This window comes from Streptomyces sp. NPDC030799 (genome assembly GCF_055572255.1).
In genome coordinates this window covers 227,810-285,480 of sequence record NZ_JBVIDS010000001.1, presented here as the reverse complement: position 1 = coordinate 285,480, position 57,671 = coordinate 227,810, and the positions used below count along the sequence as shown (strand labels likewise).

General features: G+C 69.8%; 47 protein-coding genes, 2 tRNA genes and 1 pseudogene (2 of these 50 running past the window's edge). 17 read left to right on the top strand and 33 right to left on the bottom strand.

The features are described from left to right. From ACZ41I_RS01220 to ACZ41I_RS01190, 7 genes are all read right to left on the bottom strand, one after another. Positions 1-644 carry the 5' portion of a TIGR03936 family radical SAM-associated protein gene (locus tag ACZ41I_RS01220; RefSeq protein WP_363214819.1) on the bottom strand. Its footprint begins 133 nt before the window's first position, so the window shows 644 of its 777 coding nt (coding positions 1-644); its start codon is at positions 642-644; its stop codon lies off the left edge, out of view. A 46-nt stretch (positions 645-690) separates the two neighbouring features. After that, positions 691-1,803: a hypothetical protein gene (locus ACZ41I_RS01215; RefSeq protein WP_468512885.1), complete on the bottom strand. Its 1,113-nt coding sequence runs from the start codon at positions 1,801-1,803 to the stop codon at positions 691-693. Between the two features lie 37 nt (positions 1,804-1,840). Beyond that, positions 1,841-2,440: a DUF3159 domain-containing protein gene (locus ACZ41I_RS01210; RefSeq protein ID WP_468512884.1), complete on the bottom strand. Its 600-nt coding sequence runs from the start codon at positions 2,438-2,440 to the stop codon at positions 1,841-1,843. A gap of 32 nt (positions 2,441-2,472) precedes the next feature. Continuing rightward, positions 2,473-5,091, bottom strand: a complete 2,619-nt coding sequence (locus ACZ41I_RS01205; RefSeq protein ID WP_468512883.1) for an amino acid permease — start codon at positions 5,089-5,091, stop codon at positions 2,473-2,475. A gap of 124 nt (positions 5,092-5,215) precedes the next feature. Further along, positions 5,216-5,680, bottom strand: a complete 465-nt coding sequence (locus tag ACZ41I_RS01200; RefSeq protein ID WP_363214822.1) for a hypothetical protein — start codon at positions 5,678-5,680, stop codon at positions 5,216-5,218. Positions 5,681-5,939: 259 nt separating this feature from the next. Continuing rightward, positions 5,940-6,167: a hypothetical protein gene (locus ACZ41I_RS01195; RefSeq protein ID WP_363214823.1), complete on the bottom strand. Its 228-nt coding sequence runs from the start codon at positions 6,165-6,167 to the stop codon at positions 5,940-5,942. 186 nt (positions 6,168-6,353) lie between these two features. Beyond that, positions 6,354-8,798, bottom strand: coding sequence for a GH92 family glycosyl hydrolase (locus ACZ41I_RS01190; RefSeq protein WP_468512882.1), 2,445 nt, complete (start codon positions 8,796-8,798; stop codon positions 6,354-6,356). A gap of 250 nt (positions 8,799-9,048) precedes the next feature. Between ACZ41I_RS01190 and ACZ41I_RS01185 the strand changes: the two genes are divergently transcribed. Further along, positions 9,049-10,053, top strand: a complete 1,005-nt coding sequence (locus tag ACZ41I_RS01185) for a DUF1259 domain-containing protein (protein WP_468512881.1) — start codon at positions 9,049-9,051, stop codon at positions 10,051-10,053. Then, positions 10,053-11,258, top strand: coding sequence for a cytochrome P450 (locus ACZ41I_RS01180; protein ID WP_468512880.1), 1,206 nt, complete (start codon positions 10,053-10,055; stop codon positions 11,256-11,258). Before ACZ41I_RS01185 ends, ACZ41I_RS01180 begins: the two co-directional genes overlap by 1 nt. A gap of 153 nt (positions 11,259-11,411) precedes the next feature. On the opposite strand, the gene ACZ41I_RS01175 is transcribed toward ACZ41I_RS01180, so the two are convergent. After that, complete coding sequence (locus tag ACZ41I_RS01175; protein WP_468512879.1) at positions 11,412-11,843, bottom strand: hypothetical protein; 432 nt, start codon at positions 11,841-11,843, stop codon at positions 11,412-11,414. Between the two features lie 580 nt (positions 11,844-12,423). Between ACZ41I_RS01175 and ACZ41I_RS01170 the strand changes: the two genes are divergently transcribed. Next, complete coding sequence (locus ACZ41I_RS01170; protein ID WP_397994593.1) at positions 12,424-12,897, top strand: VOC family protein; 474 nt, start codon at positions 12,424-12,426, stop codon at positions 12,895-12,897. A 32-nt stretch (positions 12,898-12,929) separates the two neighbouring features. Here the strand turns inward: ACZ41I_RS01170 and ACZ41I_RS01165 are convergent, their stop codons facing one another. Beyond that, on the bottom strand, positions 12,930-13,865 hold the full coding sequence (locus tag ACZ41I_RS01165; protein ID WP_468513071.1) for a DUF5996 family protein: 936 nt from the start codon (positions 13,863-13,865) through the stop codon (positions 12,930-12,932). A gap of 351 nt (positions 13,866-14,216) precedes the next feature. Here ACZ41I_RS01165 and ACZ41I_RS01160 point away from each other — a divergent pair. Then, positions 14,217-14,942, top strand: a pseudogene (locus ACZ41I_RS01160) (recombinase family protein); the annotation flags it as partial. A gap of 393 nt (positions 14,943-15,335) precedes the next feature. Beyond that, on the top strand, positions 15,336-15,509 hold the full coding sequence (locus ACZ41I_RS01155; protein WP_399769056.1) for a hypothetical protein: 174 nt from the start codon (positions 15,336-15,338) through the stop codon (positions 15,507-15,509). A gap of 930 nt (positions 15,510-16,439) precedes the next feature. Here ACZ41I_RS01155 and ACZ41I_RS01150 read toward each other — a convergent pair. The 11 genes from ACZ41I_RS01150 to ACZ41I_RS01100 all read right to left on the bottom strand — a co-directional run bounded on the left by ACZ41I_RS01150 (position 16,440) and on the right by ACZ41I_RS01100 (position 32,075). After that, positions 16,440-18,410 (bottom strand): TIGR03960 family B12-binding radical SAM protein, encoded by a 1,971-nt coding sequence (locus ACZ41I_RS01150; RefSeq protein ID WP_468512878.1) that lies wholly within the window; start codon positions 18,408-18,410, stop codon positions 16,440-16,442. A 97-nt stretch (positions 18,411-18,507) separates the two neighbouring features. Next, positions 18,508-20,022 carry a CYTH and CHAD domain-containing protein gene (locus tag ACZ41I_RS01145; protein ID WP_399769050.1) on the bottom strand — a complete coding sequence of 505 codons (1,515 nt, stop codon included), beginning with the start codon at positions 20,020-20,022 and terminating at the stop codon, positions 18,508-18,510. Positions 20,023-20,145: 123 nt separating this feature from the next. Next, positions 20,146-21,345, bottom strand: coding sequence for a rod shape-determining protein RodA (gene rodA, locus ACZ41I_RS01140; RefSeq protein WP_399769049.1), 1,200 nt, complete (start codon positions 21,343-21,345; stop codon positions 20,146-20,148). After that, positions 21,342-23,600, bottom strand: a complete 2,259-nt coding sequence (gene mrdA / locus ACZ41I_RS01135; RefSeq protein ID WP_468512877.1) for a penicillin-binding protein 2 — start codon at positions 23,598-23,600, stop codon at positions 21,342-21,344. The genes rodA and mrdA overlap by 4 nt, the downstream gene beginning before the upstream one ends. Positions 23,601-23,716: 116 nt before the next feature. Continuing rightward, positions 23,717-24,394, bottom strand: a complete 678-nt coding sequence (mreD, locus tag ACZ41I_RS01130) for a rod shape-determining protein MreD (RefSeq protein WP_363214833.1) — start codon at positions 24,392-24,394, stop codon at positions 23,717-23,719. A gap of 13 nt (positions 24,395-24,407) precedes the next feature. Then, positions 24,408-25,346: a rod shape-determining protein MreC gene (mreC, locus tag ACZ41I_RS01125; RefSeq protein WP_363214834.1), complete on the bottom strand. Its 939-nt coding sequence runs from the start codon at positions 25,344-25,346 to the stop codon at positions 24,408-24,410. Between the two features lie 163 nt (positions 25,347-25,509). Then, a complete protein-coding gene (locus ACZ41I_RS01120) occupies positions 25,510-26,529 on the bottom strand; it encodes a rod shape-determining protein (RefSeq protein ID WP_031158632.1) in 1,020 nt (339 codons plus the stop codon). A gap of 314 nt (positions 26,530-26,843) precedes the next feature. Continuing rightward, positions 26,844-27,257: a nucleoside-diphosphate kinase gene (gene ndk / locus ACZ41I_RS01115; protein WP_351245956.1), complete on the bottom strand. Its 414-nt coding sequence runs from the start codon at positions 27,255-27,257 to the stop codon at positions 26,844-26,846. 64 nt (positions 27,258-27,321) lie between these two features. Continuing rightward, positions 27,322-27,684 carry a DUF4233 domain-containing protein gene (locus tag ACZ41I_RS01110; protein ID WP_363214835.1) on the bottom strand — a complete coding sequence of 121 codons (363 nt, stop codon included), beginning with the start codon at positions 27,682-27,684 and terminating at the stop codon, positions 27,322-27,324. 9 nt (positions 27,685-27,693) lie between these two features. Further along, a complete protein-coding gene (folC, locus tag ACZ41I_RS01105) occupies positions 27,694-29,208 on the bottom strand; it encodes a bifunctional tetrahydrofolate synthase/dihydrofolate synthase (RefSeq protein ID WP_468512876.1) in 1,515 nt (504 codons plus the stop codon). 242 nt (positions 29,209-29,450) lie between these two features. Continuing rightward, on the bottom strand, positions 29,451-32,075 hold the full coding sequence (locus ACZ41I_RS01100; protein ID WP_468319596.1) for a valine--tRNA ligase: 2,625 nt from the start codon (positions 32,073-32,075) through the stop codon (positions 29,451-29,453). 137 nt (positions 32,076-32,212) lie between these two features. Here ACZ41I_RS01100 and ACZ41I_RS01095 point away from each other — a divergent pair, with 137 nt between their 5' ends. Further along, a complete protein-coding gene (locus ACZ41I_RS01095; protein WP_363214838.1) occupies positions 32,213-33,229 on the top strand; it encodes a hypothetical protein in 1,017 nt (338 codons plus the stop codon). A 108-nt stretch (positions 33,230-33,337) separates the two neighbouring features. Here the strand turns inward: ACZ41I_RS01095 and clpX are convergent, their stop codons facing one another. From clpX to ACZ41I_RS01070, 5 genes are all read right to left on the bottom strand, one after another. Continuing rightward, the gene (clpX, locus tag ACZ41I_RS01090; RefSeq protein WP_363214839.1) at positions 33,338-34,624 is read right to left on the bottom strand and encodes an ATP-dependent Clp protease ATP-binding subunit ClpX; all 1,287 of its coding nucleotides are present in this window, start codon (positions 34,622-34,624) and stop codon (positions 33,338-33,340) included. Between the two features lie 171 nt (positions 34,625-34,795). Continuing rightward, complete coding sequence (locus ACZ41I_RS01085; RefSeq protein WP_228625090.1) at positions 34,796-35,461, bottom strand: ATP-dependent Clp protease proteolytic subunit; 666 nt, start codon at positions 35,459-35,461, stop codon at positions 34,796-34,798. A gap of 67 nt (positions 35,462-35,528) precedes the next feature. Continuing rightward, positions 35,529-36,134 carry an ATP-dependent Clp protease proteolytic subunit gene (locus ACZ41I_RS01080; protein ID WP_363214881.1) on the bottom strand — a complete coding sequence of 202 codons (606 nt, stop codon included), beginning with the start codon at positions 36,132-36,134 and terminating at the stop codon, positions 35,529-35,531. A 328-nt stretch (positions 36,135-36,462) separates the two neighbouring features. Further along, the gene (tig, locus tag ACZ41I_RS01075) at positions 36,463-37,833 is read right to left on the bottom strand and encodes a trigger factor (RefSeq protein ID WP_399769035.1); all 1,371 of its coding nucleotides are present in this window, start codon (positions 37,831-37,833) and stop codon (positions 36,463-36,465) included. A gap of 179 nt (positions 37,834-38,012) precedes the next feature. After that, positions 38,013-38,089 (bottom strand) — tRNA-Pro (locus tag ACZ41I_RS01070). 160 nt (positions 38,090-38,249) lie between these two features. Here ACZ41I_RS01070 and ACZ41I_RS01065 point away from each other — a divergent pair. Next, a tRNA-Gly gene (locus ACZ41I_RS01065) sits at positions 38,250-38,320 on the top strand. A 138-nt stretch (positions 38,321-38,458) separates the two neighbouring features. Here ACZ41I_RS01065 and ACZ41I_RS01060 read toward each other — a convergent pair. From ACZ41I_RS01060 to ACZ41I_RS01050, 3 genes are all read right to left on the bottom strand, one after another. Next, positions 38,459-38,683 carry a hypothetical protein gene (locus ACZ41I_RS01060; RefSeq protein ID WP_363214843.1) on the bottom strand — a complete coding sequence of 75 codons (225 nt, stop codon included), beginning with the start codon at positions 38,681-38,683 and terminating at the stop codon, positions 38,459-38,461. A gap of 73 nt (positions 38,684-38,756) precedes the next feature. Continuing rightward, positions 38,757-40,898: a protein kinase domain-containing protein gene (locus ACZ41I_RS01055; RefSeq protein WP_468319599.1), complete on the bottom strand. Its 2,142-nt coding sequence runs from the start codon at positions 40,896-40,898 to the stop codon at positions 38,757-38,759. A 63-nt stretch (positions 40,899-40,961) separates the two neighbouring features. After that, entirely contained in the window at positions 40,962-41,156 is a 195-nt protein-coding gene (locus tag ACZ41I_RS01050; protein ID WP_363214845.1) for a hypothetical protein, read from the bottom strand. Positions 41,157-41,595: 439 nt separating this feature from the next. Here ACZ41I_RS01050 and ACZ41I_RS01045 point away from each other — a divergent pair, with 439 nt between their 5' ends. Then, positions 41,596-42,750 (top strand): acyltransferase family protein, encoded by a 1,155-nt coding sequence (locus ACZ41I_RS01045; protein ID WP_468512875.1) that lies wholly within the window; start codon positions 41,596-41,598, stop codon positions 42,748-42,750. A 19-nt stretch (positions 42,751-42,769) separates the two neighbouring features. On the opposite strand, the gene ACZ41I_RS01040 is transcribed toward ACZ41I_RS01045, so the two are convergent. Beyond that, positions 42,770-43,231 carry an HD domain-containing protein gene (locus tag ACZ41I_RS01040; RefSeq protein WP_399769028.1) on the bottom strand — a complete coding sequence of 154 codons (462 nt, stop codon included), beginning with the start codon at positions 43,229-43,231 and terminating at the stop codon, positions 42,770-42,772. A 115-nt stretch (positions 43,232-43,346) separates the two neighbouring features. Continuing rightward, positions 43,347-44,519 (bottom strand): PP2C family protein-serine/threonine phosphatase, encoded by a 1,173-nt coding sequence (locus ACZ41I_RS01035; RefSeq protein WP_363214847.1) that lies wholly within the window; start codon positions 44,517-44,519, stop codon positions 43,347-43,349. A gap of 186 nt (positions 44,520-44,705) precedes the next feature. Between ACZ41I_RS01035 and ACZ41I_RS01030 the strand changes: the two genes are divergently transcribed. Continuing rightward, positions 44,706-45,947, top strand: coding sequence for a GNAT family N-acetyltransferase (locus tag ACZ41I_RS01030; protein WP_399769024.1), 1,242 nt, complete (start codon positions 44,706-44,708; stop codon positions 45,945-45,947). Between the two features lie 61 nt (positions 45,948-46,008). Here the strand turns inward: ACZ41I_RS01030 and ACZ41I_RS01025 are convergent, their stop codons facing one another. Together ACZ41I_RS01025 and ACZ41I_RS01020 are read right to left on the bottom strand one after the other, a co-directional pair. Continuing rightward, positions 46,009-46,818, bottom strand: coding sequence for an Fpg/Nei family DNA glycosylase (locus ACZ41I_RS01025; protein WP_399769022.1), 810 nt, complete (start codon positions 46,816-46,818; stop codon positions 46,009-46,011). 103 nt (positions 46,819-46,921) lie between these two features. Continuing rightward, entirely contained in the window at positions 46,922-47,407 is a 486-nt protein-coding gene (locus ACZ41I_RS01020; protein ID WP_399769020.1) for a ribose-5-phosphate isomerase, read from the bottom strand. A gap of 214 nt (positions 47,408-47,621) precedes the next feature. Here ACZ41I_RS01020 and ACZ41I_RS01015 point away from each other — a divergent pair, with 214 nt between their 5' ends. Both ACZ41I_RS01015 and ACZ41I_RS01010 read left to right on the top strand, forming a co-directional pair. After that, positions 47,622-49,046 carry an amino acid permease gene (locus ACZ41I_RS01015; protein WP_399769018.1) on the top strand — a complete coding sequence of 475 codons (1,425 nt, stop codon included), beginning with the start codon at positions 47,622-47,624 and terminating at the stop codon, positions 49,044-49,046. A gap of 80 nt (positions 49,047-49,126) precedes the next feature. Further along, positions 49,127-50,509, top strand: coding sequence for an FAD-binding oxidoreductase (locus tag ACZ41I_RS01010; protein WP_468513070.1), 1,383 nt, complete (start codon positions 49,127-49,129; stop codon positions 50,507-50,509). Here the strand turns inward: ACZ41I_RS01010 and ACZ41I_RS01005 are convergent. After that, a complete protein-coding gene (locus ACZ41I_RS01005) occupies positions 50,448-51,029 on the bottom strand; it encodes a biotin transporter BioY (protein WP_363214852.1) in 582 nt (193 codons plus the stop codon). The two genes, ACZ41I_RS01010 and ACZ41I_RS01005, sit on opposite strands and share 62 nt — an antisense overlap. 440 nt (positions 51,030-51,469) lie before the next feature. Between ACZ41I_RS01005 and ACZ41I_RS01000 the strand changes: the two genes are divergently transcribed. The 6 genes from ACZ41I_RS01000 to ACZ41I_RS00975 form a co-directional block, all read left to right on the top strand. After that, positions 51,470-52,669 (top strand): ROK family protein, encoded by a 1,200-nt coding sequence (locus ACZ41I_RS01000; RefSeq protein WP_468319608.1) that lies wholly within the window; start codon positions 51,470-51,472, stop codon positions 52,667-52,669. Between the two features lie 169 nt (positions 52,670-52,838). Then, positions 52,839-53,903, top strand: a complete 1,065-nt coding sequence (locus ACZ41I_RS00995) for an ABC transporter substrate-binding protein (RefSeq protein WP_468512874.1) — start codon at positions 52,839-52,841, stop codon at positions 53,901-53,903. Beyond that, complete coding sequence (locus ACZ41I_RS00990; protein WP_399769008.1) at positions 53,900-54,748, top strand: ABC transporter permease; 849 nt, start codon at positions 53,900-53,902, stop codon at positions 54,746-54,748. The genes ACZ41I_RS00995 and ACZ41I_RS00990 overlap by 4 nt, the downstream gene beginning before the upstream one ends. Beyond that, positions 54,724-55,440 (top strand): ABC transporter ATP-binding protein, encoded by a 717-nt coding sequence (locus ACZ41I_RS00985; RefSeq protein ID WP_468512873.1) that lies wholly within the window; start codon positions 54,724-54,726, stop codon positions 55,438-55,440. The genes ACZ41I_RS00990 and ACZ41I_RS00985 overlap by 25 nt, the downstream gene beginning before the upstream one ends. Beyond that, on the top strand, positions 55,437-56,774 hold the full coding sequence (locus tag ACZ41I_RS00980; RefSeq protein WP_399769004.1) for an LLM class flavin-dependent oxidoreductase: 1,338 nt from the start codon (positions 55,437-55,439) through the stop codon (positions 56,772-56,774). The genes ACZ41I_RS00985 and ACZ41I_RS00980 overlap by 4 nt, the downstream gene beginning before the upstream one ends. A 13-nt stretch (positions 56,775-56,787) precedes the next feature. Next, on the top strand, positions 56,788-57,671 hold the 5' portion of the coding sequence (locus ACZ41I_RS00975) for a TauD/TfdA dioxygenase family protein (protein ID WP_363214858.1). It continues 16 nt past the right edge of the window; 884 of the gene's 900 nt are visible here — the first part of the coding sequence; its start codon is at positions 56,788-56,790; its stop codon lies off the right edge, out of view.

Sequence of the window (57,671 nt, the reverse complement as noted above, 5' to 3'; positions counted from 1 at the left end):
AGCCTGGTCACCGCTGCGGGGACCGGCGGCGCCAGGTCGGCCACGGCGCGGAGACCGGACAGGACGTCGTCGGGTCGTACGGCAGGCGTCACGTGCCGAACAACCAGCCGCAGTATCGCACAGGGCTGGTCGCTAGGCCTATCAGCCGGTGAACCGTGCGTTTCCAGGCTCACCACGGCCGGGCGGGCGTCGAAGGTGCGGACGCCGTTCTTGGTCATCCGCTGCACCTCGACGGTCTCGGCCCTGGTGAAGGCCTCGACCGCGCGCTCGGCGTCGGCCGGGTCGACGCCGTCCAGCCGCAGCTCCCACACGGAGGCCGTGAGCCGGTCGGCGAGGCCCGAGGTCCGCGCCTCGACCGCCTCGATCACGTCGAGCCCGGCGGGCAGCGACTCGTCGAGGAGGACGCGCAGCGTCTCCGGGTCGCGCGGTGCGGTGAGCGCGATCTCCAGATACTCCGCCTCACTGCCCGTGCCGGTGGGTGCGGCATTGGCGTACGACACCTTCGGGTGGGGCGTGAACCCGGCCGAGTACGCCATGGGCACCTCGGCACGGCGCAGCGCCCGCTCGAAGGCGCGCTGGAAGTCTCGGTGGCTGGTGAACCTCAGGCGGCCGCGCTTGGTGTAGCGCAGTCGGATGCGCTGCACCGCGGGTGCGGGCGGCGGGCCTTCGGGCTGTCGCTTGCCCAGTGTCCTAGTCCTTCGTGAGTGCGGTCGTACTGCTACCAAGACTACGTGTCGCGGGCCCGTGAGGTTCCCGCCGGTCCATGGCGGCCGGCTGCCGGGGCTCGCCGAACAGCATCCGCCGGAAGTCCGCGCGGGCCTGTCGTACGGTGTCTCGGGCACTGGCCAGCGCCTCGCGCACGGCCCGGCCCGCCACGCGGGCGCCCTCGGCGACGGGCCGCAGGACCGCGTCCCGGACGACGTGGCCGACCGGGGTGAGGACGGTCCGGTACACCCAGCGCACCGGCTCCACGAAGATCCACCGGAAGAGGGTCCCGAGCGCCCGGCCGACGGCCCGCGAGATGCGTCCGGCGATCCGCCAGGCGTGCCCGAGGGCGTCCCCGATCTCCCGCGCCACGACGGCGAGGAACCGGCCGACGGGCGCGAGGACCCAGCGCCACAGCGCGAGGGCGGGCAGGACGAGGAGCACGCGCAGGGTCCAGTACAGGGCGACGCCGATACCCGTGGCGATCAGGCCCAGCAGCCACCCCAGCCCGCGTACGCACCGGGCGACGGCACGTCCGACGGGCGCGAGGATCCACTCGTACACCCATCGCGCGGGCACGACGAGCAGATACCGCACCAGCCGGGCGACGGCCGTGCACACGCCGATGCCCAGGGCGGCGAGCGCGGCGCCGATGCCCTTGAGCAGCCGGGTGACCGCGCGCCCGACGGGCGTGAGCAGGCGCGCGTACACCCAGCCGAGCCCGGCGCCCGCCCCGCGCGCCAGCCACGCCAGGGCGAGCCCGACGGGCGTGAGCACGGACCGGTACAGCCACCCGGCCGGTACGACGACGAGGACGGTCCCGAGCCAGGCGAGCGCCTTGCCGACGGGGACCAGGACATAGCGCCACAGGCCCACGAACGGCCAGACGAACAGGGCCTTTCCGACCCACAGCAGCGCCCGGCCGAGCGGCCTGAACACGGTGTCCCGCAGAAACCTTCCGGTAACGACGAGCGCGTCCCACGCCATCCGCACCGGCACCACCAGCACCAGGACGAAAATCCGCAGGGGGACGCGGATCGCCACGGTGAGGCACCCTTCGGGCTGCCGGGGCCGGGGAGGCGGCTTGTGCAGTTCCATACCGGGGTAGACGCCGGGCCCGCCCGTTCGGATCCGGTCAGGTCGTGCGCGCCTTGTACGACTCCGGATAGCGCTCGGTGACCTTCACGGCCATGACCAGCAGCGCGATCGGGACGACCCAGTTGAACCAGTCGTCCTGGGCGGGGAAGCGGATGGCCAGCCAGGTCGAGAGCGTCATCAGGGCGAAGGCCGTGCCCCACACGACTGTCAGCACCTGGTTGATGTGCTTGAACACCGGTGAGTCCCACACGTCACGGGGCGTCGACTCGCGGGCGTACTGCGCGGTGAAGGGGTCGGCGAACAGCGATCCGAGCGCGACGACGGCCACCAGTCCGTTCGAGATGACCTGGGCGTACGTCTCCACCCAGAGGAGCTGCCCGCGGGCCAGGGCCAGCCCGAGGACCGTGAGCACGGCGAAGAACACGATGCCGGTCATGTCGAGGATGCGGAGTGTGCCGCGCAGCATGTCCCCTCCCGACAGGACGATCGAGGCGACCAGTGCGGCGAGGGCCGCGTACTCCCAGGTACTCGGGCTCGCGACCACGCCGAAGATGATCCAGGGGGCGAACGAGAGGAAGACGCCGCCCGTGCTGACGGGCTTCTTGGCCGGGGCCCTCGCCGCCGTCTGCTGCACCATGGGAGCTCCTTCCGTCGGGCGTCGGCGGTTCGTCACGGCAGGTCCTGTTCGGTCCAGATCGTCTTGCCCGTCGCGGTGTAGCGCGTGCCCCAGTGGTGGGTCATCTGGGCGATGATGAACAGGCCCCGGCCTCCCTCGTCATCGCTCGCGGCGTGCCGCAGATTGGGCGAGGTGTGGCCGGTGTCGGAGACCTCACAGGTCAGGGTCCGGTCGCGGATCAGGCGTACCTGGATCGGGCCGCCGGCATAGCGGATGGCGTTGGTGACCAGTTCGCTGACGATGAGTTCGGTGGTGAACGCCAGGTCGTCCAGCCCCCAGTCGCCGAGCTGCTTGCTGACGGCGGTGCGGATGGTCGCCACCCCCGCCGGGTCCGCGAGCAGCGCCCACTCGGCGAACTGGTTCCGGTCGAGCCGGCGGGTGCGGACCGTGAGCAGCGTCGCGTCCACGTCCACCGCCCCGGGCAGCAGGGTGGTCACCGCCCTGTCGCACAGCGCCGCCAGGGACGCGCCTGCGCCCTCGAAGCACTGGGACAGCTGCGCGAGCCCGGCGGCACGGTCGTCGGCCGCCTGCAGGAGGCCGTCCGTGAAGAGGGCGAGGAGGCTGCCCGGCGCCAGGTCCGCCTCCGTGCTCCGGTAGGGCGGGCCGGCGACGCCCAACGGCGGTCCGGGCGGCAGCTGAAGAGGGTCGACCACGCCCCCGTACGGCGCGACGACCGCCAGCACCGACTCCCCGGCCCGCGCCAGGCTGCACGTTCCCGAGACCGGGTCGTACACCGCGTACAGGCAGCTCACGCCCAGAGCCGCGTCGGGCTGCTGCTGCCGCCGGGTGCCCGGGCCGGGGCCGCCGTCCTGCCCGGTCTGGTCGACCAGGTCGTCCAGGCGGGACAGCAGCTCGTCGGGGGCGAGGTCCAGCCGGGCCAGCACGCGCACCCCCGTGCGCAGGCGTCCCATGGTGGCCGCGGCGCGCATGCCGTGTCCGAGCACGTCCCCGACCACCAGTCCGACCCGGCTGCCGGACAGGGGGATGACGTCGTACCAGTCGCCGCCCACTCCGGAGCCGCTGTCGGCGGGCAGATAGCGGCTCGCCGAGTCCACGGCGGCGTGCGGCGGCAGGCGGCGTGGAAGCAGGCTCCGCTGGAGTTTGAGGGCCACGCTGTGACCACGGGTGACCACCGGCATCAGCAGCAGACCGATCAGCAGGGCGCCCAGGCCCAGGACCGTGACCCCGCCCGTCCTGCCGATCAGCGGCAGGTCGACGGTGGTCATGCCGTACCTGGGGTTCGCGTAGACGACGAAGGTGGCGTAGAGGAACAGCGAGGCCATGATCAGCCCGCCCAGTCCGGGCAGCAAGCCCTTGAAGACCAGGTCCCGGGTGCTGCGGTTGAGGATCTTGCGGTGGTACCAGACGCAGGCGAATCCGGTCAGGCCGTACTGGAACGCGATCGCGAGACCGACCGAGTCGATCGAGTCGGCCAGGACGTTCTGGCTGAACGACGCCAGCAGGCCGAACAGGGCGATCGAGGCCGCTCCCATGCCGACGGTCCCCCAGGTCGGGGTGAGGAACCTGCGGTGGACCCGGGCGAACCGGGAGGGGACCGCCTTGTGGACCGCCATCGAGAAGACGGTCCTGGCCAGGGGCAGGATGGTGGTCTCGGCGGAGGCCAGCGCCGAGGTCAGCACCATCAGGATCAGCAGTCTCGACAGCAGCAGGCCCGTGCCCTGGCTCCCGAACACGGCCTCGCCCAGCCCCGAGAGCACATCGTCGGAGTTGTGCGTGTTGCCGAGCCCGATGCCCGAGGTGCCGACTCCCGCGAAGGCCTGCGCCGACGTGGCCACCAGCCCGTACATGACCAGCAGCAGCACCGTGGACAGGACGGCGGCGCGGCCGGGGACGCGGGTGCTGTCGACGGTTTCCTCGTTGACCGAGAAGGCGGTGTCCCAGCCCCAGTAGATGAAGACGCCCGCGAGGAGGCCCGAGGTCAGGGCCGTCGCCGAGGGCACCCTGAAGGGGTTGAACCAGGACGCGGAGACATGGATCGCCGTCGCCGGGGGGTCGGTGTAGACCCTGATCAGCGCGGCGACGGCGAAAAGGACCAGCATCACCACTTCCAGGCACAGCAGCCAGCGCTGGACGGCCGACGAGACCTCGATGCCGACGTAGCAGATCACGGTCAGCGCGGCGATCCAGACCATGCCCGCCAGGGTGGTCCACAGCCGGCTGCCCGCCAGGCCGTCGAGGCCCACCAGCCGGAAGCCGTAGGCGGCGGCGATCGCGGCGAGGTTCGCCATGACGATGATGTTGGCGACGATGAGGCCCCAGCCGCCCATCCAGCCGGTGCGCGGCCCGAAGGCGCGGGTGGCCCAGGTGAAGGTGGTCCCGCAGTCGGCGTTGCTCGCGTTGAGCTCCCGGAAGGCGTACGCGACCAGGAGCATCGGGATGAACGCCAGCATGGTGACGATCGGGGCCTGCAGTCCGACCCCGGCCACGATGAGGCCCAGCGTGGCGGCCAGGCTGTACGCCGGGCCGGTGGACGCCAGGCCCATGGCCACCGAGGAGAACATGCCCAGGGCGTCGTTCTTGAGTCCCTTACGGCCGGCCGCCGTCCCGGGAGCGGGGCGGTCGGCGGACTCGGCGCCGCCAAAGTGCCTCACACTTGATTGCAACGCGGGGGCGCTCGCCTCCGCAACAGCGCAGGGCGGCGGCACACGCCGGAAACCCCCTGAGCCCCTCCGCGATGGGACGGGGCTCAGGTGGTCGCTTTCTCAGCAGTTCCTGTCAGTACCTGCTGGGAATGACGCAGAAGTCGATGTGGCTGAGGTCCGCGAACTTGCCGCTGGGGTTGATCGGGGCGTGGAGCGATCCGTCCATCGTGATGCCGGTCGGGAAGCCCGTCGTGCTGTCGTACGTGTAGACGTTGGCGCCGCCGGTCCCGCCCTTGGCGGTCACCTTGACCGCGGCGCGCTGATCAGTGGCGGGGATGCTGAAGCTGAACACCTGCCCCGCCGTGGTGTCGGTGACGGTGAGCTGGAACGTTCCGTCGCCGGGGATCGAGACGGTTCCGGTGGTGGGATCCTCCACGCGGAACCCGGTCGCGCCCGCGGGGCAGGACACGGGCGGGTTGTCTTCGACTTCCACGGGCTGGACGCCCGCGTCGCTCGGGGGACCCGCCTGGGCCGACGCGGGGCCGGCGGCGACACCGAGCGCCGCGACCGCGGTCATACCGGCGCCGACGAGTCTCACCCCCCATCTCGCCCGTGCCGATCGCGTCTTTGCTGACGTTGCTCCTCGCATGACGAGCATTCCTCCTTTTCCTCGGATACCGGTGGTACCGGATCTCGGATGACTGAGCTCGCCAACATTCGCATGGTCAGACTGTCATTCCGCTTCACGACTCCTTTCCTTGGTCCGTTTGAGTGGACGAGCCGTCGGAATCCGTGCGCGGATACCGAAGGCCCCCCGGACCACGAGGTCCGGGGGGCCTTCACCGCCACGGCCGCGGTCAAGGAAGGCGGGCCGCGACCAACTGCACGAGAACCAGAATCGTGATCGCCACCACCAACCAGGCGGCCTCGTGCAGCACGCTGGTCAGCGTGTCACCGTTGATCACGCAGGCCAGTACACCTGCCAGGCCGATCGTGGCTTTGTGGCGGCTGCCACTCCTGCATACGACATTCTGAAGTGGGTGGACTTCGAGTACAGACAGTCCACCGAAACCCTGGATGGACATTGGCCTCCTTGGATACTTGGAGGGCGCACCCGAGGACTCTCATTTAAGGTCACCCGAGGGCATGACCTGCGGTGATACTCCGCTTTACCACACGGTACTAACAAATGGCGAAGCCACTCGATTGACACGCCCTTAAACTACGTGCCGTTTTTAGGAAATACCCTGTTCGCTAAGCGGCCAAGGGCACTAAAAGTGACGGTGGTGGCGCCGTGCACAGTGGTGTGGTGGCTGCGAGGTGACCGGTTGCGGGCGGGTGGGGGACGAGGTCTGTCCACCGCGGAAGGACGGCGGGGCGTCACGTGGGGCAGTGCCCCACGTCGTGTCGGGGGTGTCGCCGAGCGTGTAGTCGAGGGTGCCGCCCTCGCGTACGAAGGACTCCGGGAGCCAGGCCCTGGAGGAGGGGACGCCGTTGACTTTCAAGGCATGCACATAGGGCGTGTCCGCGTCCGCACCGGGCGCGTTGATCCTGATCGGCCGGCCGCCGTCACGGTGCACGGTGACAGCCGGGAACAGGGGACTGGCCAGCACCAGTTCGGCCCGGCCCGGCACCTGTGGATACATACCGAGTGCCGACCAGACGTACCAGGACGACAGGGTGCCCAGGTCGTCGTTGCCCACCTCGCCGTCGGGGCCGGGGCCCCACAGGGTGTTGACGGCGCGGCGGACCACGCTCTGGGTGCGGTAGGGGGCGCTCGCATAGACGTACACCCAGGGAGAGTTCAGGGACGGTTCGTTGCCCAGGAAGGCGTGCGGCTCGTCCGGCCCGGCGTTCAATGCGGTGAAGAAGTCGTCGAGCCGGGGAATGACCTTGCCGTTGCCGCCCATCGCCGCGAAGAGCCCGGCGAGGTCGTACGGCACCATCCACTCGTACTGGGCGGCGTTGCCCTCGACGTAGCCCTTGTTGTCGGCCGGCTTGAACCGCGACTCGAAGGAGCCGGTGCGGCTGCGTGGCTGAATCCAGGAGCCGGCGGGGTTGAACAGGTTCCGCCAGTTCTGCGCCCGCTTCATGAACGTCGCCTGGGTGCCGGTGTCGCCGAGCCGTCCGGCCAGTGCCGCGATTCCGAAGTCGGCGGTGGTGTATTCCAGGGTCGTCGACACGTCGTCGGGCAGGTATCCGAGTGACAGGTAGTCGGCGAGACCGGGCCGCTCGACGTAACGGGCGCCGGCGTTCTGGACGGTGGTCGCGCCCTTGACCATGGAGGCCAGGGCTGCCCCGGCGTCGAAGTCGGTGGCCCCGAAGGCGTACATGCTGGCGAGGATCGAGTGGTACGGGTCGCCGTTCATGACGCCCGCGAAGTCGTTGGCGACCGACCACCGGTCCCACACGTCACCGGCCTGGCGCGCCTGGTTGTACATGGACTGGGCGATGTCCGAGGCCACGTCCGGTGCGAGGAGGGCGATCAGCTGCGCCTCACAGCGGTATATGTCCCAGCCGGAGAAGTTGGCGTACTGGTGGTGGCCGCTGCGGACTTTGTGGATCTGCCCGTCGAAACCGATGTACTGGCCGTTCACGTCGTCGAAGACATTGGGCTGGAGGAGTGAGTGGTAGAGGGCCGTATAGAAGGTCGTTCGCTGGATGTCGGTGCCGCCGGCGATCTCCATCTGGTGCAGCCGGGCGTTCCACTGTGCCCGGGTCTTCTCAGCGACGGTGTCGAACGACGCCGAGCCCTGCTCCCGCGCCGCGTTCTCGGCGGCGCCGGCCGTGCTCACGTACGACAGGCCGACCTTGACGCCCACGGTCTGTGACCGGGTGGTGTCGAAGGTGACATAGGCCCCCGCGGGCTGCACGCCGCCCTGCGTCTGCTTCCTGTTCCCGGCCTGCTTCGCGGTGTCCTTGGCCGGGGCTGTGCCGACCCTCGTGCCACCGGGCGAGACGATGCCGTCGCGCCATGTGCCGACGGCGGCGAAGGGCTGGTCGAAGACGGCCGAGAAATACACGCGGTAGCGGTTGCTGCTGCCGCAGAAGCCGCCGCCGGTGACATAGCCGGTGATGGCGCGGCGGGTCTTGTCTATGGTCGCTCGGGCGTCGGACGCGCCACGCAGGGAACCGGAGAGATCGATGAGGAGGGATGCCGTACGGCCGGCCGGGTAGGTGAAGCGGCCGGCGCCGGAACGCTGGGTCGCGGTCAGCTCGACCTTCGTACCGGAGGCGAGCGTGACACCGTAGTAGCCGGGCCGCGCCGACTCGGCATCGTGCGAGAAGCCGTCCAGATAGGCGCCGGGCCCGCTGGCCGGCGACTCGGCCACCGAGCCCACGTGCGGCATGAAGGGCAGGTCCTGGGCACCGGTGCAGCCGGCGCCGGAAAGGTGGGTCAGGCTGAAGCCGCGGATCTCATGGTCGGTGTAGGCGTAGCCGCCGGGCTGGGGACTGGGGGTGTCCGGGCTCCACTGCACCATGCCGAAGGGAGCGTCGGCGCCGGGGAAGGTGTTTCCTCCGTCGTAGCTGGTGCTGCCGGTCTTCTTCGTGCCGACGAAGGGGTTGACGTACTGGGTGAGGTCCTGCGGGATGCTGCCGGTCCCGTCGTCGGTCGCTGCCCGGACGGGGGCCGTGGCAGCGGTCGGTATCCCGGCAGTGACGGCTATGGCCAGGAGTAAGCGGCCCCATCGCCACGACTTCGCCAGCAGGGGCATATGGAGCCTCCCTGACCACATCGACCCGGCAGCCACCCCGTCACCAGGAGTATCCATGAGTGGGCTGTGAGTGACCAGGCGGATGGGGCAAACGAGGCGGGGCGGTTCCTGCCCGGCGCGGGAGCGGTGACCTGCCCGAGAGCTCGCGCGGCGAGCCGTTGTCACGTGAACGTTAGGCCACCTGGGGGATGTCACTGCGTCGATCACCGGGCAAGGCGGATTCCGATGCTCCGATCATCCCAGGAGGCATATGACAATGACGCACGAGCGGCAGCAGGAAACCCGATCCCGACTCACCACGTCCCGGCGCCGTCTGCTGGCCGCGGCCACCCTTGCGCCGGTCCTCACCGGCGTGCCGGACCGGGCCCGCGCCCTGTCCGGGGGCCGGGAGGGTCACGACCTGGTCGAACCGGTGATGACCAGGCTGGCGGACTGGGCAGACGTGGGCGAGGTTCTCGGCCGGCCCGGTGACATGCGGCGATTCATGTACCACACGGCCTTCCCGCGCCGGGACCTCACGGTCTTCTCCCATGGCGTTCGGATCGATCCCGCGCTCGCCCTGGGCACACACGTGTCCTTCGTCCGGTACACAGACCACAGCACGCTTCTGATGGGCGACGTCGTGGTCACCGAACGCGAACTGCAGCGCTTCTGCGACGTCCTGCAGGAGCACGGGATCATGCTGACCGCCCTTCACAAGCACCTGCTCGCCCACGAGCCGGACTGCTGGTGGGTGCACGTGCACGCCCACGGTCACGATCCGGTCGCCGTCGCCCGCGGCCTGCACACCGCGTTCAAGTGCACCGGCACCCCGCCTGCCGAACCCGCCGCCTCTTCGCCGCCGGTCGACCTGGACTGCGCCGCCATCGACGCCGCCATGGGCGTCAAGGGCGCCGCTGACGGTGAGATCTACAAGTGCACCTACGTCCGTCGCGAGACGGTCGCCGACGGCCATGTGGTCCTGCCGCCGGGGCTGGGCGCCACCACCTCCGTCAACTTCCAGCCGCTCGGCGGCGGAAGAGCCGCCCTCAGCGGCGACCTGGCCCTGATCGCAAGCGAGGTCCAGCCCGCCCTCACGGCCCTGCGACGCGGCGGCATCGAACTGGTCGAGCTGCACCACCACAACCTGACTGACGAACCACGCCTGTTCTTCATCCACTACTGGGCCATCGGCGACGCCGTCAGGCTCGCCGAAGCCGTTCGCAAGGCCGTGAACACCACCAACGTCGTACCCATGCCCGGAGGAGTCGGTTAATGACCGCGGACAACGAGACACCCATCTGCCCGTTCGACTTCAGCGAAGCCCTGGATTTCGACCCTGCGCTCGCGAAGCTGATGCAACGCGGATCTCCCACGCGCATCCGGCTTCCCTACGGCGACGCGGATGCCTGGCTGATCACGGGCTTCGACGCCGTCAAACAGGTGACCACCGACCAGCGGTTCAGCAGGGCGGGCGTCATCGGCCGCGACTACCCCCGGATGACGCCGGAGCCCATCGTCTCGCCGGAGTCCATCAACGTGATGGATCCCCCGCACAGCAGCCGCATCCGCCACCTGGCCTCGCAGGCCTTCACTCAGCAGCAAGTCGACAGCACGCGGCACCGGATCGTCCAGCTTGCGGACTTCCTGCTGGACGACATGGAGAAACAGGGACCGCCGGCGGATGTGGTCCAGCACCTTTCCGACAGGCTCCCCCAGCACGCCATCCTGGACCTCCTCGGTATCGCACCGGAGGACTGGTCCTGGGTCGAGGAGTCCGTGCACCAACTGCTCATCGTCGGCGCGGACAACAAGGAGGCCGCCACGAGAGCCAAGGCCGATCTGACGGCCTACTTCGAGAAACTCGCCGCACAACGACGGATCTCACCCGGCCCCGACCTCATCAGCGCGATGGCGGCGGCACGGGAAGGCGAGGAACAGCTCGACGACAAGGAACTGGCGGTCATGACGCTGACGCTGGCGCTCAGCGGCCAGGACACGGCGACCTGCCAGATCAGCAACATCGCATACCTGCTCCTGACACGTCCCGAGCTGATGCAGCATCTCCGGCGCCGACCGGAGACCTTGACCGACGCCTTGCACGAATTGCTCCGCTACATCCCGTTCCGCAAAGGGGTCGGCATCCCCCGGGTGGCTCTGGAGGACGTGGAACTGGACGGTGCACACATCCGGGCAGGCGACTTCGTCCACGTGTCGTACCTGACGGCGAACCGCGACCCGGAACGCTACCCGGACCCGCACGTCATCGACCTCGACCGCCCAAGCGCTCCGCACATGACCTTCGGCTGGGGCGGACACCGGTGCATCGCGATGCCTTTGGCGATGGCAGAGCTCGAAGCGGCCATCGGGCGGCTCGTGGAGAGATTCCCCGGCCTGCGGCTCGCGGTGCCGCCGGAGGAGGTGCGGTGGGACACGAAGACGATCAGGCGGTTTCCACTCGAACTACCGGTGACTTGGTAGAAGCGCCCAGGCGGCAGCGCGCAGAGGGATGGTGCATCGGGTCACTCGGCCGATGGGCACCGCCGGCAGGGGCGCACGGTGCCGGCGTCCAGGCCGGCGGTGCGCTGCCCCGGGGCTCATCGCCGACCCTCGTTTTCCACCACGACGCCCGGATCACCCCTGGCCCGGCTCGACCGACGCCCCGTCCCAGGTGAACCGGTAGCGGTCGCGTTCCCGGTCGAAGGTGACACCGATGTCGACGCCGCCGACGCCGTAGTTCTGCCGCAGGCACTCGATGACGGCGGCGGCGGCGACTTCCTCCTGGTAGTCCGTGAGCATGGGTACGTCCCAGTCGTCCACCCGCACCAGCAGGGCGTCGGCTCCCCCTCTGAGGGCGTCGAGCTGCTCGGCCACCAGTGCGACGCCGAACGCCATCCACCTGTCGTCCGCCGGCGTGAGCCCCTGCGCAGGCAGCCACCAGACGGCCGAGTCGTCGATTCTGCGCGCCTCGCGCGGCGGCTCGTCCAGGGGCTGGACGTCAAGGGTGACGCGGGCGACGAGCCCCCACGGGCCGATGCGTCCCTTGTACGTGTGTGTGACTGCCACGAGTTTGTCTGTGCGGGTGTGGATGAACAGGTCAGCCGTCCGCTCCCAGGCGTCGGCGAAGAGGCTCCGGCAGCGGTTACGGGCGTCCGGCCGGCAACTGAGGCCCGGCCTCCACGATCCTGCCATCGAGTACGGCGGAGTACGTCGACCGTGCTCGTTCGGTGACGTCCGCCATGTCCACGACCGGCCGAAGCGGGCGCCGGGTCGGCGTTCCTGATCTGCGCCCACCCATGCGTGGCCTCGACGAGGGCGAAAGCCCCGAAGAAGACGCCGACGGCCAGCCCGACTCCCACAGCCCGGGTCACGGACCCTACGGCGCACCACGGCGGACAGCCGACGGACCGGGTTACCTCTTCACCGTCGTCACGAGCCGCCGGTTGCGTTCACCACAGTCAGGGGCAGCAGCTTCTTCCCGGTCGGGCCCACCTGGATCTGCGTGTCCATGGCAGGCCATACACCAACGGCTCCAAAACTGCGCTCGGTGCCCGGCCCGGCCACGCCTGCTCCCATGCCGCATCAGGCAACGAGAGGCGGACCGGCTTGGAATGCCGCATGGCCATGCGCGCCATACGCTCGACACATGTCCGACGTCACGTCTGCCGGCGCCACAGCCGGCGACCTTCCCGCACCGGCCGAGGGCCTGGTGCTCACCCACTTCCTCACGGTCAGCGATGTCCCTCGCTCGCGCGCGTTCTACGCCGACATACTGGGTGGGCGGGTGGTGCTGGATGAGAATCCCTGCATCGTCAAGGTCGCCAACAGCTGGATCATCATGAACCCGGGCGGCGGGCCCACCGACGACAAACCCGATGTCGTCCTGCGCACACCAGAGGACCCCAACACCGTCTCCAGCTTTCTGAACGTACGGGTGGCGGACATCCACGACTTCTACGCCACGGCAAGCGCCAAAGGGGCCGAGTTCCTCACCCCGCCCATCGACCGCCGTGCCGAGCTGCGCTGCTATATGCGCGATCCGGACGGCTACCTCATCGAGGTGGGCCAGGCCACGGGGCTGCTCAAAGGCATCCTGGCGCGCACCGACACCGAAGCCTGACCGCTCGATCGTCGGACTTTCCGGACCGGAAGTCAGATCCGCCGGACCGCGTCCGTGATGCCTCCGGGGCACGCGAGCGTCGCGATGTCCCATCCGGCGCGTCCGGCCCCGGCCCGGTAGGCGCTTTCGTAGAAGGCGAGGACGGCGGCACGGGGATCGCTCTCGACGCGGGCCGCGTCGTAGCGCAGCACGGCCAAGTGGTTGTCCCCGCGCGTGATCCACCGCGCGGACACGGGGCTGAGCGGCTCCCCGGCCAGGCCGGCGGGTTCGGGGGCGGTGTAGGAGTAGAAGGCGGGCTCGGGGAAGGTGTCGTCGCCGAACCAGAAGCCGAAGCTGATCACTTCCCTGGAATACGCCTCCCGAGTCACCGGGTCCGCCTGCCGAGGCTGGTCGGTCTGTCGCCCGGAGAACCGGCTGTGGGCGATGTCGAAGGTGTGCCAGAAGTGGTGCACCGGGCTGCTCTTTCCCGAGTAACCCGCCGCGAACTCCTCCAGCACGGACGCCACCTGGCTCAGGATCCGCCAGTAGCGGTTGGCGGCCAGCGGATCGTAGGTCGCGTGCTCGGTGTCCTGGGCGAACGGCCGGCCGGCGTCGGGCAGGTCGAAGGGCCTGGGAATGGCGATGTCCACCCGGACGCCCAGCGCGGTCAGGGCAGCAAGGGTCGCGTCGTGGAAGGACGCCACGGACTGGCCCAGAAGCGGGAAGGACCGCTCTTCGCCGTCCAGCGTCGCGACGATGAGCCGGTGGTCGACGAAGTCGAAGTCGATCGTGAAGATCGGATTCCCGTCGACCAGACCCATCGGACGCGTGGTGATGCCCCGTCCCGTGACATGGAACGGGACGTTCCACCAGTGGTTGCGCCGGGTGCTCGCCGCCAGGCGGATCTTGCCGACGATCTGTTCGAAGCGGTGCAGGGTCTCCTTGGTGTCCCGCCACTCCGTCAACGGCATCGGTGGGAAAAGCTCCATCACGGTCCCATGATGACCTGGTGGGCGGCGTCCGGCACCCGCGCCGGGGGCCGGAGGCATCTGCTCAGCCAGGCTGCCCTTCATCTGCCCTGCAGAACAGCGCTGCGAGGACTGACGCCCGAACCGCGCGGCCCGCTCCCCACCGTCCGCCTTGGGAAGGCTCATCGGCCGCAGCGGTTCCGGCACGCAAGTCCACACATCACCCAGCGAGGGCCTCTGCGTTCCCTGCCGCACGAGGCCCGACCGGCTACTTGTTGACCACAGTCAGAGGCAGCAGCTTCTTGCCCGTCGGACCCGCCTGGATGTTCGTGTCCATGGCGGCCATACACCAACGGGGTCATATCCGCTACGGTGCTGGTCACGGCGAAGCGAACGAGGACGCGCATAGCAACTGACCGCGCACCGTACTCAGTTGAGGCCGAGTGGACCGACGCGGACTTAGCCCTCTTGGACGACCTGAATAAGGCTGAAGCGCTCTTACCCGACGACGCCCCACGGGCCCTGCTGTCTGTACGGCTGTCCGTGCTCACCGACGACACGACGTCACCCGTCCGTCAGGAACTCGACCTCCGGAAGCTGGCCCTGGACCGCGGCAGCCGAGTCGTCGGCGTGGCCAGCGACCTGAACGTGTCGGCTACGAAGGTTCCGCCGTGGAAGCGCAAGGAACTCGGCGACTGGCTGAACAACAGGGCGCCGGAGTTCGACGAGATCCTTTTATGGAAGCTGGACCGTTTCGTGCGGCGGCTCAGTGACCTCAGCACCATGATCGACTGGTGCCTGAAGTACGGGAAAAACCTCGTCTCCAAGAACGACTCGATCGACCTGACCACCACAGCCGGGAAGATCATGGTCACGATCATCGGTGGCATCGCCGAGATCGAGGCTGCCAATACGAGCACGCGCGTCGCAAGCCTGTGGAACTACGTCAAGACACAGACTGACTGGCTGGTGGGCAAGCCCGCGTACGGCTATCAAACGGCGGAGAACGAGGACGGCAGGGTCGTTCTCGTCATCGACCAGGAGGCGCGCCGGGCACTGCACTGGGGTCGCAACGCCGCCATGAGGCCGAAGCCCGCTTCCGCTCGGCGCAATGGCCAAGGTGCGTCCTTGTTCAGGTCACCCGAGGTCATTTCGGGGGTGCCGGGGTCGTTGACGCGGTGGCAGATACGGCCGCCGAGCTGGGCGCGACTTTGGAAGATCGCGTATGCGGGTGGGTGCTGATCAGGGAGACGCTGACCTGGGTGTTTCCAGTGCAGTCGCCGCGACCCCCTCGACCGTCGGCCGACCACCGCCACGGCATCACTTCAGGGATCGATTCCCCGGCCGCGGGCGTGGTTCGGCTACCACTACAGGTAAAACGGTCATAAAATCTGCATGAACGGGCGCAAACGGACATAAAACGGAATAAAGTAAGCACTGTGCAGTCAAGGGGTGCATCACCGGGACAGCCCCGACGCCAGGAGAATCTCAATGACCTACGGAACGATGGCCGCTCCCGAGTCCAACCCCCGCGCCAACGCCGCTCTGGCTGCAGACTGCGAGGTGTGCAACGGCTGGGGAACCGTGATCACTTCCCAGGGGCGGCACGAACTGTGCCAGGACTGCCAGTCCCCCACCGAACGCGAGTGCCACGACAGCAGCTGATTGCAGGGGGTGTTAAGTCCATGCCTGCATTCTGGATCAACAACTTCTTGTCCATGTGCGTGTCGCACCAGACAGAGCGGTCGGCGGAGCGACTTTGGCCGGGAGCTGCTTTGGCGCGAGTGATCATGGCCCCGTAAGCTTCCGGCGCGTCGGGCAGTCTGTGGACCTGCCCGGTAAGGCACGACGTTAGGGCCATGATCTTCGAGGCTCGCGCCAAAGTGGCTGGCTAAAGTCGCGGAGCCGACCGCCCCAGCCACAGAGGGGTTCTCCGCCTCTCATGGCTGCGCCCGCCGTCCGGCCGGTGGCCTGGTGCGCGGATCAGCGGGTCGTACGAACGCCCGCGCATCTGGCAGCGTTGGTCCGCATGCCGCCGTCACCACGATCCGGCCTCTTGCGGTGACACAAAGCGTCTTTGGCCTGCGCTGTTGGGGATCACCGTTCGCGCCCGTGCCCGTGTTGGAATGTGGCCGCTGCGTGCGGCGACGGACGGGCGGCGACGTGCGGCCGGTGGCGAAGACAAGTGAGGCGGCGCGGCGGCGACCGGCCGGCGCCGCCGCGCTTGGCGCGGCCCCCCGGGTCTTGATCCGATCTACTGGTGTAGGCAACCGGGTGGAAAGGGGTGCGCGGTGGCCCCGGAGCCGGGGCGTTGGGGTCTAGCTGCTGTTGCGGCTTTCCCTTCATGAGGCCGGATCGTGGTGGCGGTGGCGTGGGGGCCGGGCGCGGCCGTTGATGCGCTTGGGCGGAGGGTGCGGCGGCCGGGTTGGCGAGCGAGTCACCGAACGCCAACGAGCCCCCTCCCGATCAGGCAAGGGGGCTCGCGGGGCCAGGCAGGGTCGCGCACAGACGCGGAATGTGCCTCAGACCCACTCCGCCTCGGAGACGATGTGCGGGGTACTGCTGGGGCCCGGCAGCGGCGTCCCCGCGTTCACCTCAGTGCGCGTGACCACTCGAAGCGGGTGCCTGACCTGCGTTCTTGACCGTCAGCGGCAGCAGCTTCTTCCCGGTCGGGCCGATTTGTATGGCCGTGTCCATCTGCGGGCAGACGCCGCAGTCGAAGCACGGGGTCCAGCGGCAGTCCTCGACCTCTGTTTCGTCGAGTGCGTCCTGCCAGTCCTCCCAGAGCCAGTCCTTGTCCAGGCCGGAGTCGAGGTGGTCCCAGGGCAGGACCTCCTCGTAGGTGCGCTCGCGGGTGGTGTACCAGTCGACGTCCACGCCGTAGGGGGCAAGAGCCTTGGCGGCGCAGGCCATCCAGCGGTCGTAGGAGAAGTGCTCACGCCAGCCGTCGAAGCGGCCGCCGTCGTCGTACACCGCGCGGATCACCGCGCCGATACGGCGGTCGCCGCGGGAGAGGAGGCCCTCGACGATGCCCGGCTTGCCGTCGTGGTAGCGGAAGCCGATCGAGCGGCCGTACTTCTTGTCGCCGCGGATCTTGTCGCGGAGCTTGGCCAGGCGGGCGTCCGTCTCCTCCGCCGAGAGCTGCGGCGCCCACTGGAAGGGGGTGTGGGGCTTGGGGACGAAGCCGCCGATCGAGACCGTGCAGCGGATGTCGTTGGAGCCCGAGACCTCGCGGCCCTTCTGGATGACGTGCGTCGCCATGTCGGCGATCTGCAGCACGTCGTCGTCGGTCTCCGTGGGCAGGCCGCACATGAAGTACAGCTTCACCTGGCGCCAGCCGTTGCCGTAGGCCGTGGCGACGGTGCGGATGAGGTCCTCCTCGGACACCATCTTGTTGATGACCTTGCGCATGCGCTCCGAGCCGCCTTCGGGGGCGAAGGTCAGACCGGAGCGGCGGCCGTTGCGCGTCAGCTCGTTCGCCAGGTCCACGTTGAAGGCGTCCACGCGCGTGGAGGGGAGGGACAGGCCGATCTTGTCGTCCTCGTACCGGTCCGCCAGGCCCTTGGCGATGTCGCCGATCTCCGAGTGGTCCGCCGAGGACAGGGAGAGCAGGCCCACCTCCTCGAAGCCCGTCGCCTTGAGGCCCTTGTCGACCATCTCGCCGATGCCCGTGATCGAGCGCTCGCGCACCGGGCGGGTGATCATGCCGGCCTGGCAGAAGCGGCACCCGCGCGTGCAGCCGCGGAAGATCTCCACCGACATGCGCTCGTGGACCGTCTCGGCCAGGGGGACCAGGGGCTGCTTGGGGTACGGCCACTCGTCCAGGTCCATGACCGTGTGCTTGGAGACGCGCCACGGGACGCCCGACTTGTTGGGGACCACGCGGGCGATACGGCCGTCGGGAAGGTACTCGACGTCGTAGAAGGCCGGGATGTAGACCCCGCCGGTCTTCGCCAGGCGGAAGAGGACCTCCTCGCGGCCGCCGGGGCAGCCCTCGGCCTTCCACTCGCGGATGATCCGGGTCATGTCCAGCACGGCCTGCTCGCCGTCGCCGATGATCGCCGCGTCGATGAAGTCGGCGACCGGCTCGGGGTTGAAGGCCGCGTGGCCGCCGGCCAGGACGATCGGGTCGTCGATGGTGCGGTCCTTGGACTCCAGGGGGATCCCGGCGAGGTCCAGGGCCGTGAGCATGTTCGTGTAGCCCAGCTCCGTGGAGAAGGACAGGCCGAACACGTCGAAGGCCTTGACCGGGCGGTGGGTGTCCACGGTGAACTGCGGGACGCCGTGCTCGCGCATCAGCGCCTCCAGGTCCGGCCACACGCTGTACGTGCGCTCGGCGAGGACGCCCTCCTGCTCGTTGAGGACCTCGTAGAGGATCATGACGCCCTGGTTGGGCAGACCCACCTCGTACGCGTCCGGGTACATGAGCGCCCAGCGGACGTCGCACTCGTCCCACGGCTTGACCGTGGAGTTGAGCTCTCCGCCGACGTACTGGATGGGCTTCTGCACATGCGGGAGCAGTGCTTCGAGCTGCGGGAACACCGACTCGGCGGCTTCGGCAGGCATCTCGCGAACCTTCGTGAGCTGACAGGGGTGACCATCAAGCGTAACCCGCCCGGCGGACTCCCCCGTACGCTCAGCCGGAGACCCCTCCCGCGCGCGCTCAGCCGGACGCCGCGGACCCGATCTCCCTCCACAGTCCGGGCAGCTCCGCCTCGGCCTGCGCCGCCCGTCCCTCCTCGCGCCCGTACAGCACCCCGTACGTGAACGTGCTCTCCCCCGCCGCGTGGGCCACCGCGGACAGCTCGCGCAGGGTCAGCCGGGTCATGACGCTGTCCTGGTGGTCGCCGAGCAGGGTGGTCAGGGACTTCATTCCCCTGGTCAGGGAGCGGGCCGGTGCTCCGAGGGCCGGGGTGGCCGCCTCGGCCGCGTACCGGGTGCGCTTGGCCTTCTTGCGGGCCTCGTGCACGGCGATGTCGCGGTTCTCGCCGGGCGGGGTGGCGATCGCCTGCTCGATCAGGGCGGACAGGGTCGCCAGGTCCTCGTCCACGGCCTTGGCGAGGACCTTCTCCGGCTGTTTCCCGGCGGCCTTCCGCAGGGGTGGCTCGGTGAGCAGGGCGTCCAGGGTGTCCAGCAGGGTCAGGTAGCGGCGGGAGTCCAGGACGCCGGTGACACGGGCGTGTGCCCCGCCGTGCCGGTCCTCGGCCCAGGCGGTGAGGCGTTCGTGGACCGGGCCGGCGACCAGGTCGGACGGGAGGGCGTCGAGGGCGGCCGTCAGGCGTTCGGCCATCACCTCCTGGTCGCGGTCGAGGCCCAGCTCGCCCGCGAGCCACTTCAGCTCGGCCCCGACGGGGTCGGTGACGGCGCGGTCGAGGACGGAGCCGAAGCTGCGCAGGGTGCTGCGGGCCCGGCGGGTCGCGACCCGCATGCGGTGCACAGAGTCGGGCACGTCCCGGCGGACGGCGGGGTCCAGCTCGACCAGGGCGTCCCGCTGGGCGCGCAGATAGGCGAGGACGTGGTCGCCGGCGGTCTGCGGCGGCGCGGGCTCGTTCTTCCTGCGCCGGCGTCCTGCGGCCTCTTGCGTGGCGGTCTGTTCCAGGGCGCGGGCGAGCTTCGACGGCGACGCCGAGGGGCGCACCCCCGCCTTGCGCAGCCGTTTCTCCACCAGGTCCAGGAAGGCGGGGTCGCCGTCGTCGGCCAGTTCCACCTCGATCTCGGTCCACTGGGCGGCCCCGCCCCCGCCGGTGAGCCGCTCGGCGGTGACGGCGTCGACACTCGCCTCGGCCAGCAGGGTGCCGTCGGCGCTGACGAGGTGGCGCACATCGCGGGCGGAGCGCAGCCGGACCAGCGGCACCAGTTCGGCGTCCCGGACTCGGGAGCGCACCAGGGCGCCGATCTCCTCGGGGACGGTGTCGGAGAGCGGGGCCCGGATCTCGTCCCGCACGCCGGGAGCGACGGGGAACTTCAGATGCCAGCCGGCGTCGGAGCCGCCGGTGCGGCGGCGCAGGGTGAGGGAGGCGGCGGCCAGGCGTTCGTCGGCGGTGTCGTAGTAGGTGGCGTCGAGTTCCACCAGGCCCTTGTCCAGGACGGCCGCCACGCCGCCGACGCCGGTCAGGTCGGGCAGCCCACTGTCGTCGGACTCGTACTTGCGCTCGATCTCGCGTTTCGCATCCGCCATGAATTGAATCTAGTGGGCCGCGGTGCGGCGCGGCAGAGGTCATCCCGGGTGAATGGCCGGAAAACTCCCGTCATCCACCCGGTGAACCATCACCCGGACTCGCGGCCGGAACCCGCCGGAGACCTATGCCGACATGGGTCTCTGCACCTTGATCGACTGCAGCAGTCCCACGGCCACCCAGACCGCGAACATCGACGAGCCGCCGTAGGACACGAACGGCAGGGGCAGACCGGTGACCGGCATGATGCCGAGGGTCATGCCGATGTTCTCGAAGGACTGGAAGGCGAACCAGGCGACGATCCCGGCGGCCACGATGGTCCCGTACAGCTCGGTGGAGTCACGGGCGATGCGGCAGGCGCGCCACAGCACCACGCCCAGCAGGAAGATGATGAAGCCCGCGCCGAGGAAGCCCAGCTCCTCCCCCGCCACCGTGAAGACGAAGTCCGTCTGCTGCTCGGGCACGAACTGGCCGGTGGTCTGCGAGCCGTGGAAGAGGCCGGCGCCGGTCAGGCCGCCGGAGCCGATGGCGATACGGGCCTGGTTGGTGTTGTAGCCGACGCCCGCGGGGTCCAGGTCCGGGTTGGCGAAGGCGGCGAAGCGGTTGATCTGGTACTCGTCCAGGATGTGCAGCTGCCAGATGGCGACACAGCCCAGCACACCGGCGATGAGCAGGCCGAAGACCCAGCGGTTGGAGGCGCCGGAGGCGAGCAGCACGCCCAGGATGATGGCCACCATGGCCAGGACCGTGCCGAGGTCGGGCATGAGCAGCACGATCAGGATCGGCACGGCCGCGAGGCCGAGTGACTGCACGACCGTGCGGTGGTCGGGGTACGGCTTGTCCCCGGCGTCGACCCGGGCCGCCAGTATCATCGCCATGCCCAGGATGATCGTGATCTTCACGAACTCGGCGGGCTGGAGCGAGAAGCCGCCGCCGAACACGATCCAGTTGCGGCTGCCGTTGATGGTGGCGCCGACCGGGGTGAGCACCAGCAGCACCCCGAACAGCGAGATGCCGTAGAGGATCGGCACGGCGTTGCGCAGGGCGCGGTGGCCGAGCCAGATCGTGCCGATCATCAGGGCGAACCCGATGCCCAGGTTCATCAGGTGGCGGATCAGGAAGTAGTACGGGTCGCCCTGGTTGATCTCGGTGCGGTTGCGGGTCGCGGAGTACACCAGCAGCGAGCCCAGCAGGGACAGCCCGGTGGCCGCGAACAGGATCGGCCAGTCGAGCCGGCGGGTGAGCGAGTCACGGGCGAAGATCCTGGTCCAGCCGGCCCGCTCGGGGCCGTACCCGGAGACGGAGAAGCTGTTCGCGCCGGTCATGAGGGCATCCTCCGGCTTCCCCTCGTGCCGTTCCTGCGTGGCCGTCTGCGGGTGTCGCGGTTGCGCGTGGTGGGCGAGGGCGAGGTGGCGGGCTGCTGGTCGTCCCCGTTGCTGGGGTTGTCCTGCTGGGCCTTCTCGGTGTCCTTGGCGGGGTCGCCGGTGACCTTGGGGTTGATGATCGTGCCGTCCTTGCGGACCTTCGGCAGGCCCTTCTGCGGCGTGGGCAGCAGCGCCTTCTTCTTGTCGATGGAACCGTCGCCCTGGACGCCGTAGAGCGCGCTGTAGATGTTGCGCACGGCCTCACCGGCGGAACCGGAACCGGTACCGGCCTGGGAGATCGTCATGATCACCGAGTAGTCCTTGGAGTACGTGGCCAGCCAGCCTGTGGTCTGCTTGCCGTAGACCTCCGCCGTACCGGTCTTGCCGTGCAGCGGGATCTTGCTCTGCGGCCAGCCGCCGAACTTCCACGCGGCGGTACCTCGGGTGATGACGCCCGCGAAGGCGTCGTCCATGCCCTTGAGGGTGGCCTGGCTGACGGGCAGCTTGCGCTGCACCCTGGGCTTGATCTCCCGGACGGTCTTGCCGTCGGCGCTGATGATCGCCTTGCCGATGGTCGGGTAGTACTCGGTGCCGCCGTTGGCTACGGCGCCGTAGATCATCGCCTCCTGGATCGGCGTGACGAGGGTGTCGCCCTGGCCGATGGAGTAGTTGATCTCGTCGCCCTCACGCATCTTGTTGCCTTCGAGGCAGTTCTCGTAGGCGATCTTCTCGACGTAGGAGCCGTCCTTCTTGCCGCTCTTGCACCAGGCGTCCTTGTTGGCCTTCCAGTAGTCGAGCTTCCACTGGCGGTCGGGGACACGGCCGCGGACCTCGTTGGGGAGGTCGATGCCGGTCTCCTTGCCGAGGCCGAACTGGTGGGCGGTCTTGAAGAAGTAGTCCTTCGGCTGGCCCTTCTTGGGGTTGATGCCGCCGTCCCTCTTCCACTCCCTGTCCGCGAGGCCGTAGAAGACGGTGTCGCAGGAGACCTCCAGGGCGCGTCCGAGGGAGATGTCGCCGAAGTTCTCGCCCTCGAAGTTCTTGAAGACCTGGCCGCCGACCGAGTACGAACTGGTGCACGGGTAGCCGCCGTCCCAGGCGTAGCCGGCGTTGACCGCGGCGGCCGTGGAGACCACCTTGAACGTGGAGCCGGGTGCGGCCTGGCCCTGTATGGCCCGGTTGAGCAGCGGGTAGTCGGAGTCCTTGCCGGTGAGGGCCTTGTAGTCCTTGGCGGAGATGCCGCCCACCCACACGTTCGGGTCGTAGGTGGGTGCCGAGGCCATCGCGACGATCCGGCCGGTCTTGGCCTCCATGACGATGACGGCGCCGGAGTCGGCCTTGTAGTTCTCGCCGGTGATCTTGTCGTACGTTCCGCGGGCGGCCTTCATCGCCTTGTCGAGTTCGTACTCGGCGACGCGCTGCACCCGGGAGTCGATGCTGGTGACCAGGTTCGAACCGGGCTCGGCGGCATCCGACTTGGCCTTGCCGATGACCCGGCCGAGGTTGTCCACCTCATAGCGGGTGACGCCGGCCTTGCCGCGCAGCTCCTTGTCGTACTGCCGCTCCAGGCCGGAGCGGCCGACCATGTCGGAGCGCAGATAGGGCGAGTCGGTGTCCTTGGCCTTCTGGATCTCGGCGTCGGTGACGGGCGAGAGATAGCCGAGCACCTGCGCGGTGTTGGACTTGCCCGGCCCCGGGTAGCGGCGCACGGCCTCGGGCTCGGCGGTGATGCCGGGGAAGTCCTCGGAGCGCTCGCGGATCTGCAGGGCCTGCTTGGGGGTGGCCTCGTCGGTGATCGGGATCGGCTGGTACGGCGAGCCGTTCCAGCACGGCTGGGGGGTCTTGGCGTCGCACAGCCGGACCTTCTGGATGACCTCCTCGGGCTTTATGCCGAGGACGCCGGCCAGCTTGGTGAGGACCGCCCTGCCGTCGTCCTTCTGCTTGAGCAGGTCGGTACGGGAGGCGGAGACGACCAGGCGGGTCTCGTTGTCGGCGAGGGGCACGCCGCGGGCGTCCAGGATGTCGCCGCGCACGGCGGGGTCGACGACCTGCTGGACGTGGTTGCCGGAGGCCTCCTTCTGGTACTGGGCGCCCTCGCGGATCTGCAGGTACCAGAGCCGGCCGCCGAGCGTGCCGAGGAGGGAGAGGACGAGGATCTGGATCACGACGAGCCGGATCTGCACCCGTGGGGTCCGACCGGTCTCGGGGATGTTGGTCACTGCGGTTGTCTCCCCCTCTCAGTGCGCAGATGCGAGGACATGGACGCTTGATGAACGACCGGCCGGTGAGCCCGCGTTCCGCGAAGGCTGACCCGTTCGGGTGAACTCGTGGGCACTCACAGCCGCTTGACCCCCTTGATCCGGCCGACCCGTGCGGAGCGGGTGCGGGCCTTGGCCTTCAGCGCGCCGAGGCCGCCGCGCTGGCTGCCGATGCGCAGGCCGGTGCCGGAGGAGAGCCAGCCGGTGGAGATGTCGCCGGCCTTGGTGGCGGGGCCGGTCTCGGCGAGCGGGTCGTTGTCGGAACGGCGCGCCAGCCACATGATCCCGGGGACCACGAACGGAGCGAGCAGCAGGTCGTACAGGGCCGCCGAGAACAGCAGCCCGGGCAGGCCGACATGGCGGGCGGCGGTGTCGCCGACCAGCGCGCCGACGCCCGCGTACAGCAGCGTGGAGCCGATGGCGGCGGCGACCACGACGGCCATCGGGCCGGTCGCCGACTTCAGGCGGCCGTTCTCCGGCCTGATGAGCCCGGCGAAGTAGCCGGTGACGCACAGCACGAGGGCGTAGCGGCCGGCCGCGTGGTCGGCGGGCGGCGCGAGGTCGGCGAGCAGACCGGCGCCGAAGCCGACGAGGGCGCCGCCGACATGGCCGTACACCATGGCCAGGCCGAGGACGGTGAGCAGCAGCAGGTCGGGGACGGCGCCCGGCAGATGCAGGCGGGCGAGGACGCTCACCTGGATCACCAGGGCCACGACGACCAGCGCGGAGGAGAGCAGGATCCGGTTGACACGCATGGGGATTCAGCTCCTACTGCTGTTCGTCGTTGGCGGTCGCGTCGGCGGACGGGTTGACGGTGACCGTCACCGTCGGCGTCGGAACCGGCTTGGGCTTGGCCGGCAGGACTTCGTCACGCGGGTCCTTCTTCGGGGCCTGTACGACCACACCGACGATGTCCAGCTTGGTGAAGCCGACGTACGGGGTGACGTAGATCGTGCGGGTGAGGCCGCCGTTGGAGGGCTCGACGCGGGAGATCACGCCGACCGGCACGCCGGGCACGAAGGGCCGGTCGGCCTCCGAGCCGAAGGTGACGAGCCGGTCGCCCTTCTTCACCTCCGCCTTGCCGTTGAGCAGTTCCACGCGCAGCGGGCGGTCGCCCTGCCCGGAGGCGAAGCCGAGTTCGTCGCTGCCCTCCATGCGGGTGCCGACGGTGAAGTCGGGGTCGTTGGCGAGCAGCACGGTGGAGGTGTCGGGGCCGACCGTGGTGACCCGGCCGACGAGCCCGTCGCCGTTGAGAACGGTCATGTCGCGCTTGATGCCGTCGTTGGCGCCGGCGTCGATGGTGATGGTCCAGGAGAAGCCCTGCGCCGCTCCTATGGCGATGACCTGGGCGCCCTTGATGCCGTACTGGCCCTCGCCGGCGATCTTCAGCATCCTGTCGAGCTGGCCCAGGCGACTGCGGTTGCGGTCGTCGCTGCCGAGTTTCGCCTTGAGGGCCGCGTTCTCCTTCTCCAGGGCGGCGAGCCGGTCGTGCCGGCTGCCGGAGTCCCGGATCGCCGACACGGCGTTGCCGACCGGGTCGACCGCCGAGGACAGCCCGTTCTCGACCGGGCCGAACACCGCGGCCGCGGCCTGCCGGGCACCCTCGACCGGGGAGTTCCTGCCCCCGCGGATGTCCACCGTGATCAGCGCGAATGCGATGGCAACCAGCAGGACCAGGAGCAGCCGGCTCTCTTTCGTGTCCCTCACGTGCGGCGGCCGTGCCCTTCCTCAATAGGAATTCGGGAGCCCCTTTGCGGGCGCGATACGCGAAACGCAAGCCCGAGGGGCCATTTGTGGGAGCTTATGCCTCTCATCAACGATCCGCCGCACGAGCGGAGAACCTCTCGTACGGCGGAATCGAAGTGTCAGGTCATCTGCGGGGCTGGGCGTCCAGGACCTGCTGCAGCGCCTCGAACTCCTCGACGCACTTGCCGGAGCCGAGCGCGACGCTGTCCAGCGGGTCCTCGGCGATGTGGATCGGCATGCCGGTCTCCCGCCGCAGCCGCTCGTCGAGCCCGCGCAGCAGGGCTCCGCCGCCGGTCAGAACGATTCCTCGGTCCATGATGTCGCCGGACAGCTCCGGCGGGCACTTGTCGAGGGTCGTCTTGACCGCGTCCACGATCGCGTTGACGGGCTCCTCGATCGCCTTGCGGACCTCGGCGGCCGAGATCACGACCGTCTTCGGCAGCCCGGAGACCAGGTCCCGGCCGCGGACTTCGGTGTGCTCGTCGGCGTCGAGGTCGTACGCGGAACCGATCGTGATCTTGATCTGCTCGGCCGTGCGCTCACCCAGCAGAAGGCTGTACTCCTTCTTGATGTACTGGATGATCGCGTTGTCCAGTTCGTCGCCCGCGACCCGGATGGACTGCGCGGTGACGATGCCGCCGAGCGAGATGACCGCGACCTCCGTGGTGCCGCCGCCGATGTCCACCACCATGTTGCCGGTGGCCTCATGGACCGGCAGGCCGGAGCCGATGGCGGCCGCCATGGGCTCCTCGATGATGTGCACCTGGCGGGCACCGGCCTGGGAGGACGCCTCGATCACGGCGCGGCGCTCGACACCCGTGATGCCCGAGGGCACACAGACGACGACCCGCGGACGGGCGAGATACCGCCGCTTGTGGATCTTCAGGATGAAGTAGCGGAGCATCCGCTCGGTGATCTCGAAGTCGGCGATCACGCCGTCCTTCAGCGGGCGGACGGCCACGATGTTGCCCGGCGTCCGGCCGATCATCTTCTTCGCTTCGGCACCGACCGCGAGGATCCCACCGGTGTTGGTGTTGATCGCGACGACGGACGGTTCGTTGAGGACGATTCCGCGACCCCTGACGTACACCAGCGTGTTGGCGGTCCCGAGGTCGACAGCCATGTCACGGCCGATGAACGACATTGAGTTCCCCATCCGGATTCATCTGGCCTTCCCGAGCTTTTGAGGGCATGTCAGGACGGCGAGGCGGGTGCTGTGACGTGAAGGCTTCCATCGTAAACGCGCCTGCACGGACACTGCGCGAGGGTCTCCGCCATTGTCACCAGATGGCGGGCCGCCCCGCTTGTGGAGACGGTCCAACGGAGGCACGCGTTCCCCCGATCGGCAAGGCATATGCCAAGGGACGGCCGGAAATGTACGGCCGTCCCTGGTCGGGCACCAGCGGGCGGAGCTGACGCCCCCTCAGAAAAATTACCGAAAACTAAAGCACCCGCAGTTCACGCCCGGCCCGGGAAGAAGATTTTCACCTCGCGCTCGGCGGACTCCTCGGAGTCCGAGGCGTGGATCAGGTTCTCGCGGACGATCACGCCGTAGTCGCCGCGGATGGAGCCGGGCGCGGCAGCGATCGGATCGGTCGGCCCGGCGAGCGCGCGCACGCCCTCGATGACCCGCTCGCCCTCGACGATCAGCGCGACGACCGGGCCGGAGGACATGAACTCGACCAGCGGCTCGTAGAAGGGCTTGCCCTTGTGCTCGCCGTAGTGCTGCTCCAGGGTCTCCTGGTCCAGGGTGCGCAGTTCCAGCGCGGTGATCTGCCAGCCGGCCTTGCGCTCGATACGGCTGATGATCTCGCCGGTCAGGCCTCGACGGACGGCGTCGGGCTTGAGGAGGACGAGGGTGCGCTGGCTCACGGGAGGACTCCTTACGACTGGCGTGTGCGGTGGGACGAGGTTACAGGGCGTGTCGGGACGCCCGTTACGCAGCGTCAGCTGTGGAGGATCCGGACTCCGCCTGCGCGGCGAATCTGGCCTTCGCCTCGTCCACCTTTCTGCCGAAGTGCACCGACGCCCACCACAGCGCCGCGAACACCGCGCCCATGAAGTACATGGTCGGGACGAAGACACCGGAGGCGATCAGCGCGATCTGCAGCGCCCAGCCGAGGGCCACCCCGCCGGGCCGGGTCACCATTCCGCACAGCAGCACGCACAGCAGCATGGCGATGCCGCTGACCAGCCACACCGTGGACATGGACAGGCCCGGGTCCTTCATGGCGACGAGCCCGGCGAACCCGATGACGAAGAACTCGCCGATCAGGGTCGATGCACAGAGCGTACGCATCTACGATCCTCAGCCCTTCCCCAGCAGCAGCCGGGCCTCGCCGACGGTGATGACGGAACCGGTGACCAGCACGCCGCCGCCCGCGAACTCGCCCTCCTCCTCGGCCAGCGTGATCGCCGCCTCCAGGGCGTCCGGCAGCCGCGGCTCGACCTGCACCCGCTCCTCGCCGAACACCTCCACGGCGATCGCGGCCAGCTCGTCCGCGTCCATGGCCCGCGGGGTGGAGTTCTGCGTGACGACGACCTCGGCGAAGATCGGCTCGAAGGCCTCCAGCAGACCCCGTACGTTCTTGTCGCCGCTCGCGCCCACGACACCGATCAGCCGGCTGAAGTCGAACGCCTCCTGGACGGCCTCCGCGGTGGCGCGGGCGCCCGCCGGGTTGTGCGCCGCGTCGAGCACGATCGTCGGCGAGCGCCGTACGACCTCCAGGCGGCCCGGGGAGGACACGGCCGCGAAGGCCTTGCGGACGGTGTCGATGTCGAGCGGATCCGGGCGCTGCGCGCCGACGCCGAAGAACGCCTCGACGGCGGCGAGGGCCACGGCCGCGTTGTGTGCCTGGTGGGCGCCGTGCAGCGGGAGATACACCTCGGGGTACTCGCCGCCCAGGCCGCGCAGCGTGAGCAGCTGCCCGCCGACGGCGATCTGCCGGGCCACGACCCCGAACTCCAGCCCCTCGCGGGCGACCGTGGCGTCCACCTCGACGGCCTTCTTCAGCAGCACCTGCGCCGCGTCCACCGGCTGCTGGGCCAGGATCACGGTCGCGTCCTGCTTGATGATGCCGCTCTTCTCACCGGCGATCTCGGCGGGCGTCTCGCCCAGGCGGTCGGTGTGGTCCAGGTCGATGGGGGTGATCACGGCGACGTCGCCGTCGATGACGTTGGTGGCGTCCCAGGAGCCGCCCATGCCCACCTCCACGACGGCCACGTCGACGGGGGCGTCCGCGAACGCGGCGTACGCCATGCCGGTGAGGACCTCGAAGAAGGAGAGCCGGTACTCCTGCTGTCCGTCCACCATCTCGACGTACGGCTTGATGTCGTTGTAGGTCTCGATGAACCGCTCGGCGGAGATGGGCGCGCCGTCCAGGCTGATCCGCTCGGTGATCGACTGCACGTGCGGGCTGGTGTAGCGGCCGGTGCGCAGTTCGAAGGCGCCGAGCAGGGCCTCGATCATGCGGGCGGTGGAGGTCTTGCCGTTGGTGCCCGTGATGTGGATCGAGGGATACGAGCGCTGGGGCTCGCCGAGGACGTCCATCAGCGCGGAGATCCTGCTGACCGAGGGCTCCAGCTTGGTCTCGCCCCAGCGGGTGGCCAGGTCCGCCTCGACCTCGCGCAGCGCCCGGTCGACCTCCGGGTCCTCCGGCCGCGCGGGCACGTCGGCGTACGGCTGCCCGCCCTGGGTGCGCAGGGTTCGGCTGCCGGCCTCGATCACCGCGAGGTCGGGGTCGCGGGTCGTCTCGGCTTCGATGATCTCGTCGAAGCTGTCGAGGGGGTCGGGGGTGTCGCTGGTGCCGGGGTGGTCGCTCACGGTGCCAGTCTACGGAGCGGAGGTGACAACGGACCGGTTCGGGGTGGTTGCTCGCGATTGCCGGGTGCGGGTGCGCGGGGGCTGTCGCGCCGTTCCCCGCGCCCCCAGGGGGTGCAGTCGCCGTCGGCCTCTCGGCGCCGGAGCCGCGGGCGGTCGTGCCTCCCGGCGAGCAGCGCCCCGTCCCGGGCACACGAAGGCCCCGGTGCCTGAAAAGCTCCGGGGCCTTCATCGCCGTACGAACGCTACGCCGGCGGCAGCTTCTCCAGCTGGGCGGTGAGGCGGGTGATGTCCTCCTCGGCCTTGGACAGGCGCGTGCGGATCTTGTCCACCACGTGGTCCGGAGCCTTCGCGAGGAACGCCTCGTTGCCGAGCTTGGCCGTGGCCTGGGCCTTCTCCTTCTCGGCGGCGGCCAGGTCCTTCGCGAGGCGCTTGCGCTCGGCGGCCACGTCGATCGTGCCGGAGAGGTCGAGGGCGACCTCGGCGCCGGCGACCGGGAGGGTGGCCGTGGCCGTGAAGGAGTCACCCTCCGGCTGCAGACGCAGCAGCTGGCGGATGGCGGCCTCGTGCGGGGCGAGGGCCGTGCCGTCGAGGGTCAGGCGGGCCGGGACGCGCTGGCCCGGCTGCAGGCCCTGGTCGGCGCGGAAGCGACGGACCTCGGTGATGACCGACTGGAGGGTCTCGATCTCCTTCTCGGCCGCACGGTCCCGGAAGCCGCTGTCCTTCGGCCACTCGGCGACGACGACGGACTCGCCGCCCGTGAGGGTGGTCCAGAGGGTCTCGGTGACGAACGGGACCACCGGGTGGAGGAGCTTGAGGGTGACGTCGAGGACCTCGCCGAGGACCCGCTTGCTGACCTCGGCCGGCTCGCCGCCCGCCTGGAAGACGGTCTTGGACAGCTCGACGTACCAGTCGAAGACCTCGTCCCACGCGAAGTGGAAGAGCGTGTCCGACAGCTTGGCGAACTGGAAGTCGTCGTAGTAGGCGTCGACTTCGGCGACGACCGAGTTCAGGCGGGAGAGGATCCAGCGGTCCGTCGCCGACATCGCGGACGGGTCCGGCAGCGGGCCCTCCACCGTCGCGCCGTTCATCAGGGCGAAACGGGTGGCGTTCCAGATCTTGTTGGCGAAGTTGCGGGAGCCCTGGACCCAGTCCTCGCCGATCGGGACGTCGACGCCCGGGTTCGCGCCTCGGGCCAGGGTGAACCTGAGTGCGTCGCTGCCGTACTTGTCCATCCAGTCCAGCGGGTTGACCGCGTTGCCGAAGGACTTCGACATCTTCTTGCCGAACTGGTCGCGGACCATGCCGTGCAGGGCGATGGTGTGGAACGGCGGGGTGCCGTCCATCGCGTACAGGCCGAACATCATCATCCGGGCGACCCAGAAGAAGAGGATGTCGTAGCCGGTGACCAGGACGGAGTTCGGGTAGAACTTCGCGAGCGACTCGGTCTGTTCGGGCCAGCCCAGCGTGGAGAACGGCCACAGGCCGGAGGAGAACCAGGTGTCGAGGACGTCGGTGTCCTGGTGCCAGCCCTCGCCGGTCGGCGGCTCCTCGTCGGGGCCGACGCAGACGACTTCGCCGTTCGGCCCGTACCAGACGGGGATCCGGTGACCCCACCACAGCTGGCGCGAGATGCACCAGTCGTGGAGGTTGTCGACCCAGTCGAAGTAGCGCTTCTCCATCTCCTGCGGATGGATCTTGACGCGGCCGTCGCGGACGGCGTCGCCCGCCGCCTTCGCCAGCGGGCCGACCTTGACCCACCACTGCATCGACAGGCGCGGCTCGATGGTGGTCTTGCAGCGCGAGCAGTGGCCGACGGAGTGGACGTACGGCCGCTTCTCGGCGACGATCCGGCCCTCGGCGCGCAGCGCGGCGACGATGGCGGAGCGGGCCTCCAGCCGGTCCAGGCCCTGGAAGGGGCCGTGCGCGGTGATGACGGCGTGCTCGTCCATGATCGTGATGGACGGCAGGTCGTGCCGCTGGCCGATCTCGAAGTCGTTCGGGTCGTGGGCCGGGGTGACCTTGACGGCGCCGGTGCCGAACTCGGGGTCGACATGGGTGTCGGCGACAACCGGGATGGAACGGTCGGTCAGCGGGAGCCTGATGAGCTTGCCGACCAGGTGCTTGTACCGCTCGTCGTCCGGGTGGACGGCGACGGCGGTGTCACCGAGCATGGTCTCGGCGCGGGTGGTGGCGACGACGATGGCGTCGTCCCCGTCCCCGTACTTCATGGAGACGAGCTCGCCGTCGTCGTCCTGGTACTCGACCTCGATGTCCGAGATGGCCGTCAGACAGCGCGGGCACCAGTTGATGATGCGCTCGGCGCGGTAGATCAGCTCGTCGTCGTGGAGGCGCTTGAAGATGGTCTGGACGGCCTGGGAGAGCCCCTCGTCCATGGTGAACCGCTCACGCGACCAGGCGACGCCGTCACCGAGGCGGCGCATCTGACCGGAGATCTGCCCGCCGGACTCGCCCTTCCACTGCCAGACGCGCTCGACGAAGGCCTCGCGGCCGAGGTCGTGCCGGGACTTGCCCTCCTTGCCCAGCTCCCTCTCGACGACGTTCTGCGTGGCGATACCGGCGTGGTCCATGCCGGGCTGCCACAGCGTCTCGAAGCCCTGCATGCGCTTGCGGCGGGTCAGCGCGTCGATGAGGGTGTGCTCGAAGGCGTGGCCCAGGTGCAGGCTGCCCGTGACGTTCGGCGGCGGGATGACGATCGTGTACGGCGGCTTGTCGCTCTTCTCGTCCGCCTCGAAGTAACCGCGCTCTACCCAGCGCTCGTACAGCGGCCCCTCTACATCGGCCGGCGCGTACTGGGTCGGCAGTTCGGTGTCGGGCGCGGGTGGCTGCTGCTGAGCGTTCTCGGTCACGGGGGTCAGTTTAGAGGTGTCACGGGGTGGTCCCGAAACGCGTTTGTTCTGTAACGGTGCGGCCCCCGGTGCCATGCGTTTCCCGGGCCTGGGCCAGGATGTTCGGAACACATAAGCATCTGGAGGGGAACCCAGAGATGAGCAACAACCAGCCGGGCCCGTACGGCGGGCCGCCCCAGCAGCCGGGTCCGTACGGCCAGCCGGGGCAGCCTGGGCCGTACGGCCAGCCGGGGCCCTACGGCCAGCCGGGCCAGCCGGGCCAGCCCGGCCCGTACGGCCAGCAGCCGCAGGCTCCGCAGCCCGGCTACGGCTACCCCCAGCAGGCGCCTGCGGGCCCGCCGCAGCCCGGGTACGGCTACCCGCAGCAGGGCGTGCCGCAGCAGCCGAACCCGTACGGCCAGCAGCCGGGTCCCTACGGCCAGCAGCCGTACGGCATGCCGCAGCCTCCGGCTCCGGCCGGCGGCAAGAAGAAGACGGGCCTGATCATCGGCGGGGTGGCCGTGGTGGCGGCCGTGGCGGTGGGCGTGTACTTGCTGATCGGCGGAAGCAGCGGCGGCAGCGACGTGGCGGACGACGGGCCGCACAAGCTGACGACGCCCGGGGCGGTCATCAACGGGACGTTCAAGAAGGCCGGCGACCTCGGCGACTCCTCGGTGAGCGAGGACGACATGAACGACTTCAAGAAGGCCGGCGTCCAGAACGCGCAGGGCGTCGAGGCCGGCTACGAGTCCGGTAGTGGTCTCACCAGCCGGAGGCTGATTTTCGAGGGAGCGTACGGCACCATCAAGGACCCCGCGGCGGCCGTCGACGCATGGTTCGCCAAGGCGAAGGCCGAGTCCGACAAGAAGAACGGCGACGAGAGCAGCGGCAGCAAGGTCAAGGGCAAGCTCATCGGCTCCCCGCAGGAGTTCAAGCCGTCCGGCTTCAGCAACGGCATCATGAAGTGCCAGGAAAGCCAGCTCACCAACGATGGCGCCACGTCCGGCCTGCCGAAGACGATGACCGTGCCGGTCTGCATCTGGGGCGACCACAGCACCATGGCCCTCGTCACGTCGGTCGACGTGGCCGGCATGGCCAGCGGCAAGGGATCGAGCATGCAGGACGTGGCGGACCTCGCCGCGAAGCTCCGTAACGACGTACGCGTCAAGATCTAGCAGCAGACGCGGGGGCACCCGTCCCTTCGGGGCGGCCCCCACATGCCGCACGAAGGAAAGGCGCCCGGTGACATCACCGGGCGCCTTTCTGTGAGGTTCCAGAACCGGCTACGCCGACTTCTGCTCCCCCGCCCCCCGCCCCCGCGCGTCCCGCGGGATCAGGGTCGGGTTGACGTTGGAGAGGACCACGTCGGCGGTGATGACCACGCGGGCCACGTCCTTGCGGGACGGGACCTCGTACATGACGCCCTGGAGGACTTCCTCCATGATGGCGCGGAGGCCTCGGGCGCCGGTCTGGCGGAGGATGGCCTGGTCGGCGATGGCTTCCAGGGCCTCGCGTTCGAAGTCCAGCTCCACGCCGTCGAGTTCGAAGAGGCGCTGGTACTGCTTCACGAGCGCGTTGCGGGGTTCCACCAGGATCTTCAGCAACGCCTCGCGGTCCAGGTTGTGGACCGAGGTGATCACGGGCAGGCGGCCGATGAACTCCGGGATCATGCCGAACTTGACCAGGTCCTCCGGCATGACGTCCTCGAAGACGTCCTTGGACTCCAGCTCGCGCTTGGAGAGGATCGTGGCTCCGAAGCCGATGCCCTTCGCGCCCGCGCGGGCCTCGATGATCTTCTCCAGGCCGGCGAAGGCGCCGCCCACGATGAACAGGACGTTCGTCGTGTCGATCTGGATGAATTCCTGGTGGGGGTGCTTGCGGCCGCCCTGGGGCGGGACCGAGGCCGTGGTGCCCTCCAGGATCTTCAGGAGGGCCTGCTGAACGCCTTCGCCCGATACGTCGCGCGTGATCGACGGGTTCTCGCTCTTCCTCGCGACCTTGTCGATCTCGTCGATGTAGATGATCCCGGTCTCGGCCTTCTTGACGTCGTAGTCCGCCGCCTGGATCAGCTTCAGCAGGATGTTCTCGACGTCCTCGCCCACGTAACCCGCCTCCGTGAGCGCCGTCGCGTCGGCGATCGCGAAGGGCACGTTCAGCATGCGTGCCAGGGTCTGCGCGAGGAGGGTCTTGCCGGAGCCCGTGGGGCCCAGCAGGAGGATGTTGGACTTTGCCAGCTCAATGGCGTCGTCACGGCCGCCCGGACCGCCGTTCTCGCCCGCCTGGACCCGTTTGTAGTGGTTGTACACCGCGACGGAGAGCGCCTTCTTGGCTGCTTCCTGGCCGACCACGTAGCCCTCGAGGAACTCGTAGATCTCGCGGGGCTTCGGGAGTTCCTCCCAGCGCACCTCGCTCGTCTCGGCGAGCTCCTCCTCGATGATCTCGTTGCAGAGGTCGATGCACTCGTCGCAGATGTACACACCGGGCCCTGCGATGAGCTTCTTGACCTGCTTCTGGCTCTTGCCGCAGAACGAGCACTTGAGCAGATCGCCGCCGTCACCGATGCGTGCCACGGTGTGCTTCCCCTTCGCCTGGGAGACGCCTGGACGCTTTCGAATCCAGCGGCTCCTGGTGCTGCCTTATGTCCGACGGTACCTTGCCGGGCCCGGTGTTCGGGCCCCTCTTGGCAGGGTTCACTTTGACGTGCACCGTGCCAAGAGGGGCAAAGAGCGTGCCGCTCCGCGTCAGCGGACCGCGGCGTTGTTCAGCTTGCGGGTGGAGATGATCTGGTCGACGAGGCCGTACTGCAGCGCCTCCTCGGCCGTGAGGATCTTGTCGCGCTCGATGTCCTCGCGGATCTTCTCGATCGGCTGGTTCGAGTGCTTGGCCAGCATGTCCTCCAGCTGCTCACGCATCCGGGTGAACTCGTTGGCGATGATCTCGAGGTCGGAGAGCTGACCGCGGCCGGTGGAGCCCGCCGGCTGGTGGATCAGCACGCGGGAGTTCGGCAGCGCCATGCGCTTGCCGGGCGTACCGGCGGCGAGCAGGATGGCCGCGGCGGAGGCCGCCTGGCCCATGCAGACCGTCTGGATGTCGGGCTTCACGAACTGCATCGTGTCGTAGATCGCCGTCAGGGCGGTCATGTCGCCACCGGGGCTGTTGATGTAGATCGAGATGTCCCGGTCCGGGTCCATCGACTCCAGGCACAGCAGCTGCGCCATGACGTCGTTGGCGGAGGCGTCGTCGATCTGGACGCCGAGGAAGATCACGCGCTCCTCGAAGAGCTTCGCGTACGGGTCGTACTCGCGGATGCCCTGGGAGGTGCGCTCGACGAAGCGCGGGATGACGTAGCGGCTGTCGGGGCGGGGCCCTTCGTACATGCCGCTGGCGGCGCCGGGGAAGTTGCTCATGGGGTTCACCGTCCTGGTGGCGTTCGGGGGGCTGGTGTCTCGGCGGTGCGTGGCGTGGCCGGGCCGGTCAGGCACCGGTGCCGCCGCCTCCCGGAACACCCGAGGCATGCGTGATGATCTCGTCAATGAGACCGTACTCCTTGGCCTCTTCCGGGGTGAACCAGCGGTCGCGGTCGCCGTCGCGGATGATCGTCTCGACGGACTGGCCGGAGTGCAGCGCGGTCAGCTCGGACATGGTCTTCTTGGTGCGCAGCAGGTACTGGGCCTGGATCTTGATGTCCGAGACCGTACCGCCCAGGCCCGCGGAGCCCTGGTGCATCATGATGTCCGTGTGCGGCAGGGCGAAGCGCTTGCCGGCGGTGCCGCCGGTGAGCAGGAACTGGCCCATCGAGGCCGCCATGCCCATACCGATCGTGACGACGTCGTTCGGGATGTACTGCATGGTGTCGTAGATCGCCATGCCGGCCGTCACCGAGCCGCCGGGGCTGTTGATGTAGAGGAAGATGTCCTTGTCCGGATCGGCGGCGAGGAGCAGCAGCTGCGCGGTGATCTTGTTGGCGATGTCGTCGTCAACCTGCTGGCCGAGGAAGATGATCCGCTCGCCGAGCAGCCGGTTGTAGACCTGGTCGCCGAGGCCACCACCGATGGAAGGCTCGCCGGCGGCGGAGGGCATCAGATTCGTCACGTATCCACCTGCTCGTCTTACGACGGCGCCGGGCCGTCTCATTGTTCTGCCTTTCATGGACCCTAACGCGAGGGTCCCTTCGGGGAATCCCGGGAATGCGGGTGTTCGCCGGGGGCGTAGCGCGTGGGGCTCCGCCGGATGCAGGGCGCGGTTTGCGGGGGCTGGTGCACCTGGTCGTCGGGCTGCGGGTGCGTGGGGGGCGTGCGCGCAGTTCCCCGCGCCCCTTGAGGTTGGTCAGCCGCCCGGCAACGCAAACGGGCCCCGGGGATGGTCCCCAGGGCCCGCTGTACGTGCCTTACCGGCGCCGCAGGGCTGCTCAGCCCTCGGCGTTCTCCTCGGAGGTCTCCGACGCCTCTGCGGCCTCGGTCTCCTCCTCCTCGTCGTCCAGGTCGACGATCTCGCCGTTGGTGTCCTTCACCGTGGCGGCCTCGACCACGACGGCCAGGGCCTTGCCGCGGGCGACCTCGCCGACCAGGAGCGGCACCTGGCCGCCCTCGACGACGGCCTGGGCGAACTGGTCGGGGGACATGCCGGAGGAGGCCGCACGCCGCATGAGGTGCTCGGTGAGCTCCTCCTGGTTGACGTTGAGGTTCTCCTTCTTGACCAGCTCGTCGAGGACGAACTGGGTCTTGATGCCCTTGACCGCGGCCTCGCGGGTCTCGGTGTCGAACTCCTCGGCGGTCTTGCCCTGGATCTCCAGGTACTTGTCGAGGGTGAGGCCCATCTGGCCGAGCTGGTGGTGCTCCAGGTTGTGCTTGCGGGTGTTGATCTCGTCCTCGAGCAGCTTCTCGGGGACCGGGACCTCGACCAGCTCGAGGAGCTTCTCCAGGACGCGCTCCTGGGCCTGGGTGGCCTGGTCGAACTGCTTCATGTTCGCGAGGCGCTTGCGGCTGTCGGCCTTGAGCTCGTCCAGGGTGTCGAACTCGGAGGCGAGCTGCGCGAACTCGTCGTCCAGCTCGGGCAGTTCACGGGCGGCGACCTGGGTGACCTTGACGGTGACCTCGGCCTCCTTGCCCGCGGCGGAGCCGCCCTTCAGCTCGGAGGTGAAGGTGGCCTCCTCGCCGGCGGACAGGCCCTTGACGGCGTCGTCGATGCCGTCGAGGAGCTCACCGGAGCCGATGGTGTAGGAGACGCCGTTGGCGATGCCGTCCTCCAGCACCTCGCCGTCGACCTTGGCCTCCAGGTCGATGGTGACGACGTCGCCGTCCTCGGCGGCGCGCTCGACCGGGGAGGTGGAGGCGAAGCGCTCGCGCAGCTGCTCGACCGACTTCTCGACGTCCTCGTCGGTGACCTCGACGGCGTCGACCTCGACCTCGATACCGGAGTAGTCCGGGATCTCCAGGGCCGGGCGGACGTCGACCTCGGCGGTGAAGTTCAGCGTCTCGCCGTCCTTCAGCTCGGTGATGTCGACCTCGGGCTGGCCCAGCGGGCTCAGCTCGGCCTCGTTGACCGCCTCGGTGTAGAACTTCGGCAGCGCGTCGTTGACGGCCTCCTCCAGCACCGCACCGCGGCCGAACCGCTGGTCGATGACGCGGGCCGGGATCTTGCCCTTGCGGAAGCCCTTCACCGTGACCTGCTGGTTGATCTTCTTGTACGCCGCGTCGAGGCTGTCCTTGAGCTCCTCGAAGGGCACCTCGACAGTGAGCCGAACCCGGGTCGGGTTCAGGGTCTCCACGGCGCTCTTCACGGTTCGGTCTCCTTGTGGCTGACTTCTTGGGTTCTGCCGGAGCCAGACTGGTCCGGCGGATTTCGCCGCCCGGAGGAGTTCGTAGGCCGAGTGGGCCGGGACACACGGGCGCGCAGCTTGCATAGTAACCGCAGCCGGTCAGCGCCCCAAAAGGCGATCATCACGTGCCGTCGAGCCGGTGGTCGGGGTGGCGGGATTTGAACCCACGGCCTTCCGCTCCCAAAGCGGACGCGCTACCAAGCTGCGCCACACCCCGTCTGGTGCGACACGTAGGGTACATGCCCCGGACGATCGCGTCGGCCGCATTACCGGAGACGGCACGCGCGAGGGCTCCGGAACCAACTCGTTGGCCTCGGCGGCGGGCGACCCGCTACGATGCCTCCAGTGCCGCGGTCACCGACCTGCGGCGCAGTGTTGCGGGCGTAGCTCAATGGTAGAGCCCTAGTCTTCCAAACTAGCTACGCGGGTTCGATTCCCGTCGCCCGCTCTTCACGCCGAAGGCCCAGGTGAGAGGGTGTTTTCCTCTCCCTGGGCCTTCGGCCGTCCGGGGATCCGCCCAGCACTCCGTGTCGATGTATCGATGCGTCGATGTATCGATCGTTCGGCCTGAATCCTGGCGTTCGACCTAGAGCCTGGGCTGATTGAACATGTTGCCGTTCGAGCAGCTGTTGGCGTGGACGGGGACGTAGTCGGTCAGGATGGGCAGCACCGACACCCCTGCGCCTTCCAGTCCGCAGACGGATGCCGGCGCGAAGGTCCAGTTGGGGGTCGACTCGTTGTCCGCATGGGCGGGAGCGGCCATGGCCATGGCTGCCAAGGCCAGCGTGGCAGTCGTGATGATCTTTCGCATGCTCGCTCCAACGACCATGAGAATCACCGGACACGGGTCACCATGGGCGTGTCCCCCAGGTGCCCGAATCCGGTCAGGGGCTCTGGAGGGTGTTCACGTCCACGCTGTAGACCGAGCGCAGGCCGTAGGGGACGTAGAGGGCGTCTCCATGGAGGACCGGTTGCGCGCCGGTGTCTCCGGTGAAGGGTTCGAGGCCGGTGCCGCGGCCGGGCACGCTGTGCACCTCCTTGCCGCTGCGGCGGTCCAGGGCGGCGAGGCGGCCGCCCGGGGAGGCGATGAGGACGTAGTCGCCGGCGACCAGGGGCGAGCCGGGGCGTTCGATGGAGGAGTGGGCGTCCCACAGGGTGCGGCCGGTGGCCGGGGCGACGGCGCGGATCTCGCCGCTGTCGAGGACGAAGTAGAGGGTGCCGCCGGCCAGGGTGGGCGTGGCGGCCCAGGGCACGGCGCGGTCCAGCGGTACGACGCGGCGCGAGCGGTCGGCGAGGTCCAGCAGGGTGATGCGACGGTAGGGAGGAATCGTGGTCGCCTCCGGCCCCACGGGGGAGTCCGGGGAGGTGACAAGGACCAGGCGGCCGCCGGTCTGGCCGGCCAAGGTGAAGGGGCCGTCCACCCGGGTGGCCCAGCGGGCCGTGCCGTGGGCGGGGTCGAGCCGGGCGACCGTGGTGTACGTGCTGTCGTCGTCGACGCACACGAGATAGCCGTTGCCGGCCACGCTGCGGACCTGGCAGTTGCCGTACTCGGGCATGGTGCGTGTCCAGCGGGGGGTCCCGTGGGCGGGGTCCAGCAGGGAGTAGGTTCTGCCGCTCTCGCCGTAGGTGACGATCGGGCCGTCGGACGTGATGGCCACCGTGCCGTCCACGGTGGTGGGCTTCTCCTCGCCGACGGGCTTGTTCCAGCGGACCTTCCCGGTGCGGGCGTCGACGGCCTGGAAGACGAAGCGGCTGTTCTCGGCCGAGCGGGGCTTGCTGTCGGCGACGGTGTAGACGTCGTGTCCGTGCGTGCCGATCACCCCGCTGTCGGGGTAGCTGCCGCCCCCGTTGTTCCGGTCGGGGTGGTCGGCCTCCGGGAGGCTCCACGCGATCTTGCCGGTGGCCAGCGAGAAGCGAACGGCCTTGAGGCCGTCTCCGGCGCAGACCAGCCCGCCGTCGAGCGCGGCACAGGAGGTGAACGACCCACCGGCGGTGGTTGCCCTGTCGGTCTCCTGGGCCTGCCAGGCGTGCCACCCGGCGGGCAGGTCGCCGCGCGAGCCGTCCGCGCCCCCGGTCAGCCGCAGCGCGGCCGCGGAGGCCGTCGCCGCGAGCACCAGTGCGCCCGCCGCCGATGCCAGCCAGAGCCTGCGGCGCCGCACACGCGGCCGTACGGGCTCGGTGTGCGGCTGTGCGGGCTGCAGGCGCGGTTCGGGCAGGCGGCCCTCGCGGAGCAGGTGGAGGAGCTCGTCGGAGGTCGGCCGGGACTTGGGGTGCTTTTCCAGGCAGAGCCGGATGAAAGGGAGCAGATCGTCGGGCAGTCCGTCGAGGTCCGGCTCGCCCTCGACGACCTTCGTGGCCGTCTCCCAGTAGCCGGCGCTGTCGAAGAGCCCGCGCCCGGTGGCCGCGTACCCGAGGACCGCGCCCAGGGAGAAGACGTCGGTGGCGGGACCGACCTCGTGCGGCGAGGTGAACTGCTCGGGGGACATGAAGGGCGGGGTGCCCATCACCCGGCCCGTCTGGGTGAGGGCGTCGGCGGCGGTGGACTCGGCGGCGCGCGAGACGCCGAAGTCGATGACGCGCGGGCCGTCCGCGGCGAGCATGACGTTGGCCGGTTTCAGGTCCCGGTGGACGACTCCGGCACGGTGGATGTCACGCAGTGCCTCGGCGAGGCCGGCGGCGAGTTCGCGCAGCCGGTGCGGCGGGAGCGGGCCGTGGCGCCGGACATGGGTGCCGAGGTCCTCGCCGGGGATGTAGAGCGTGGCCATCCAGGGGCGCGGGGCGTCGGCGTCCGCGTCCACCACGGGGGCCGTGAAGGCGCCGCTGACCTGACGCGCGGCGGCCACCTCGCGGCTGAACCGGATGCGGAACTCGTCGTCGTCGGCGTACTGGCCGTGGACGACCTTGACCGCGAGCCGGCGGCCGGAGGCGGACCGGGCGAGATACACCACGCCCATGCCGCCGCTGCCCAGGCGGTCCTCGATCCGGTAGCCGCCGATCTCCGCCGGATCCGTCTCGCGCAGCGCCATACTCCTGAGGTCCCCCGTTGCTTCAGTTGTTCAGCACGTTCTGCTCCGGTCGCCCCGCACCGGTCAGAACTTGATCGAGCTGATGGAGTCCGCTATCGAGTTCAGGAAGCGGTCGATGGACGGGGCCATGCCGGTCGAGGCGAGGAAGAAGCCGAAGAGGATCGCGACGATCGCGGGTCCTGCCTTGATGTTCCCCCCTCGCAGCAGCACTACAAGGATGATCGCCAACAGCAGCACCACAGACAGTGAAATGGCCACAACTGATCACACCCTCGGTCGGTCCGCTCTCCCGGCCCGGAGGTACGGTCCGCGCACCCCCGCCAGAACCATCGTGCCACCAACCCGGCCGGGCTATGCGGCCCATGACGCAACGTGGGGCGCGGGCTCGGCACGAGGGGTGCGCCGGACAGTAATTCGAGGAGGCCTCCGCGGACGACTGCTCGGGATATTGCGCGACTTCGTTTCGCTGCGCACACACCATCTGCGCAGGTAATTCGAATTGACCGCACAGGCGTGACATATGCACCAATTGGTTTGGATTAATCGGACAACAGGGACGAACGGGCGGCCTACTGTGTGCCCATCATCACGCAGGTGCGGACGTCGAGTTCGGTAAATCGGGGGTATACGAAGCCGCTAACCAGGAATGCCTGCGGGAGTTTTACGAAATCCCACACACGACGCTAGGGTGCCTCAGATGTTTGACGCCGCCTCGCTCCCCGGCCAGAACCGCAGGCCGCTCCCCCCGGCACAGCCGCCGGCGGACGGAGCAGCCGGTCCGCACACCCCGATGGGTACGCAGGAGCGGCAGCCCCCGGTGGACAGACCGGGCAAACAGCGCGACGCGTTCTTCGACAACGTCAAGTACCTGGCGATCGTCCTGGTGGCGGTGGGCCACTCCTGGGCTCCGGTGAAGAGCGACAGCCGGATCCTCGAAGGCCTGTACGACGTGGTGTACACCTTCCACATGCCGGCGTTCATCATCATCTCCGGCTACTTCTCCCGCAGTTTCGATCTGCGGCCGGACCGCCTGAAGCGTCTGATCACCGGTGTCGCCGTGCCGTACGTCCTGTTCCAGGCGGCCTACTCGCTGTTCCGGCGCTACGTCGGCCATGTCACCGACCAGCCGTTCAACCTCTTCTCCCCCTGGTACCTGACCTGGTTCCTGTGCGCGCTGTTCGTCTGGCGCCTGCTCAGCCCCCTGTGGAAGCTGGTGCGCTGGCCGGTGCCGGTCGCGCTGGGGGTCGCCATGCTCGGCTCGGTCTCCGCGGGCACGGAAAGCGGTCTCGACCTCGGTCGTGTCCTGCAGTTCCTGCCCTGTTTCGTGCTGGGCCTCAGCCTGAAGCCCGAGCACTTCACCGCGCTGCGCCGCAGGTGGGTGCGGATCGCGTCGGTACCGGTGGTGGCAGCGGCACTGGCCGTCGGCTGGTGGAGCGCACCGCGCATGGACGTCGGCTGGTTCTACCGGGAGAGCGCCGCGCAGGACCTGGGTGCACCCTGGTGGGCCGGGCCGCTCATGACGCTGGCACTGTTCGGCTGCTCCCTGCTGCTGACCGCGTGCTTCTTCGCCTGGGTGCCGCGCCGCAGGATGTGGTTCACCGCTCTCGGAGCGGGCACGCTGTACGGCTATCTACTCCACGGCTTCGTGGTGAAGGGCTGTCTCTACGCGGGCGGTTTCGACTTCGCCCAGCGGTACGGCGTGCTCGGCTCGGCCGCGGTCACCGTCCTCGCGGCCGCCGCCGTCACGCTGCTGTGCACCCGGCCGGTGCAGCGGGTGTTCCGCTTCGCGATGGAGCCGAGGCTGGAGTGGGCGTTCGAGCAGGACGCGGCCGAACTGGCCCGCGAGCGCTAGAAGAAGGAACGCGAGAAGGTCAGCGTCTAGTACCCGGCTCCTCCGGACCGAGCAGTGCGCGCATTCGTGCGTACTTCTCGGTCAGGCGTTTCCGGGTCGGCTCGTCCAGGGCCGCGAGCCGCTCCGGGTCGGCGTTGTGCGCCAGGTCGGCCTGCTTCACCAGCCGGGCGCCCTCCGTGGCGAGGATCCGCCGTGCGTACGCCTGCGGCCCCTCCCCCGGCCGCTTGGTGAGGGCGTCCACGATGGCCTTGGTCCGCGCGCTCAGCGCCGCCTGTGCGAGCCACTCCCGGGACAGCGCGTCGTCCTCTACGGAGTCGTGCAGCCAGGCCGCCGCGATCTGCTCGGCGTCCCCGCCCCGCGCCCGCACCCCCGCGGCGACGGCGGCGAGATGCTCGGCATACGGCCGCCCCGCCTTGTCGGTCTGTCCTGCATGGGCGGCACGGGCGAGAGCCTCGACCTCGGCGAGCGTGAGCTGTGTCATCGGCCCAGTGTCTCGCGAAGCCGCCCGTGACCGCGCCGTGGACGAGTCGTGGACGAGCGGTGGGACGTACGGCCCCTGCCCGGGCAGTCCCTCCCGGCGGAGCAGGCGCACGGCCTCAGCGGGCGGGTCCCGACGCCTGGCGGCAGATCAGGAGGAGGGCCCTGTCGTCGTTGACGTCCTTCGCGACCGCCTCGATGAGGTGCCAGGCGGCGCCGTGGAAGCCGCCGGCGACATAGCGGTCGGCCTCGCCGGTGAGGCGGTCGATGCCCTCGACGATGTCGCGGTCGGAGGTCTCCACCAGACCGTCCGTGAACAGCATCAGGACGTCGCCGGGGCGCAGGGAGCCCTTCACCGGGTCGAACTGCGCGCCGTCGTACACGCCGAGCAGCGGGCCCTCGGCGGCCTTCTCCTCCCAGCGTCCGCTGCCCGCGCTCAGCTGCAGGCCCGGGGGGTGGCCGGCGGAGTACAGCTCGTAGTCGCCGGAGTCCAGGTCCAGGACCAGGTGGATGGAGGTGGCGAAGCCCTCGTCCCAGTCCTGGCGCAGGAGGTAGCCGTTGGCGGCGGGGAGGAAGGCGTGCGGGGGCAGGGAACCGAGGAGGCCGCCGAAGGCGCCGGAGAGCAGCAGGGCGCGCGATCCCGCGTCCATGCCCTTGCCGGACACGTCCGTGAGGACGACCTCCAGGGTCCGGCCGCCGTTGGTACGGGCCGCGACGACGAAGTCGCCGGAGAAGGACTGGCCGCCGGCCGGGCGCAGCGCCATCTCGTGGTGCCAGCCCTGCGGCAGCTTGGGCAGCTTGCTCTGCACCCGGATCCGCTCGCGCAGGTCGAACAGCATGGTGCCGCCGCGCCGCCAGGGCACGCCGACCCGGCTGCGGAACTGGGCCGTGAGCAGGCCGAAGAAACCGCAGGCCGCCACGACCAGGACGACGCCCGGGGTGACCCGGGAGGGGCCCTCGGTGTAGGGGCCGAGCCGTACCGACTCCACGATCAGCGCGGTGGCCCCGGCCGCGTACAGGCCGAGCAGGCTCGCCGGGCGCAGCAGCAGACCGCCCGCGACGATCGGCAGCACCAGCGTGGCCGGGGAGCACCACACCGAGTCGGCCAGCGTCATGGCCATGAGGACCGGGATGGCGAGCAGCAGTCCGGCGAACGCGATCCAGTCGGAACCGTCGCCGCGGAAGTAGTCCACGGCGCTTCTGCGCAGGCCGACGCGGACCCGGTGCCACTGCATCTTCCACCGGGCCGTGAACGTCTCGGCCTTCGCGCGCCGCCCTCGTCCTGCTGCCATTAGTCCGGGACCCTATCCATCGGACCGGCTGCTTGGCACGGGAGGTCCCACTTGTCCCTCGTGCGAGGCCCAACTTCATGGTTCGCCGGGTCGTTCGTCCCGCAGTGAACGGCACGCGGGGCCATCGCGCCGCCGGCCGGGAGAAATTCACTGGCTCGTCCCGCAATGCCCTGATAGGCATGGCTCATGGGGACTGACCGCGGGACCGAGCCGAAGACACTGCGCCCTGAGGAGTTCGACCGGTGGTGGGACCACCTGGTCCGTGCGTTCGGGGGCGGGCCCGCCTCACCCGAAGAGCGCGAACTGGACAAATCCGTCACCGAGTTCGACCGCTCCCTGGCCGTCTGGGACGCGGACGCGATCGTCGGTACGTCCGGGGCCTTCAGCTTCCGGATGACCGTGCCGGGCGGAGCGGTGGTGCCCACGGCCGGCGTGACCATGGTCAGCGTGGCGGCGACGCACCGGCGGCGCGGGATCCTGACGGCGATGATGCGGCGGCTGCTGGACGACGCGCACGCCAAGGGCGAGCCACTGGCGGCCCTGTTCGCCTCCGAGCCCGCCATCTACGGCCGCTTCGGCTTCGGCACGGCGACCTTCCAGATCAACGCCGAGATCGACACCGGCCGGGTCGGCCTGACCCTGCCCGCGGGCACCGACGAGGTGCGGGTGCGCTACGCCCCGCCCGCCGCGGTCCTGGCGGAGTGCGAGGCGGTGTACGCGGCGCTGGTGCCCCGCCGCCCCGGCATGCTGGCCCGGCAGCCCGGCTGGGAGCAGGTCGGCCTGCTCGACCCGGAGAGCGACCGGAACGGGGCGTCGGCCCTGCAGTGCGTGGTCGCCGAACGGGACGGGGAGGTCACCGGGTACGCCCGCTTCCGCACCAAGACGGGCTGGGGGCCGAGCGGGCACGACGGGACGGTGACCCTTGAGGACCTGGCCGCCCTCGATCCGGCGACCGGGGCCGCGCTGTGGCGTTTCCTGTTCGGCATCGACCTGATGACGACACTGCAGGTGCGGGGGCGGCCGGTCGACGAGGCCTGGCAGCACCTGGTCTCCGACATCCGCCGCTGCCGGCCACGGCTGCGGGACGCCGGACACCTCCGTCTCGTGGACGTGGGCACGTCCCTGCCGGCGCGTACGTATCTGGCGCCCGTGGACGTCGTACTGGACGTCGAGGACACCTTCTGCCCCTGGAACGCGGGGCGCTGGCGGCTCACCGGGGACGCCAAGGGGGCGTCCTGCGAGCGCACCTCCGATGCGGCCGAGCTGGCGCTGTCCGTACGGGAGTTGGGCGCGGCCTATCTCGGCGGGGTCTCCCTGTTGTCGCTGGCGGGCGCCGGACGGGTGCGGGAGCTGCGGCCGGGGGCGCTGGCACAGGCGTCGGTGGCGTTCGGATCAGCGGTGGCCCCGTGGCTGCCGCACGGCTTCTAGGGCCTGTGGCAGACCCCGCGGCTGCGACAGGATCCGGCGGACAGGTCCTGGGTCCCCGGTCTCATCGTTTCTGACAGGCGGGACACCAGAAGAGGTTGCGGGCGGCGAGGTCGGCGGTGCGGACACCGGTGCCGCAGATGTGGCAGGGCAGGGTGGCGCGGCGGTAGACGTACACCTCGCCGCCGTGGTCGTCCACGCGCGGCGGCCGGCCCATGGCCTGCGGGGTGTGCTCGGGCCGTACGGTGTCGATCCGGTTGTTCCGCACGCCCTCGCGCATCAGCGCGACGAGGTCGCACCAGAGGGCGTCCCACTCGGCCGGTGTGATGTCCCTGCCTGCCCGGTACGGGTCGATGCCGTGCCGGAAGAGGACCTCGGCGCGGTAGACGTTGCCGACGCCGGCGACGATCTTCTGGTCCATGAGCAGCGCGGCGATCGTCGTACGGCTGCGGGAGATCCTCCGGTACGCCGCGGTGGGGTCGGCGTCCCCACGGAGCGGGTCGGGCCCGAGACGGGCGTGTATCGCGCGCTTCTCCTCGTCCGTGATCAGCGCGCAGGTGGTGGGGCCGCGGAGGTCGACGTACGACGTGTCGTGCGCGAGCCGGAGCCGGACGGTGTCGGTCGGCGGGGGCGCGGGGGCGTCCCCGAAGCCGACCTTGCCGAACAGGCCGAGGTGGATGTGGACCCAGTCGGTGTCCCGGAAGCGCAGGAAGAGGTGCTTGCCGTGGGCTTCGGTGGCCGTCAGCTCGGCGCGGTCCAGGAGGGCGGCGGCGTCGGAGAACTTGCCCTGGGGGCTGGTGACGCGGGGGGCCGTGCCGCGGAAGCGGGCGGCGTAGTCCTGGGCCAGCCGATGGATGGTGTGCCCTTCCGGCACGGCGGGGGTGTCCTTTCGGGTCCTCTTCGCCCGCCCGCCCACCCGGCTCGGTCGACCGAGGGACGAACGAGCGGGCCGGGCGGGGCGGACCAGCCGGCGGAGGCTACTGCTCGGGGTGGTGGGCGGGGATCGGCGGGAGGTCGCCGGTCGTCTCGTACGCCGACAGCATGTCGATCCGGCGGATGTGCCGCTCGTCACCGGAGAAGGGGGTGTTCAGGAACACCTCGACGAACTTCGTCGCCTCCTCGGTGCTGTGCATACGCGCCCCCACGGCGACCACGTTGGCGTTGTTGTGCTGCCGTCCCAGCGCCGCCGTCTCCTCGCTCCAGGCCAGCGCGGCCCGCACGCCCTTCACCTTGTTCGCCGCGATCTGCTCCCCGTTGCCGGAGCCGCCGATCACGATGCCGAGGGCGTCGGGGTCCGCACCCGCCTTCTCCGCGGCGCGCAGACAGAAGGGCGGGTAGTCGTCCTGGGCGTCGTAGATGTGCGGCCCGCAGTCGACGGGCTCATGACCCGCCGCCTTGAGCCAGTCGACGAGGTGGTTCTTGAGTTCGTAGCCCGCATGGTCGGAGCCGAGATACACGCGCATGCAATGAGTGTGACACGCCTCTTTGGGGGCAGCAGCCTCGGGTGGCGGCGCCACAAAATGTGTCAAAAATGTGAGCCGGGCCATAGAACCTCAAGGGAACCTCAAGTAACGATACGGATTCAGAGGTTCCCGAATTCGTTCGCCTCGGATTCACTGGACCGACTCGTACACCGCTCATACGAGCTGCTCCTCCTGGCGCAAAGGAAATCCGTCCATGACCCCTGGTTCGGGCCTCCAAGCAGGACTCAAGAACCGCCATCTGTCGATGATCGCGATCGGTGGTGTGATCGGAGCCGGCCTCTTCGTCGGTTCCAGCTCCGGCATCGCCACCGCGGGACCCGGCATCCTCCTGTCGTACGCCCTCGTCGGCACCCTCGTCGTCCTCGTCATGCGAATGCTCGGCGAGATGTCGGCCGCCAACCCCACCTCCGGCTCCTTCTCCGCGCACGCCGACCGTGCCCTCGGCCGCTGGGCCGGCTTCTCCATCGGCTGGCTGTACTGGTTCTTCTGGGTCGTCGTGCTGGCCGTCGAGGCCACCGCCGGCGCCGGGATCCTCCACGGCTGGGTCCCGAACGTGCCGCAGTGGGCCTGGGCGCTCATCGTGATGATCGTGCTGACCGCGACCAACCTGGTCTCCGTCGGCTCCTACGGCGAGTTCGAGTTCTGGTTCGCCGGCATCAAGGTCGTGGCGATCGGCGCGTTCATCGTCATCGGTCTGCTGGCCGTGTTCGGCGTCCTGCCGGGCGCACACGCCGACAAGGCGTCCTTCGGCAACCTGACGAACCACGGCGGCTTCCTGCCGCACGGCCCCGGCGCCATCCTCACCGGTGTGCTGCTCGTCGTCTTCTCCTTCATGGGCAGCGAGATCGCGACCCTGGCGGCCGGCGAGTCGGAGGACCCGCAGCGCGCGGTCACCAAGTCCACCAACAGCATCATCTGGCGCATCGGCGTCTTCTACCTGGGCTCGATCCTGGTCGTCGTCTCGCTGCTGCCGTGGAACGACCCGTCCATCAAGAAGGACGGCTCCTACGTCGCCGCGCTGGACTCGCTCGGCATCGCCCACGCCGGCGAGATCATGAACGTCATCGTGCTGACCTCGGTGCTGTCCTGTCTCAACTCGGGCCTCTACACCGCCTCCCGCATGGCGTTCTCGCTGGGCCAGCGCGGTGACGCCCCGAAGGCGTTCGCCCGCACCACCTCCCGCGGTGTGCCGATGACGGCGATTCTCGCCTCGGTCGTCTTCGGTTTCGTGGCGGTGTTCTTCAACTACGCCTACCCGAAGACCGTGTTCCTCTTCCTGGTCAACTCCAGTGGCGCGGTCGCGCTGTTCGTGTGGCTGGTCATCTGCTTCTCGCAGCTGCGGATGCGGAAGATCATCCAGCGGGAGGCGCCGGAGAAGCTCATCGTGAAGATGTGGCTCTACCCGTACCTGACCTGGGTCACGGCCGCCTTCATCGTCGGCGTCCTCGGCTACATGCTGACCGACACCGAGGGCGAGAGCAGCGGCCGTACGACCGTGCTGCTGTCGGTGGGTGTGGCGGCGGTCGTGGTGCTGATCGCCGTGGTGAAGCAGAAGGTCCAGGCGAACCGCCCGGTCCCGGCCGCCGAGGCCCCGGCCGACAAGGTCTCCGTCGGCTGATCCGCCCTCCGGCTGAACATGGCCGCATAACCTGACGGCACTTGTCAGGTTATGCGGCCATGCTGCATGCCGTGACCTACGTGGACGAGCACCTGGACCTGACCCTCCTGCGCCCCGGCGACGCCGGTTACGACGACGAACTCGCCGGTTTCCAGCTCGGTTTCGCCCAGCGGCCCGCCGTGATCGTGCCCGCCCGCTCGGCGGCCGACGTGGTGGCCGCCGTACGGTACGCGGCGGCCCAGGGGCTGCCCGTCGGGGTGCAGGCGACCGGGCACGGGCTGCCCGGCGGTTACGACGACGGAATGCTCGTCACCACGCGGCGGATGAACGGGACCGGCGTGGATCCCGGGGCCCGTACCGTCCGGGTGCAGGCCGGGGTGCGCTGGGGACAGGTGGTCGCGGCCGCCGAGCCGTACGGGCTGGCGCCGCTGAACGGTTCGGCGCCGAGCGTGGGCGCGGTGTCGTACACCCTGGGCGGCGGACTGGGCATCCTCGCCCGTGAGTTCGGGTACGCGGCCGACCATGTGCGGTGGCTGGAGGTCGTCACCGCCGACGGTGAGCTGCGCCGGGTCGGCCCGGAGTCCGATCCCGAGCTGTACTGGGCGCTGCTCGGTGCCGGGCAGAATCTGGGGATCGTCACCGAGCTGGAGATCGGGCTCGTGCCGGTGCGCACCCTGTACGGCGGCTCGCTCGCCTTCGACGGAGGCGTGGTGGACCCGGCGGCGGTGCTGCGGGCCTACGAGGCCTGGACACGGACCGTGCCGGACGGGCTGACCTCGTCCTTCGCCGCCGTACCGTACCCGGACCTGCCCGCGTTGCCCCCGCATCTGCGCGGCACGTACGTCGTCTCGATCCGGGTCGCCTGGACCGGCACCGACGGTGAGCGGACCGTGGCCCCGCTCCGGGAGATCGGCCCGCTGCTGTCGGACTCGCTGCGCGCGATGCCGTACGCCGAGAGCCACACCATCCACAGCGACCCCGACTTCCCGCACGCCTACTACGGGGACAGCGCGGTACTGCGGGACCTGGACGTCGAGCGGGCCGGTGACCTGCTGAGGGCGACCGGGCCGGGGGCGGGCCCGATGTGCGTGGTGCAGATCAACCACCTGGGCGGCGCGCTCGCCCGGCCGGCGCCGAACGCGGTGCCGTACCGCGAGGGGCGGTTCCTGGTGCGGTTGCTGACGGCCGGGGAGCGTGAGCAGGCGCGGGCCGTGCTGGACCCGGCGTTCGCGCTGCTGGCCGAGGACACCCTCGGCCGCTCACTCAACTTCGCCTTCGGGGCCGGGGACAGGAACACCGGGCTGTACGGCCCCGAAACGCGCAAGAGGCTCGCCCGGGTCAAGCAGACCCATGACCCGGCGAACCTCTTCCGCAGGAACTACGGCGTCCAGTGTCGGGGCACTAGCGCTTGTTCGCGAACTTCCAGGCGGTGGGCAGCGCGCCCATCGCCAGGGCGGCCTTGAGGGCGTCGCCGATCAGGAACGGGGTGAGGCCGAGCGCGACGGCCTGGGAGAGGGGCAGGTGGCCGGCGAGGGCCAGGTAGGGCACGCCGACGGCGTAGATGATCGCCTCGCCGAGGATCATCGTGACCGCCATGCGCAGCGGCGAGCGGTCGGCGCCGCGCCGGGCCAGGGCGCCGACGGCCGCCGAGGCGAGCAGCATGCCGAGGAGGTAGCCGAAGGAGAGCGAGGCCGCACCGGAGGTGCCGCCCGCGAACCACGGCACACCCGCGACACCGGCGAGCACGTACAGGGCGAGGGACAGGAAGCCGCGGCGGGCGCCGAGCGCGGTGCCGACGAGCAGCGCGGCGAAGGTCTGCCCGGTCACCGGCACCGGGGACCCGGGCACCGGGAGGGCGACCTGGGCCGCGAGCCCGGTGAGCACGGCGCCGCCGACGACGAGGGCCGCGTCGCGGACGCGGGATGCGGGGAGCAGGTCGGCGAGGACTGCGCCGGGGCGAGCGGTGGCGGTGGCGGTGCTCATGGGGACTCCGCGGATGACGGGAACATGCTCGGACACGGTGACGCTATCCCAGCCGCCTCGGGTCGATCACCGTCAGCGCTCGACAAATGGCGGAACGAGAGCTTGGTGGGCTCCGCACAAAGAGTGCGGGTTACACCGATCAGGGCGTGACACTGGTCACTGAGGCAGGGGCGTGTCGCTCACTCGGGGGCGCACCGTGAGAACTGTGGAGTCCCACCAAAGGAATCCTGCCAAAGGAATCCGGGTCGTCTGGCCGGATCCAGCTTCCTGCCCTACTCTTCCAGCCATGGTTGCCCAGGCCCGGTACTTCACCTCGCGTCGCTATGTCGACCTGCGACGCCAGGGCACGGCCACCTGTCGCCGCCCGGGGTAGGGGCGGGCTTCGCGGCGCGCCTCGCCTTTCCGAGACGTGTCGGCCCCGCTTCCGAGGACGGTCCTCCATGCCCCGTACCGCGGTATCCACCCTTGTCTCCCCCGTTCCGCGTGCCGCCGACAGCGACCGGCGGCGCACCAGCGCCAGCGTCGTGCTGCGGTCCGTGCTGGAGCACGGGCCGGTGGCGCGCAGCACCATCGCCCGGCTGACCGGGCTGTCGCCCGCGTCGGTGACCGAGCACTGTGCCCGGCTCAGCGGACTCGGCCTGATCCGGGAGTCCGCCGCGCCCCGCCGCTCGAACGGGGTGGGCCGGCCGCACGTGCCCGTCGATCTGGACGACACGGGGTTCCTCGTCGGCGGGGTGCATGTGGCCGTGCCGTACACGACCGTCGCACTGCTGGACCTGCGCGGCCGGGTGGTGGCCCGGCGGGAGCTGAAGCACGAGCGGACCGATGCGGGGTGGGTGCTGGCCCGGGCCGCCGAGGAGCTTTGCGAGCTGCTCACCGGGGTGCCGGGCCGGCGGCCGCTGGGGGTCGGGGTGGCGGTCGGCGGCTGGGTGGACCGGGAGAAGGGCAGCGTGGTCGAGCACGAGCTGCTGGGCTGGCGCGAGGTGCCGGTACGGGAACTGCTCGGCGCCCGCACCGGACTGCCGGTTCATGTGGACGGGCATGCGCGGGCGTTGGTGAACGGGGAGCGGCTGTTCGGGCGGGCCCGGGGCAGCCGGAGCGTGCTGCACCTGTTCGTGGGCAATGTGGTCGACGCGGCCTTCGCCACCAACGACGAGGTGCACCACGGGCCGCGTTCGGCGGCCGGGGCGATCGCGCATCTGCCGGTGCCGGGCGGCACCGAGCCGTGCGCGTGCGGCCGTAGCGGCTGCCTGCAAGGGGAGCTGAGCGAGCGGACGTTGTGCCGGCGGGCCCGGGCGGCCGGGGTGATCGACTCGGCGAACCCGATGCATGTGGTGGCCGCGGCGGCGGCCGGGGACACGGTGGCCCGGCGGCTGCTGGTGGAGCGGGCGCGGGCCACCGGGCGGGCGGCCGGGCTGCTGCTGGACGTGCTCAATCCGGAGACGGTCGTGGTGACCGAGGTGGGCACGATCCACTTCGAGGACTGCCTTGCCGCGCTGCGGGAAGCGGCCGGAAAGAGCCGTGCGGCGGCCGTGATACCGACGAGTTTCCCGGCGGCCGTACTCGCCGTGGCAGGCGGATCCGTGGTTTTGGACGTCCTCTACCGGGACCCGTTGGGCACGTCGCCCGAATCGAATTAATTCAGAAACTCGGAATGTTGACAGGGGCTGAACATGGCCGGGAACATCCTGTTCATGAGCTGTCGCACCTTCTGTTGCTGACGCGCCGACGCGCCTCGGAGCGCGTGTCTCCCTGCGTGAATTCCCCTCTTCCCGCCCGGAATTCCGCATGTCTTCCTGCTTTCCTCGCATGCAGAAATCACGGAGTCCTCCCATGCACCGTCGTGTCTTTCTCACCTCCCTGCTGGGCGCGTCCGCCGCCGTCGGCCTCAGCGGCTGCGCCAAGGGCGACGCCTCCGCCGACACCAGCGGCGCCGCGACCAGGCCGCTCGCCGACAAGGTCCCGGCCGGCACCAGCCTGAAGATCGCCTCCTACCAAGGTGTGCAGCAGCTGCAGTTCAAGCTGGCGAAGCTGCCCCAGCTGCCGTTCGCGGTGTCGGACTGGCTGAACATCGGCGCCGGTCCGGATGTCATCAACGCCTTCCGCGCCACGTCGCTGGACCTCGCGAACAACGCGGGCATCCCGCCGATCCAGGCGCACTACCAGGGCTTCGACGCGAAGATCGTGGCGATCGACATCACCCGCAAACCCAACTATCTCTTCGCCACCAGGCCCGGCAGCGACATCCGCGCGGTCGGTGACTTCAAGGGCAGGCGGCTCGCGTTCTCGCAGGGGCAGGCGCAGGGTGTCGTCCTGCTGCGGGCGCTGAAGCAGGCGGGCCTGTCGTACGACGAGGTGAAGCTCGTCCCGCTGACCAGCAACCAGTTCCTGACCGCGCTGCAGTCCGGGCAGGTCGACGTGGCCCCGCTCCCCAACAGCCAGGTGCCCGCGTATCTGAAGCAGTACGAGGCCAAGGGCGCCCGCACCGTCTCCACCGACGTGGTCGACCTGCTGAACCTGCTGTGGGCCCCGCAGTCGGTGCTGAACGACCCCGCGAAGGCCGCCGCGATCGCCGCGTACATCTCGCAGTGGGCCAAGGGCCAGGTGTGGCAGTACGAGCACCCGGACGTGTGGAACGAGGAGTTCTACGTCAAGACGCAGAACCTGACCCTCCAGCAGGCACAGGGCATCACCAGGCTCGCCAACAAGCCTCTCTTCCCGCCCAGTTGGGACGAGGCGATCAAGTGGGAGCAGGAGACGGCCGATCTGCTCGCCGAGGGCGGCTTCGTGAAGAAGTTCGACGTCTCCTCGCTCTTCGACCACCGCTTCGAGCCGATCGCCGCCAAGGCCGTACCCGAGGAGTACCGGAAATGAGCGCCGTGACCACGACGACGACCGCCGTCGCGGCGGCGGAGGCCGGGGAGCTGCCCCAGGTCCGCCGGCGCCGCCGCCTGTCCCCCGGCCGCCGGCTGCCCGCCGCCCGGCTGATCGGCCCTCTCGCCGTCCTCGCCCTGTGGGCCGCCGCCTCCGCCGCCGGAGCGCTCGACACCGGTGCGATACCGGCGCCCTGGACGGTGCTGAGGACCGCCGGCCACCTGTGGACCGACGGCACGCTGTCCACGGACGTCCTGACCTCGCTGACCCGGGCCGGATACGGCTTCGCGATCGGTCTCACCGCCGGCGTGCTGCTCGCGCTCGCCTCCGGGCTCAGCCGGACCGGGGAGGCGCTGATCGACGGGACCGTGCAGCTCAACCGGGCGATCCCGCCCCTCGGTCTGATCCCGCTGTTCATCCTCTGGCTGGGCATCGGCGAAACGTTCAAGATCGCCATCATCGCGATCGTCGTCTACATCCCGATCTACCTGAACACGCACGCCGCGCTCTCCGGTATCGACGGCCGCTACGTCGAGCTCGCGGAGGTGCAGGGCCTGTCGCGGCTCGCCTTCGTCCGCAAGGTCGTCGTCCCCGGCGCACTGCCCGGATTCTTCGTGGGGCTCCGGCTCGGCGTGACCGGCTCCTGGCTGGGGCTGGTGGTGCTGGAGCAGATCAACGCCACCAACGGGCTCGGCTACCTGATGTTCCAGGCGCAGAACTACGGCCAGTCCGACGTCATCCTGGTCGGCTTGCTGATCTACGGCGTCTTCGGCCTGGTCTCCGACAGCGTGGTCCGTCTGATCGAACGGAGGGTGCTGTCGTGGCGCCGCACACTGAGCAACTGACCCGGCCGGCCGTCCGGCTCCGCGGCCTGACCAGGTCCTTCGAGGGCCGTACGGTCCTCGACGGCATCGACCTCGACCTGCCCGCGGGCCAGTTCACGGCCCTGCTCGGGCACAGCGGCTCGGGCAAGTCCACCCTGCTGCGGGCGGTCGCGGGCCTGGACCACGGGGTGACGGGCAGCGGGCGGCTCGCCGCGCCGGAGCGGGTCTCGGTGGTCTTCCAGGACTCCCGGCTGCTGCCCTGGCACCGGGTCCTGGACAACGTCGTCCTCGGCCTGGACGGCAAGGACGCCGCGGAACGCGGCCGTGCCGCCCTCGCGGAGGTCGGTCTCAAGGGCCGCGAGCGGGCCTGGCCGGGCGAGCTGTCCGGCGGCGAGGCCCAGCGGGCCGCGCTCGCCCGCTCCCTGGTCCGCGAACCGGAACTCCTGCTGGCGGACGAGCCGTTCGGTGCGCTGGACGCGCTGACCCGGATCAGGATGCACAACCTGCTGCGCGCCCTGTGGCAGCGCCACCGCCCGTCCGTGCTCCTGGTCACCCACGACGTCGACGAGGCGATCGCGCTCGCCGACCGCGTCCTCGTCCTCGACCGGGGACGGATCGGCCTCGACCTGGCCGTCGACCGCACAGCGCACGCACACGGCGAGTACCGGACACGACTGCTGACCGCACTGGGCGTCACGGAGGACCACCGGTGACACGGAGAAAGCTGCACCTGAACGCGTTCCTGATGAACACCGGGCACCACGAGGCCTCGTGGCGGCTTCCGGAGAGCGACCCGTACGCGCACGTCGATCTGCAGCACCATGTGCGGCTCGCGCGGATCGCCGAGCGCGGCACCTTCGACTCGCTGTTCCTCGCCGACGGCCCCCAGCTGTGGAGCAACCTCGCCCAGCGCCCGGCCGGTGCCCTGGAACCGCTCACCCTGCTGACCGCGCTGGCGACGGCCACGGAGCACATCGGCCTGATCGCCACCGCCTCCACGTCCTACAACTCCCCCTACAACCTGGCCCGCAGGTTCGCCTCGCTGGACATCATCAGCGGCGGCCGGGCCGGGTGGAACATCGTCACCACGGCGGGAGCGGAGGCCGCCCGGAACTTCGGGCTCGCCGCGGAGCCCGCGCACGCCGAGCGGTACGCCCGTGCCGCCGAGTTCCTCGACGTGGCGCGGAAGCTGTGGGACAGCTGGGAGGACGACACGGTCGTCGCCGACAAGGCAGCCGGTGTCTGGGGCGACGACAGCAAGATTCACCCGGCCCGGCACCAGGGCACGTACTTCGGTGTCGCCGGCGCCCTCAACGTCCCCCGTAGCCCCCAGGGCCACCCGCTCCTGGTGCAGGCGGGGTCGAGCGAGGACGGCAGGGCCTTCGCCGCCCGGTACGCGGAGGCGGTCTTCACCGCCCAGCAGACCCTCACCGACGCCCAGGCCTTCTACGCCGACCTCAAGTCCCGCGCCGAGCGGGCCGGACGCGACCCCGAGCACATCAAGGTGCTGCCCGGGATCGTGCCCGTCCTCGGGTCGACGGAGGCGGAGGCACGGGCGGCCGAGCAGCTGCTGGAGGACCACATCGTGTACGAGCACGGGGTGGTCCGGCTGGAGAGCCTGCTGCAACTCCCCCAGGGCACACTGGAGTTGGATGCCCAGCTGCCCGCCGACCTGCCGCCCGAGTCCGCCGTCGAGGGCGCCAAGAGCCGCTACACACTCGTCGTGGAGCTGGCCCGGCGCGAGCGGCTCACCGTCCGCCGGCTGATCGCACGGCTCGGCGGCGGGCGCGGCCACCTCACCTTCGCCGGGACGCCCGAGCAGGTCGCCGACGAGATCGAGACCTGGTTCACCCGGGGCGCGGCAGACGGCTTCAACATCATGCCGGCCGTGCTGCCCTCCGGCCTGGAGGCGTTCGTCGAGCACGTCGTACCGGTGCTGCGCGCCCGCGGTCTGTTCCGCGACGCGTACGGCCCCCGCCAGACCCTCCGGGAGCGCTACGGCCTCCCCCGCCCCGCCAACCAGTACCTGACCCCGGCCTTCACCTAGAGAGGACCCGCACATGTCCATCGAGATCACCAAGGTCACCGCCCGCATCGGCGCCCGCGTCTCCGGCGTCGACATCACCCGCCCGCTCGCCCCGAAGGAGGTCGCCGCGATCCGCGAGGCCCTGAACGTCCACAAGGCGCTCGTCTTCGACGCGGGTGCCGCCGGAGATTTCGACGACGCCGGCCAGCAGGCCTTCGCCCGCCACTTCGGCGATCTGACCACCGCCCATCCGACGGTCGGCGCGGTGGACGGCGCCCCGAACGTGCTGCCCGTGGACAGCGAGCGGGGCCGCGCCAACCACTGGCACACCGACGTCACCTTCGTCCTCAACCCGCCGCAGGCCAGCACCCTGCGCTCGATCACGGTCCCGCCGTACGGCGGCGAGACACTGATCGCGAACGCGGCGGCCGCCTACCGGGACCTGCCCGAGCCGCTGCGCCGCCTCGCCGACACCCTGTGGGCCGAGCACACCAACGACTACGACTACGCCGTACCGGACGAGGAGATCGACGAGGAGAAGGCGGCCCAGCGGGCCCAGTTCACGTCCATCACGTACCGCACCGCCCATCCGGTCGTCCGGGTGCATCCGCTGACCGGGGAGCGGGGGCTGTTCATCGGCGGGTTCGCGCAGCGGATCGTGGGCCTGTCGGCCGGCGAGTCCCGCAAGATCCTGGACCTCCTGCAGGGGTACGTCACCCGCCCGGAGAACATCCTGCGCCACCGCTGGGCGGAGAACGAGCTCGTCCTCTTCGACAACCGGATCACCCAGCACTACGCCGTGGACAACTACGACGGACAGCCGCGGCGCCTGCACCGGGTGACCGTCGCCGGTGACGTCCCGGCCGGCATCGACGGCAAGGAGAGCTACTCGATCGAGGGTGACGCCTCGCACTACAC

Excerpts from the sequence above, each read along its gene's own strand:
- ACZ41I_RS01215 (WP_468512885.1), bottom strand. The coding sequence starts at position 1,803 with ATGGAACTGCACAAGCCGCCTCCCCGGCCCCGGCAGCCCGAAGGGTGC.
- ACZ41I_RS01210 (WP_468512884.1), bottom strand. The coding sequence starts at position 2,440 with ATGGTGCAGCAGACGGCGGCGAGGGCCCCGGCCAAGAAGCCCGTCAGC.
- ACZ41I_RS01195 (WP_363214823.1), bottom strand. The coding sequence starts at position 6,167 with ATGTCCATCCAGGGTTTCGGTGGACTGTCTGTACTCGAAGTCCACCCA.
- ACZ41I_RS01190 (WP_468512882.1), bottom strand. The coding sequence starts at position 8,798 with ATGCCCCTGCTGGCGAAGTCGTGGCGATGGGGCCGCTTACTCCTGGCC.
- ACZ41I_RS01185 (WP_468512881.1), top strand. The coding sequence starts at position 9,049 with ATGACAATGACGCACGAGCGGCAGCAGGAAACCCGATCCCGACTCACC.
- ACZ41I_RS01180 (WP_468512880.1), top strand. The coding sequence starts at position 10,053 with ATGACCGCGGACAACGAGACACCCATCTGCCCGTTCGACTTCAGCGAA.
- ACZ41I_RS01170 (WP_397994593.1), top strand. The coding sequence starts at position 12,424 with ATGTCCGACGTCACGTCTGCCGGCGCCACAGCCGGCGACCTTCCCGCA.
- ACZ41I_RS01165 (WP_468513071.1), bottom strand. The coding sequence starts at position 13,865 with ATGGAGCTTTTCCCACCGATGCCGTTGACGGAGTGGCGGGACACCAAG.
- ACZ41I_RS01155 (WP_399769056.1), top strand. The coding sequence starts at position 15,336 with ATGACCTACGGAACGATGGCCGCTCCCGAGTCCAACCCCCGCGCCAAC.
- ACZ41I_RS01150 (WP_468512878.1), bottom strand. The coding sequence starts at position 18,410 with ATGCCTGCCGAAGCCGCCGAGTCGGTGTTCCCGCAGCTCGAAGCACTG.
- ACZ41I_RS01145 (WP_399769050.1), bottom strand. The coding sequence starts at position 20,022 with ATGGCGGATGCGAAACGCGAGATCGAGCGCAAGTACGAGTCCGACGAC.
- rodA (WP_399769049.1), bottom strand. The coding sequence starts at position 21,345 with ATGACCGGCGCGAACAGCTTCTCCGTCTCCGGGTACGGCCCCGAGCGG.
- mreD (WP_363214833.1), bottom strand. The coding sequence starts at position 24,394 with ATGCGTGTCAACCGGATCCTGCTCTCCTCCGCGCTGGTCGTCGTGGCC.
- ACZ41I_RS01120 (WP_031158632.1), bottom strand. The coding sequence starts at position 26,529 with ATGTCGTTCATCGGCCGTGACATGGCTGTCGACCTCGGGACCGCCAAC.
- ACZ41I_RS01110 (WP_363214835.1), bottom strand. The coding sequence starts at position 27,684 with ATGCGTACGCTCTGTGCATCGACCCTGATCGGCGAGTTCTTCGTCATC.
- ACZ41I_RS01095 (WP_363214838.1), top strand. The coding sequence starts at position 32,213 with ATGAGCAACAACCAGCCGGGCCCGTACGGCGGGCCGCCCCAGCAGCCG.
- ACZ41I_RS01085 (WP_228625090.1), bottom strand. The coding sequence starts at position 35,461 with ATGAGCAACTTCCCCGGCGCCGCCAGCGGCATGTACGAAGGGCCCCGC.
- ACZ41I_RS01080 (WP_363214881.1), bottom strand. The coding sequence starts at position 36,134 with ATGCCCTCCGCCGCCGGCGAGCCTTCCATCGGTGGTGGCCTCGGCGAC.
- ACZ41I_RS01060 (WP_363214843.1), bottom strand. The coding sequence starts at position 38,683 with ATGCGAAAGATCATCACGACTGCCACGCTGGCCTTGGCAGCCATGGCC.
- ACZ41I_RS01055 (WP_468319599.1), bottom strand. The coding sequence starts at position 40,898 with ATGGCGCTGCGCGAGACGGATCCGGCGGAGATCGGCGGCTACCGGATC.
- ACZ41I_RS01045 (WP_468512875.1), top strand. The coding sequence starts at position 41,596 with ATGTTTGACGCCGCCTCGCTCCCCGGCCAGAACCGCAGGCCGCTCCCC.
- ACZ41I_RS01040 (WP_399769028.1), bottom strand. The coding sequence starts at position 43,231 with ATGACACAGCTCACGCTCGCCGAGGTCGAGGCTCTCGCCCGTGCCGCC.
- ACZ41I_RS01035 (WP_363214847.1), bottom strand. The coding sequence starts at position 44,519 with ATGGCAGCAGGACGAGGGCGGCGCGCGAAGGCCGAGACGTTCACGGCC.
- ACZ41I_RS01030 (WP_399769024.1), top strand. The coding sequence starts at position 44,706 with ATGGGGACTGACCGCGGGACCGAGCCGAAGACACTGCGCCCTGAGGAG.
- ACZ41I_RS01020 (WP_399769020.1), bottom strand. The coding sequence starts at position 47,407 with ATGCGCGTGTATCTCGGCTCCGACCATGCGGGCTACGAACTCAAGAAC.
- ACZ41I_RS01015 (WP_399769018.1), top strand. The coding sequence starts at position 47,622 with ATGACCCCTGGTTCGGGCCTCCAAGCAGGACTCAAGAACCGCCATCTG.
- ACZ41I_RS01005 (WP_363214852.1), bottom strand. The coding sequence starts at position 51,029 with ATGAGCACCGCCACCGCCACCGCTCGCCCCGGCGCAGTCCTCGCCGAC.
- ACZ41I_RS01000 (WP_468319608.1), top strand. The coding sequence starts at position 51,470 with ATGCCCCGTACCGCGGTATCCACCCTTGTCTCCCCCGTTCCGCGTGCC.
- ACZ41I_RS00995 (WP_468512874.1), top strand. The coding sequence starts at position 52,839 with ATGCAGAAATCACGGAGTCCTCCCATGCACCGTCGTGTCTTTCTCACC.
- ACZ41I_RS00990 (WP_399769008.1), top strand. The coding sequence starts at position 53,900 with ATGAGCGCCGTGACCACGACGACGACCGCCGTCGCGGCGGCGGAGGCC.